Source organism: Streptomyces sp. NPDC098101, from assembly GCF_044760185.1.
Lineage (GTDB): Bacteria > Actinomycetota > Actinomycetes > Streptomycetales > Streptomycetaceae > Streptomyces.
This window is the reverse complement of the sequence record NZ_JBIWAS010000001.1, coordinates 610,191-667,668: the sequence shown is the minus strand read 5'-3', so window position 1 is coordinate 667,668 and position 57,478 is coordinate 610,191. Positions and strand designations below refer to the sequence as shown.

The following is a 57,478-nucleotide window of genomic DNA, read 5'->3' as shown; positions in this document are numbered from 1 at the left end:
GGGGCGGTTCGGAGCGGTCCGCGCGGGTGTCCTGGCAGTGCTCGGACATCGGCGCGGCCGGCGCCGCCCTGGGCTGGGCCCCGGTCCACTCCCTCGACGCGTCGCTCGCGGCGCTGTGGGAGGCCCGGTCCCGCTCCTTCGTGCCCGACGGGGTGGCGGCGCCGTGAGCCTGCTGATCCCGCTGTACGTCCACCCCGCCGAGGATCCGGACGCCTGGCACCGGCTGATCACCGGGGCCGCGCACACGTACGCCGTCGTGCTCAATCCGGCGAGCGGCCCCGGGGACGCGCCGGACCCGGCGTTCGCCGCCGCGGCCCGCGCGCTGCGCTCCGCGGGGGCCCGGCTGCTGGGCTACGTGGACACGGACTACGGGATGCGCGACACGGAGGTCATCACCGCGGAGGCGCTGCGGCACCGGGAGTGGTACGGGGTGGACGGCTGTTTCCTGGACCAGACGACGGCGGGGCGCGACGGCCTGCCGGCCTGCCGGCGCACGGTGCGTTCGCTGCGCCGGGAGGGCATCTCGCCCGTGGTCATCAATCCGGGGGTCCACCCCGCCCCCGGCTACGTGCGGCTCGCGGACCTGACGGTCACCTTCGAGGGCCACTGGTCGACGTACGTCTCGACGTTCAGCCGCCCGTCGTGGACGGCCCGGCTGCCGTCCGAGCGCCTCTGCCACCTGGTGTACGGGGTGCCCGCCCCGCTCGTCCCGCTGGCCGTGCGCACCGCGCGGGAGCGGGGCGCGGGGGTCTGCGGCCCGGTGACGGGCGAACCGCCGAACCCCTGGTCGGGGCTGACCCCGGCCCTGGCGGAGGCGGACCGATGAGGTGGCGGCCGGGCACGGCCCCGGCGGCCGTGCTCCTGGTCCTGGCGACCGCCCTGGCGGGCTGCTCGGTCGGTGCGGAGGGACCGGCCGAGGGCGCGGGAGGGGATACCCGTACGACCCCGGGCCCTTCCGCGACCGCCCGGCCGACGACCCCCGCCCCCTCCCCCACGACCGGCCCCCCGCCCCCGTCCCGCCCACCCGGATCCGCGACGGGCCCCGCGCCGGGCCCCACCACCGACCGCCCCGCACCGGACCGCACGCCCACCCGCCGCCCCGCGTCCGGCGCGCGCTGGCAGCCGCGCCCCGGCCTGGCCTGGCAGTGGCAGCTCGACGGCAAGGTGGACCCGTCCGTGAACGTGCCGGTGTACGACATCGACGGCTTCGAGAACAGCGCGGCCGACGTGGCCCGGCTGCACCGGGACGGGCGCAAGGTGATCTGCTACGTCAACGTGGGCGCGTGGGAGGACTACCGCCCCGACAAGGACGCGTTCCCCGAATCCGTCCTGGGCGGCCCCAACGGCTGGCACGGCGAACGCTGGCTGGACATCCGCCGCCTCGACGTCCTGCGGCCCCTGATGGAGCGCCGGTTCGACATGTGCCGCGACAAGGGCTTCGACGCGGTGGAACCGGATCTGGTGGAGGGCTACGGCAACGACACCGGGTTCCCCCTGACGGCGGACGACCAGCTCCGCTACAACCGCATGATCGCGGACATCGCCCACGCGCGCGGTCTGGCGGTGGGCCTCAAGAACGACCTCCACCAGATCCCGCTGCTCGTGGACCACTTCGACTTCGCGGTCAACGAGGAGTGCGCCCAGTTCGACGAGTGCGGTCTGCTCGAACCCTTCATCGCGGCGGGCAAGGCGGTCTTCCACGTGGAGTACGAGGAGGCCCCGGCCCACTTCTGCCCCCGGTCCCGCTCCCTCCGCCTGTCGTCGATGCTGAAGAACCCGGAACTGGACGTGTGGCGGAAGCCCTGCTGACCGGGGCGGTTAAGGTGTGTCCGCGACGACACCACGCCCGCCGCTCGCCCAGGAGGTCATGAGTGGGGCCAGCCGAACCCCCGCCGCTACGCGTGCCGGTCGGGGAGGGATCCCCCCGCTGGACGAGCCGCACCGTCCGGCGACGGGTCCTGCTGGTGGTCCACAACGCCACCTCGGCGGGCCGCCTGCTCGACCTCCTGCCCCTCTTCCACGACGACTTCCGCGTCCAGCTCCTGGTCACGTCCACGGGCTCCTCCGCGTTCCAGAGCGGCATCCGGGAGATCTTCGCCGAGCTGGAACTCCCGGTGCTGCCGTGGGAACAGGCGCTGGCGACGCGGGTGGATCTGGCGATCTCGGCGAGTTTCGGGGGTGAACTCGCGGACATCCAGGGCAATTTGTCGGTTATCTCACACGGTGTCGGATATACTAAGAGACTGGGCACACCGGGAGCCGGGAGCCGGGAGCCGGGAGCCGGGAGCCGGGAGCCGGGAGCCGGGAGCCGGGAGCCGGGAGCCGGGAGCCGGGAGCCGGGAGCCGGGAGCCGACGTTCGGGTTGTCGCCGGAGTGGCTTCTGGCCGACGGGCGGCCGTTCGTCGACGGGTTCGTCCTGTCCCACCCGGAGCAGTTGGAGCGACTGGCCCGCGCGTGCGCCGAGGCGGTGCCCTCCGCCGTACTGGCCGGTGACCCCTGCTTCGACCGGATGCTCGCGGCCCGCCCGTACCGGGACAGGTTCCGACGGGCCCTGGGGGTGCGCCGCGGGCAGCGGCTCGTCGTCCTGAACTCCACCTGGAACCCGGAGGGATTCTTCGGGAGCGGCGGCCGGGACGTCCTGCCCGGCCTGCTGCCCCGGCTCGCCGCCGAACTGCCCGCCGACGACTACCGGCTGGCCGCCGTCCTCCACCCGAACATCTGGCACGGGCACGGCCCCGGCCAGATCCGGGCGTGGCTGGACCGGGCCCGGCGCGGCGGGCTGACCCTGATCGACCCCGTCCACGGATGGCGGCAGGCGCTCCTCGCCGCGGACCTGGTCCTCGGGGACTTCGGGGCGGTGACCTACTACTCCGCGGCCCTCGGCACCGCCGTGCTCCTGGCGGCGGACGGACGGGAGAAGCTCGATCCCGAGGCGCCGCTCGCGGAGTTCGTACGGCGCGCGCCCCGGCTCGACCCGTACGCTCCCCTGCGCCCGCAGGTGGAAGGGGCGCTGGACGGACACCGCCCGGACCCCGCCCCCGCAGGGTTCGTCACCTCGGACCCGGGCCGGTCGGCCGCGCTGCTGCGCCGGCACTTCTACGCGCTGATGGACCTCCCCGAGCCCGCCGCCCCCGCGTCCCTGGAGCCCCTGCCGCTCCCTCCGTACGATCCCCCGAGGCCGACCGCTCTCCTGTACGTGCGGACGCGCGTCCACGGGACCGACATCACGATCGAGCGCTCCACGGAGCAGCCGTACGACGCGGCCGGTGCCTCCCACCTCGCCGTGCACGAGGACACCCGCCACCCCGGGGACCTGGAGACGGCGGACCTGATCACCCGCGACGGGCGGCCGGACGATCCGCGCCTGGGCGGCGCGGACCTGTGGACCGCCGAAGTGCTGCGGGAGCATCCGCACTGCGCGGCGGCGGTGTACGTGACCGGGCCGGACGCCTGCACCGTGCGCACCCGGAACCACGGCGTATTCCGGCTGACCGCCGGTGCCGGGGCGGACGCGGACCCGGCGGCGTACGCGTCCTCGCTGTACGCCTGGCTGGCGCACGGCGGGACGGTCCCCCGGGACGGGGTCACGCTCCGGACGCGCACGACGGGCGGCACGCACCCCTTCCTCGTGGAGGCCGTGGAGGCCGTGGAGGCCTTGGAAGCCGGGGAGACCGGCGCGGCCGGGGATCCGCAGCCGGCTGCCGGCGGCTAGCCGGCCGCGCCCCCGCAGCGTCTCCGCAGACCGGCCAGGTACCGGAGGTGCGGAGCGGCGGCCGGGGTGAGCAGGGCCTCCGCGTCGGCGATCCGCTTCAGGGCCTCCCCGTCGTCGCCCGCCTCGTGCAGCGTCTCCGCGAGGTCCGTGAGGGCGCGGGCCCGGTTGTACGGCTCCGCCGGCCTCTCCTCCGTCCCCGCGAAGAACTCCACGGCGCGCTCCAGCAGACGGCGGGAGTCGTCGAGGCGGCCCATGCCGCGCAGGGCCCGGCCCTGGTGACGCTCCACCAGGGCGAGGGCCCGGGGCAGGTCCTCCGCGCCTTCGTGGCGTTCCTGGCCGGAAGTGATCCTTCGGTAGACGCTCTCGGCCTCGACGAACCTCTCGTACGCCTCCTCGTACAGCCACCGGTTCAGGCACAGCAGTCCGAGGAGTTCCACGGACGACGCCTCGCCCCGCAGGTGCCGGGCCGCCCGCTCGTACGTGACGGCGGCGCGCGCCGCGCGGTTCGCCTGTTCCCAGCGGCCCAGCTCGCCCAGGCAGTGCGCGAGCTGGAAGTGCAGCGCTCCCGCCATCCGCCCGTCCGCCTCGTTCTCCTCGGCGCACCGGGACGCGGCGCGGAGCGCCGGGAGCACCTCGTCCCAGTGCCCGGCCTTCAGCTGCAGCGGCCACAGGGTGCGGGCGAGCCGCAGGGCGGTGGTGATCCGCCGGTGCTCTTCGGCCACGGACACGGCGTGGACCACGTTGGCCGCCTCGGCCGCGAGCACCGCGATGCCGTCCGTCTCCCCGCCGGGCGCCGGCCGGCCCTCCGGCGGGGGCTCGGTCCGCCAGCTCGTCGGCAGGGCGGCGTGCGCCGCGCGCAGGGCCCGGTCCAGGAGCGCGTCGAGCACCCGGGCCACGGCGTCCGAGCACTCCTGGGCGCCGTACTCGGAGGCGGCGTCGGCCAGTTGGCGCCTGACCTCGGGCCGGAAGCGGTAGCGCAGGTCGGGCAGGCGTTCCAGGAGGTCGGCGTCCGCCGCCTCGGCGAGCATCCGGGCCGCCCGCTCCTCGTCGAGGCCCGCGGCGGCGGCCGCGATCCCGGCACTGACGGACGGCCAGCCGCCCAGTGCCGTGAGCCGGCAGAGCCGTACCGTCCCCGGGTCGAGCAGGAGGGAGGCGTGCTCGGCGGTGGCCCGCACCGGATGGTGCCGCCAGGCCTCGGCGCCCCGGTCCGGGGCGGCCCCGCCCGCGGCGAGCAGCCGCGCCTCGGCGTGGAGGGCGAACGGATTGCCCCGGCAGCGGTCGAGCAGTCCGGGCAGCTCCGCCTTGACCCGCGCGGCGTTCTCGGGGCCCGCCACCTTCCGCACCATCTGCTTCGCGTACCGGTCGCTCAGCGGCGGCACCGGAATCCGCTCCGCCTCCAGAAGGAGGGGAGGGCCGGACACGACGACGAGCAGGAGGACGTCGGGGGTGGCCGGTACGAGGCCGCGGACCTGGGCCAGGGAGGTGGCGTGGTCGATCACCACCAGTATTCTGCGGTCCACGGTGAGCTGCCGGTAGAGCCGCTCCCGCTCCGCTTCGGAGGTCGGCGTCCGGTCGGGATCGACGCCCATCTCCCGCAGCAGCCGCAGCAGCACGGCGGCCGGTTCCGGTCCGCTCTCCCCGGCCGATCCGCGCAGGTCGACGTAGAACTGCCCGTCGGGGAAGCGGTCGCGGCTCTCGGCGCCGAGGCGCAGGGCCACGGACGTCGTGCCGCTGCCGGGCGGCCCGGAGAGCAGCGCGACCCGGGGCCGCCCCTTCCAGGGGCGGGTCGCCTCCCCGAGGAGCCGCTTCAGCACCTTCCGGTGGTTGGTGAAGGCCCGGGGAGCGGGGGGCATACCGGCGCCGGACGGGGCGTCGATCCGCTCCTGGCCGCTCTCCACGAGCAGCGCCCACTCGTCGGCCCGCCCGGGATCGTGGGCCAGCCTCGCGTACAGCCGCCCGGCCAGTTCCCGGCGGTCCTCGGCACCGGCCGGGAGCGGGGTCTCCCGGCCGAGCGTCCTCCTCACCAGGGCGCCCGCCGACAGGGCAAGGTTCTTGCCGACCTCCCCCGCGGCCCCGTTCCCCACTCCCAACAAGAACGTGGTGAGCGCACTGAGCGCCACGACCTCCAACACGCCGGCCCCTCCCCCTGGTCGCCCGTCCGCCTCTGGCCGGACTGTATCGCCGTGACTCGGGCGCACGGAAACATTCAGGCCTCCGTGGTTTCCCCCGTCGCCGCGAGAACTTCCCTCTCCGACGCGAGACATGCGGCGCGGCGGCGGTCCCGGGGCAAAGTCGGGGGAAAGCCGGGGAAGAGGGTCCGGTGGAAATCAGGGTGGCGGTCCGTGTCGGCCGCGCCCCGGATGTGTCACCTCCGTGGGCCGGGGCCGCCCGCCGGATCCGGAGGCCGTCGCGGGGACCCGCCGCATGGGCCACGCCAGGCGGGGCAGACGCCCCTCGCATACCGTCGACGAAGGCGAAGACGAGGAGGAGACCCCGTGGAACCCGTGGACCGGACCACACCGCCGGGCGAGGCCCAGGACGTCGATCCCGAGGCCGCCTCCCGCCTCACCCTGCGGGTCAACGGCACGGCCCGCGCCCTCACCGTCGACCACCGCACCACCCTTCTGGACGCGCTGCGCGACCACCTCGACCTCACCGGGTCGAAGAAGGGGTGCGACCACGGGCAGTGCGGGGCCTGCACCGTCCTCCTCGACGGGCGGCGCGTGAACAGTTGTCTGCTGTTCGCCGTCGCCTGCGCGGGCGCGTCCGTCACCACGGTCGAGGGCCTCGCCGACGGCGACCGGCTCCATCCGGTCCAGGAGGCGTTCGTCGCCCGGGACGCCCTGCAGTGCGGCTACTGCACCCCCGGTCAGATCTGCTCGGCCGTCGCCCTCCTCGACGAGGCCGCCGCCGGGCAGCCGTCGTACGTGACGCCGCCGGAGCGGCCGGCGGACGGCCCGGTGTCCCTCACCCCGGACGAGATCCGCGAGCGCATGAGCGGGAACATCTGCCGCTGCGGCGCCTATCCGAACATCGTCGACGCGATCGGGGAGGCCGCGCGGTGAAGCCCTTCGCGTACGTCAGGCCGGAGCGCACCGAGGAGGCGATCGACCGGTTCGCCGCCCAGCCCGGCGCCCGGTTCCTCGCGGGCGGGACCAACCTCGTGGACCTGATGAAACTGGGGGTCGCGGGCCCGCCGCTGCTCATCGACATCAACGGGCTGCCGCTCGACACCGTCGAGGAGACCGCCGCGGGCGGCCTGCACGTCGGCGCGACCGCGCGCAACAGCGACGTCGCGGCCCATCCGCTCGTGCGCGCCCGCTACCCCGTCCTCTCGCAGGCCCTCCTGGCCGGCGCCTCCCCCCAGCTGCGCAACGCGGCCACCACCGGGGGCAACCTGCTCCAGCGCACGCGCTGCCCGTACTTCCAGGACGCGTCGAAGCCCTGCAACAAGCGCATGCCCGGCTCGGGCTGCCCCGCCAGGGAGGGCGTCCACCGCGATCTGGCGGTGCTCGGCCATTCGGCCCACTGCGTCGCCACGCACCCGTCGGACATGGCGGTCGCCCTCGCCGCCCTGGACGCGGAGGTCCTGCTGCGCGGGCCGGCGGGCAGCAGGACGGTGCCGGTCGCGGAGTTCCACCGGCTGCCCGGCGACCGCCCGGACCGGGACACCGTCATCGAGGACGGCGAGCTGATCACCGGCGTGACGCTGCCCCCGCCCCCGCCCGGCGCGCGCGGCGCCTACCGCAAGGCCCGCGACCGCGCCTCGTACGCCTTCGCGCTCGCCTCCGTCGCCGCCGTCCTGACCGTCGAGGACGGGCGGATCGGTCACGCCGCCCTCGCCTTCGGCGGCCTCGCCCACAAGCCCTGGCGGGCCCGCGCGGCGGAGGAGGTGCTGCGCGGCGCCCCGGCGACCGCCGAGACGTACCGGCGGGCCGCCGACGCCGAGCTGGCCGCCGCCGAGCCGCTGCGCGACAACGGCTTCAAGGTGCCCCTCGCCCGCAACCTCGCCGTGAGCGTGCTGCACGACCTCGCGTCCCGCGCCGACACGGCCTGACCGCCCGACCGCCCACCACAGGAGGCACCGCGCCATGACCAGCCAGCTCGTGCGGCCGACGACGGGAGCCGTCCGTCGCGACGCCCGGCAGAAGGTGACGGGCGAGGCCCGCTACGCCGCCGACCGGACGCCGCCCGGCTGCCTCCACGCCTGCCCCGTGCCCGCCACCGCGGCCCGCGGCCGGGTCACCGCCGTGCACGCCGACGCGGTCCTGAAGCTCCCCGGCGTGCGCGCCGTGCTCACCCACGAGAACGCGCCCCGGCTGGGCGGGGCGGACGACCCGACGCTGCTGCTGCTCCAGGACGACCGGGTCCCGCACCGCGGCTGGTACGTGGCCGTCGTCGTCGCCGACACGCCGGAGATCGCGCGCGAGGCCGCCGAGGCCCTCGGCGTCGACTACGCGGTCGAGGACCACGACGTCCTGCTGCGCCCCGACCACCCGGACCTCTACACGCCCGAGGAGGCCAACGGCGGCCATCCTGCCGTGCGCGAGCGCGGCGACTTCGCCGAGGCCTTCGCCGCCTCTCCGGTACGGCTCGACGCCACGTACTCCATGAGCGCCCTGCACAACCATCCGATGGAGCCCCACGCGTCCACGGCCCACTGGGAGGACGACGGGCTGACCGTGTACGACTCCAGCCAGGGGGCGTCGACGGTCCGGGACGTCCTCGCGGGCCTCTTCGGGCTGCCCCCGGAGCGGGTCACGGTCGTCTCCGCCTTCGTCGGCGGCGGCTTCGGTTCGAAGGGCACGCCCCGGCCCCCGTGCGTCCTCGCCGCGATGGCCTCCCTGCACACCGGCCGCCCGGTGCGCCTGGTCCTGCCCCGCCGCGAGCTGGCGGCGGTGGTGGGTCACCGCGCGCCCACCGTCCAGCGCGTGCGGATCGGCGCGTCCGGCGAGGGCGTGATCAGCGCCCTCTCCCACGAGGTCGTCACCCAGACGTCGGCGGTGAAGGAGTTCGTGGAGCAGGCCGCCGTCCCGGCCCGCACCATGTACACCTCGCCCCACAGCTTCACCGGTCACCGGGTGGTGGCCCTGGACGTGCCGTCGCCGTCGTGGATGCGCGCCCCGGGCGAGGCCTCCGGCATGTACGCCCTGGAGTCGGCGATGGACGAGCTGGCCGGGGCGGCGGGCGTCGACCCGGTGGAGCTGCGGCTGCGCAACGAGCCCGACGCGGAGCCCGACAGCGGCAGGCCGTTCAGCAGCCGGGGTCTCGCCGACTGTCTGCGGGAGGGCGCGCGGCGCTTCGGCTGGGAGGGCCGCGACCCCCGGCCGGGCGTCCGCCGCGACGGGGACCTGCTGTGGGGCACGGGCGTCGCCTCGGCCACCTATCCCGTCCTCCTGAGCCCGTCGAAGGCCTCGGCCCAGGCCGATCCGGACGGGCGGTACACCGTACGGGTCGACGCCACCGACATCGGCACGGGCGCGCGTACCGTCCTCGCCCAGATCGCCGCCGAGGCCCTCGGCGTCCCGCTCGAGTCCGTGGGGGTCGAGCTGGGCAGCAGCGGTCTGCCCGACGCCCCGGTCGCGGGCGGCTCCTCCGGCACGGGCTCCTGGGGCTGGGCCGTGCACAAGGCCTGCACCGCCCTGCGCGAGACGCTGGCCGGCCGCTCGGGCCCGCTGCCGCCCGGGGGCGTCACCGCCGAGGCGGACACCGAGGAGGAGACGGGGCGGGAATCCCCGTACGCCCGTCACGCGTTCGGCGCCCACTTCGCGGAGGTCCGCGTCGACGCCGTCACCGGCGAGGTCCGGGTGAGCCGGCTGCTCGGCGTGTACGCGGCGGGGCGGATCCTCAACTCCCGTACGGCCCGCTCCCAGTTCATCGGCGGGATGACGATGGGGCTCGGCATGGCGCTGACCGAGCACAGCACCATGGACCCCGCCTTCGGCGACTACACCGAGCGCGACCTGGCCTCCTACCACGTGCCGGCCTGCGCCGACGTGCCGGAGATCCAGGCGCACTGGCTGGAGGAGCACGACCCCCATCTCAATCCGATGGGCAGCAAGGGCATCGGGGAGATCGGCATCGTCGGCACGGCCGCGGCGATCGCCAACGCCGTCCACCACGCGACCGGCGTGCGCCTGCGCGAGCTGCCCCTGACCCCGGACCGGCTCCTGCCCCACCTGCCGACCTGAGGGACACCGCGCCGTCGGCCCGGGAACGCACGAAAGGCCGTCCTCCCATCGCATGAGAGAACGGCCTCCGACCCGCGTTTCCGCGTGGTCGGGACGACAGGATTTGAACCTGCGACCCCTTGACCCCCAGTCAAGTGCGCTACCAAGCTGCGCCACGTCCCGGTGCCCGTCTGACCTGGGGTTTTCCCCTGGCCGAACGCGCATGAGAACAATACCGCACTTTCCCGGGTGGTCACGAACCCCTTTCCCGGCGCCCCCGGGCGAGGCGGACGGGAGGGGGCGGGGTGGGGGCGGAGAGGGGGCGGAATGCCGCTCTTCCGTGGAGGAAGGCGCTCATGTGGCGAAGAAAACGGCCTCGCCACCCTATGTCCAGACCTTTCTTGCCCCTGGCATGTGGCAGAAACATGCCCACGGGCACGTGGCCCGGATAGGGCCGAGCAGGCCAAGTCCACCCGAAACATAGTCGAACTCAATCGTCAACCGCTCCTGTTTCAGACAAACTTCGTTCCGTTATTGATCCATCACAGAAAGATCAACACCATGAAGAGGTCGGCCTGTTCGGGACGGGACCACTGCCGATGCACCACCTGATCGGACAACCCGCCGATCAGGCGTTTCGCGGGAGGGACTCGTCATGGACAGCTACTTCAGCAGCAGGCTGCATCGCGACCTCAGGGAGACGGTCCGGGACTTCGCGGAGCGCGAGGTCCGGCCGCGCATAGCCGAGATGGAGGCGTCCCGGACGGTCCACCACGAGCTGTCCCGGATGATCGCCGAGCAGGGCTGGCTGGGCGCGACGATCAGCCCCGAGTACGGCGGCATGGGCGCCGGCCACCTGGCCAAGACCATCATCATCGAGGAGCTCTCCCGGGTCAGCGGCGCCATGGGCGCCATGGTCCAGGCCTCCCAGCTGGGCACCGCCAAGATCGTCCACTTCGGCAGCGACGAGCAGCGCAAGACCTGGCTCCCGGCGATCGCCGCCGGCGAGTGCCTGCCGACCATCGCGGTCACCGAGCCCGACGCCGGCGGTCACGTCCTCGGCATGACCGCCAGCGCGGTCCGGGACGGCGACGACTACGTCCTCAACGGCAGCAAGGTCTACGTCGGCAACAGCCATGTGGGCGATCTGCACGGCGTCGTGGTCAGGACCGGTCCCGGCTCGAAGGGCCTCAGTGCGTTTCTGGTCGAATCCGATCGCCCCGGTTTCAGGACCGGTCCGCAGCAGACGGCCATGGGGCTCCACGGCTTCAGCTTCGGCGAGCTGATCTTCGAGAACTGCCGGGTGCCGGCCTCCAACCGGCTCGGCGACGAGGGCGACGGCCTCTCCGTCGCGTACTCCTCCAGCGTGCTGTACGGGCGGGCCAACCTCACCGCCGTCTCCCTCGGCATCCACCAGGCGATCCTGGAGGAGACCACCCGCTTCGCCTCCGAGCGCATCCGGTACGGGAAGCCGCTCCACGACCTCCCCACGGTCAAGCTGAAGCTGGGCCAGATGCAGTCCCGGCTCATGACCGCCCGGCTGGCCGCGTACCACGCCGTGCACCTGCTCGACCAGGGCCTCTCCTGCGACGCCGAGCTGATGAACGCCAAGCTCGTCAACGTCGAGTCGGCGCTCGACTCCGGCCGCAACGCCATGGAGATCCACGCCGCCGCCGGTCTCTTCACGGACCGGGCCATCGAGCGGTACCTCCGGGACGCGCACCACATCTTCGCCCCCGCCGGCACCTCCGACATCCAGCTCCTGCGCCTGGCCGAGGTCGCCCTCGGCCAGGACAAGGGCAGCTGGTCGGAGCGGCTGTCCGAGCTGGTCCGCACGCCGGAGCCGGAGCCGCTGCCGGTCTGATCCGCGTACGGCTCCGATCCCCCGTACGGCTCCGATCCGCGTGCCGCACCGACCGCGTACGGTTCCAACCGCGTACGGCACTGACCGCGTACGGCTCCGACGGGCCGGGGCCCGGTACGGTCACCGCCGTACCGGGCCCCGGCCCGTCGTCGTGCGCCCGCGGTCAGAGACCGCCGTCCTCACGGCGGTTGATCTGCTCCATCAGCTCCGCGGCCATCGCCTTGATCGTCTCCAGGCCGGCGCGCCCCCACGGGCGCACGTCGGTGTCGACCACGCAGATGGTGCCGAGCGCGACCCCGGTGCGGTCGATCAGCGGCGCCCCCATGTAGGAGCGGATGCCGATCTCGTCCACGACCGGGTTGCCCGCGAAGCGCGGGTAGTCGCAGACGTCCTCCAGGACGAGCGCCTTGCGCCGCACCACCACGTGCGGGCAGTAGCCGTGGTCACGGGCCATGAAGCGGCCGACGCCGCCCGCGCCCGCAGCGGCGGCGCCCAGGTCGCTGCCGGAGTGGGTGCCCTCGGGGGTGTGGAGGCCCGCGAAGAACTGCCGGTTCTCGTCGATGAAGTTGACCATCGAGAACGGGGCGCCGGTCATCTCGGCGAGCCGGTGCGCGAAGTCGTCGAACGCCGGCTCCGGCCGCTCCCCCAGGCCGAGTTCGCGCAGCCGTCGCACCCGGGCCGGCGCGTCCTTGTCGTTCGGGGTCAGCAGGAGGTGACCGGTCGGGTCGTAGGTCATGGCGTGGCTCCGTAGCTCGGCACGGTGTCCGGGAGGGTGGTGAGCAGGTACTGGACGAGGGTGAGGAGGGTGCTGATGCCGGAGCTGGAGATCCGGGCGTCGCAGAGGACGACCGGCACCTCCGGGTCGAGGTCGAGCGCGGACCGCACCTCGTCCGGCTCGTAGCGGTGGGAGCCGTCGAACTCGTTGATCGCGACGACGAAGCGGATCCCCCGCCGCTCGAAGAAGTCGACGGCGGCGAAGCACTCCTGGAGCCTGCGGGTGTCGGCGAGGACGACCGCCCCGAGCGCGCCCTCGGAGAGCTCGTCCCACATGAACCAGAAGCGCTCCTGGCCGGGGGTGCCGAAGAGGTACAGCACGTGGTTGTTGTCGAGCGTGATGCGGCCGAAGTCCATGGCGACGGTGGTCGTGGTCTTGGACTCCACGCCCTCCAGGCTGTCGGTGGCCGCGCTGACCGAGGTCAGCAGCTCCTCGGTGCTCAGCGGTTCGATCTCGCTGACGGCGCCCACGAGGGTCGTCTTGCCCACGCCGAATCCGCCCGCCACCAGGATCTTGACCGCGGTGGGGAAGGAGTCGGTCGCGAGGCTCTCGTGACGCTCAGAGCCGTTGTCGTAGGCCATCGAGCACTGCCTCCAGCAAGGAACGGTCGGTTGGGTTGGCGTGGAAGCGGGGCGCCCGGGCGGTGAGCGCCCCGCAGTCCACGAGGTCGGAGAGCAGGACCTTGGTGACGACGGCCGGCAGCCTCAAGTGCGCCGCGATCTCGGCCACCGAGGTGGGTCCGTCGCACAGCCCGAGGGCCAGGCTGTGCTCGGGACCCATGTGCGCCTGGGGGGACGAGCCGGTCGCCATCACCATCGACAGCAGGTCGAGGGCGGTGGTGGGCTTGGTCCGGCCGCCGCTGACGGTGTACGGACGGATCAGCCGGCCGGCCGCGTCGTCGAGCCAGGGTCCTTCCTGAGGGGACGTCACGATTACTGCCCGAAGCCGCCGAGGGCACCGGCTGCCTGCCGGGCGGGAGTGACCAGATAGGGCCGGACGCTCTTGACGAGCATCGCCATCTCGTAGCCGAGGACGGCGGCGTCCGCCTCGCGCCCGGCGAGGACGGCCAGGCAGGTGCCGGAGCCGGCGGTGGAGACGAACAGGAGGGTGGAGTCCAGCTCCACGACCACCTGGCGGACCTCGCCGCCGTCGCCGAAGCGGGCGCCCGCGCTCCGGCCGAGCGAGTACAGGCCGGAGGCGAGCGCCGCCATGTGGTCGGCGGCGTCGGGGTCGAGTCCGTGGACGGATTTGACGAGGCCGTCGGAGGAGAGCAGAACGGCGTTGCGGGTGTACGGGACCCGCTGGACCAGTCCGCTCAGCAGCCAGTCGAGGTCCGAGGAATGGCCGGTCGGCGCATTGCTCGCCATGGTGCATCTACTCCTTGTGGGAGTCGCCGGGACGCGGCGACTCATGGGGGGCGGGCTGGGATTCCGCGAGCCCGATGCCGCGCTGGAACGCGGCCATCAGACCCGGATCGTGCAGGGCGTGCTCCTCGGTCCTGCGGATGACGGGTTCCTCGCGCAGCTGCGGGACGAGGTGCTCCTGGGCGCGCCGCTTGGGAAGCAGGGGACGGCCGTTGTCCTCTGCGGGGGGTGCCGGGGGCAGCGGCGAGACCAGGGAGGGCGGCGGGCCGGTGTGTCCGGTGTCGGCCGGACGGTCCGGGACCGCGGGGGTGTGGCCGGTGTCGCCGTACCCGCCGTGCCGCTCGGTCGTACGGGGGTACGCGTGCGAGCCGGTGGCGGGGGTGTCCTCGTGGCGGACGGCGGTCCGCTCCGGGGAGGTCGGGGACGCCGGGGCGTGGGAGGGGGACGCTCCGTCGAACGGTGCGGGCACGGGGGCCTGCGGGTGGGAGGGGACGGGGGACGGGACGGTGGGCGACGGAGTCTGGTACGGCGGGACCTGGGCCGGTACGGGGGCCGGGTGCCGGCCTGGGTCCGGCGCGTGGGCCGGGGCCTGGGCGGGCGTGTGGGCCGGGTTCCGGTCCGGTGCCTGCTGCGGGGCCGTGACGGCGGGCTGGGCCGGGGGCTGGGGCTGCAGCTGCACCTGGCCGGGCGGGATCGCCGAGGATCCGGCGGTCGCCGCGGCCTGGCGCTCGTGCTGGGCGAGGCCCTCCGGGTCGGCGCCGAGGAGGCCCTGCGGGAGGACGAGCACGGCCTGGACGCCGCCGTAGATGTTGGACTGGAGGCGTACCGCGATGCCGTGCCGCCGGGCGAGGGCCGAGACGACGAAGAGTCCGATGCGGCCGTCCTGGAGCAGGTGCGAGACGTTGACCTGGTCGGGGTCGGCCAGCAGGGCGTTCATCTTGTTCTGCTCGGCGGCGGGCATACCGAGTCCGCGGTCCTCGACCTCGATCGCGAGGCCCGCCGTGACGTACTGGGCGCGCAGCAGCACCGTGGTGTGCGGCGCGGAGAACAGCGTCGCGTTCTCGACGAGTTCGGCGAGGAGGTGGATGACGTCGGCCACGGCATGGCCCCGGAGCGTACCGTCGATCGGGGGTACGAGCTTCACGCGCGGGTACTGCTCGACCTCGGCGATGGAGGAGCGGAGCACCTCGGTCATGGTGACCGGGTTCGACCACTGGCGGCGGGAGATGGCGCCGCCGAGCACGGCGAGGTTCTCGGCGTGGCGGCGGATGCGGGTGGCCAGGTGGTCGACGTGGAACAGGCCCTTGAGCAGCTCCGGGTCCTCGACCTCGTTCTCCAGTTCGTCGAGGAGCTGGATCTCGCGGTGGACCAGGGACTGGAGGCGCCGGGCGAGGTTGACGAAGACCTCGACCTTCTGTTCGTTGCCGACGCTGCTGGAGAGCCGGGACGCCTGGACGACCGAGGCGACGGCGGCTTCGTGAGAGCGCGTCAGTTCCTGCGAGAGGAGGTCGAATTCGTCACCTGTGGCGGATGCGGCCGTCGGTGCGGGGCGGGGCGGGATCCCCTCTCCCCTGCGCAACTGTTCGACGATCGCACGCAGTTCGCTCTGGCCCCGGGCACTGGTGCGGCGCAGGGCGTTGCAGCGATCGAGGACCGCCTTGGCGGCGCGGTCGGCGCCCAGCGCCGCGGCCGCGACGGAGGCGACGGTGAGGGCGGCGGCGCCGGTGAGCGCGGCCCAGAGGCCGGGGGTGGGGCTGGCTCCCGTGGAGCGGATGGTGAAGAGGACCGCTGCCGCGCCGCCGAGGGCCACCGCGACGGCGGGGAGCACGGAGGTGCGCAGGAGTTGGGGCCGTATGCGGGCTTCCGCGGGGAGGGGCGCGGGGGACTGCGCCGTGGGGTTGCTGCCGTTACCGGTGGCGGAGCGGGCGCCCGGCCGGCCGTGCCGCCCGCCCTCGCGTCGGTCGGAACGCGAGGCGGGTGCGCGAAGTTGAGACATGAGTGTCCTTGGTACGTGCCCAGGAGTCGGCGTACTGCGGGGAGCGTGCGGGGGGGCGTGCTGGGTGTTCTACCGGGGTGGACTACGGGGGTCGTCTACGGGGGTGTGGTGAGCCTACCGGTGATCATCAACCACACACTGTAGTCGTCAACCGTTCATGTGCGGTGCGCAGTTGGCAAACTTACCCGTAGAGCGACCCCCTCTGGTATCGCCCCTCGCACAACAGGCCGAGAACAGTCGGCCGAAAGCCGTCGCCATGGCGCGGAGTGATCGCCGGGGAGCGGGAACGGAAGGGGATGGAGACGCCCCCGCGCCTCCGCCTCCTGCGGAAATCGCCCCCGACCGGAATCTCCTGGCGGGGGAGGCGGATCCGGCCGGTCCGCCCGCCCCCGGGGGCGTGTGCGATCTCCGCCACCCCCGGCCTGCTTCCGCGAAGGCCGCCTTCCGCGACCTGGTCGGTACCCGGGACGGTGGCCGGATCCGTACGCCCGACGGCTCGGCGGTGGCGGGCACGTCACCTTGGGTGAAGACGCAACTTTCTCGATCGGCCGCCGGACGCGGCTTGCCCTGCACGCTCCGAGACCTTAGGGTGCCCTTAGTTAGGGGGGGTAACAATGAAGGGGAAACAGTCTCGGAGCGCGCGAACCGGTGGTCGGCCGCGTCAGATCGAGACGGCCGACATCGTCCGGGCCGGACGGGAGCTCGGGCTGCGGAACCTGAGCATGAACGCCGTGGCGGCGCGCCTCGGGGTGTCGTCCACGGCCCTGTACCGCCACGTGGACGGGCGGTGGGGACTGGAGCGGCTGGTGGGCGAGAGCCTCCTGGCGGAGCTCGACCTCCACGACGACCCGGCCGACGGGCCCGTACCCCATCTGCTCTCCACCGCGCTCCAGTTGCGGGCCTTCCTGCTGCGGCACCCCGGCCTGACCTCGTACGTGCAGACCCTGTTCCCCCGGGGCGAGGGCGGCCGGCGGCTGCTCGCCGCGGCGGCCGGGTCGCTGGCGCGGCGCGGGTACTCCACGGACGCGGGCATCGTGCTCTCGGCCGCCGTCGCGTCGGTGGCCATCGGGTACGCGGCGACCGAGGAGGTCCAGCGGGAGCGGGCCGGGGAGCTCGACGCGCAGCGGCGGGGCGCCGAGGAGGCCCTCCTGGCCGACGCCGACCTCGGGGAGGCGCACCGCGCCCTGCCGACCATCACCCCCGACGAATACGTCCGGCTGTGGCTGGGGGCCGCGGTCCGCGGTTTCGTCGAGGCCGCGCCCCCCGGACGACCCGTGGACGAGATCAGAGCGGCGCTGCGTGCCGCCGGAGAGGGACAGTGATGGCCAGACGCGGCATCAACGGGGTGATCATGCGTGCCTACGGCGCGCGCGACCACGAGGCGACGGTCACCGGGACGGAGCTGCTCGCCCCGCACTTCCTGCGCGTCCGGATGGTCTCCCCCACCCTGCTGGAGGACGTGGTGGTGGCCCCGGCGGCGTACGTGCGGTTCTGGATGCCGGACCCGGACGACCCCGAGGTCGAGCACCAGCGCGGGTACACGCTGTCGGAGGCGGATCCCGCCACCGGGACGTTCGCGGTGGACTTCGTCCTGCACGACCCCGCGGGCCCGGCGTCCACGTGGGCGCGGCGGGCGGAGCCGGGGACGGGCGTACGGGTCACCACGCTGGGCTCCACGCGCTTCGACCTGCCGCCCGACCTGCCCGCCGGGTACCTGCTGATCGGTGACGCCGCCTCCCTGCCGGCGATCAACGGCATCCTCGGAGTCCTGCCCGCGGAGGTCCCGGTGGAGCTCTACTTGGAGGAGCACCGGGAGACGGACCGCCTCATCCCCCTCGCCGACCATCCCCGGGCGAACGTCCACTGGGTGCCGCGCCGGGGCGAGGCGTCGCTGGCCGCCGCGATCCCTGACCGGGACTGGTCGGACTGGTACGCCTGGACCGCGCCGGAATCCGGTTCGCTCAAGCACCTGCGCGCACGGCTGCGCGACGAGTTCGGCTTCCCGCGCAGCGAGATGCACGCCCAGGCGTACTGGTACTACGGGCGGGCCTTCGGCTCCAACCGGCGCAAGGCCGCCGAGGAGCCGGTGCCCGCCGGGGAGGCGGCGGAGGCCGTCCCGGAAACCGGCCCGACCGCGACCGCGCCCATATCCGCGCCCGCGTCCGCACCCGTGGCCGCGTCCGCTTCCGCCTCCGACTCGACGCCCGCGTCCGAGGGCGCGGTCGAGCCGAAGCCGCGCCGGGGCACCTGGCGGGCGCAGGCCGGCGGGCGGCTCCTCGCCCCGCTGCGCCCCACGCTGATCGCCGCCGGTGTCGCCCAGGCGCTCGTCACCCTCGTCCAGCTCGCCCCGTTCGTCCTGATGGTGGAGCTGGCCCGGCGGCTGCTCTCGGGAACGGGAACGGACCGGCTGTGGGCCCTGGGGACCTGGGCCGTCGGCCTGATGGGGGCCGGAGTGCTCCTCGCGTCCGGGCTGCTGCTCTGGCTGCACTGGGTCGACGCCCGGTTCGCCAGGAACCTGCGGCAGCGGCTGCTGACCAAGCTCTCCCGGCTGCCGCTGGGCTGGTTCGACAACCGGGGCTCGGGGCAGGTCAAACAGATCGTGCAGGACGACACCCTCGCGCTGCACTACCTCGTCACCCACGCGGTGCCCGACGCGGTCGCGGCGGTGGTCGCCCCGGTCTCGGTCCTCGTCTACCTGTTCGTCGTCGACTGGCGGATCGCGCTGCCGCTGCTCCTGCCCGTGTTCGTGTACCTCGTGGCGATGACGATCATGGTGGTGCGGTCCGGTCCCCTCACGGCGGAGGCGATGCGCTGGGGCGAGCGCATGAACGTCGAGGCCGGCGCCTATCTGGAGGGCCAGCCGGTCGTCCGGGTGTTCGGCGGCGCGGCGGCCTCCACCTTCCGCACCCGCCTCGGTGAGTACATCGGGTTCCTCGACAACTGGCAGCGGCCGCTCTGCGGGCAGAAGACCTTCATCGACCTGGCCACCCGGCCCGCGACGTTCCTGCTGCTCATCTGTGCCCTCGGCACGCTGTTCGTCACCACCGGGCGGATGGACCCGGTCTCCCTGCTGCCCTTCCTGCTCCTTGGCACGACGTTCGGCGCGCGCCTGATGGGCATCGGTTACGGGCTCTCCGGCCTGCGCGAGGGGCTGCTCGCGGCCCGCCGCGTCCAAGTCACGCTCGACGAGACCGAGTTGGAGACGGACGGGAGCCGGGAGGCCGCGCCGGAGGCGCCGGCGGGCAGGGTCGAGTTCGACCGGGTCGGCTTCTCCTACCGTCCCGGGACCCCCGTCCTGGAGGACGTCTCGCTCACCCTCGAACCGGGCACCGTGACCGCGCTGGTCGGCCCCTCCGGTTCGGGCAAGTCCACGCTCGCCGCGCTCCTCGCCCGCTTCCACGACGTCACCGGCGGCGCGATCCGGGTGGGCGGCCGGGACGTGCGCGAACTGACCGCGGACGAGCTCTACTCCCGGGTCGGCTTCGTGTTCCAGCGGACGCAGCTCGTGCACGGGACGGTCCGGGAGAACATCGCCCTGGCCGTTCCCGACGCGAGCGAGGAGCGGATCCTGGCCGCCGCCCGCGCGGCCCGCATCCACGACCGGATTTTGCGGATGCCCGACGGGTACGACACGGTCCTCGGCCCGGACGCCGCCCTCTCCGGCGGGGAGCGGCAGCGGCTCACGATCGCCCGGGCGATCCTCGCGGACACCCCGGTGCTGGTGCTCGACGAGGCCACGGCCTTCGCCGACCCCGAGTCCGAATACCTGGTCCAGCAGGCGCTGAACCGGCTGACGGCCGGACGTACGGTCCTGGTCATCGCGCACCGCCTGCACACGGTCACCGGCGTGGACCGGATCGTGGTGCTCGACCACGGACGGATCGCGCAGACCGGCACCCACACCGGGCTGCTCGCCCACGACGGCCGTTACCGGCAACTCTGGGACGCCGCGACGGCGGACGCCGACACCACGGGAGCCCACCGATGATCCGTACCCTGCTGTCCCTGCTCCCCGCCGGCAGCCGGCGGGCGATCGGCGTCCATCTGGCGCTGACCGTCCTGGGCGTCGTCCTGCGCGCCGTCGGCGCGGTGCTCCTCATCCCCCTGGTCGCAGCGCTGTTCGGCGGCGAACCGGGCACGGCGTGGCCGTGGCTGGGGGTGCTCGCGCTCGTCACGGCGGCGGGCTGGGCCGTCGACGGCGCGGCGGCGCGGCGCGGCTTCGCCCTCGGCTTCGGCCTGCTCGACACCGGCCAGCGGACGGTCGCGGACCGGCTCGCCGACATCCGTCTGACCTGGTTCACCGCCGAGAACACCGCGACCGGCCGGCAGGCCGTCGCCGCCACCGGACCCGACCTGGTCGGCCTCGTCATCTATCTCGTCACCCCGCTGCTGAGCGGGGTGCTGCTGCCCGCCGTGATCGCCGTGGCGCTCCTGCCGGTCTCCTGGCAGCTCGGGCTCGCGGCGCTGGCGGGCGTCCCCGTGCTCCTCGCCGCGTTCTGGGCGTCCGGGCGCCTCGGGCGCGACGCCGACCGGGCGGCCTCCCGGGCCAACAGCGCGCTGACCGAACGCGTCATGGAGTTCGCCCGCACCCAGCAGGCGCTGCGGGCGGCCCGCCGCGTCGAGCCCGCCCGCAGTCACGCCGGGGCCGCCCTCGCCTCCCAGCACGGCGCCTCGACGCGGCTGCTCCTCCTCCAGGTGCCCGGGCAGCTCGTCTTCGGCCTGGCCAGTCAGCTCGCCCTGCTCCTCCTCGCGGGGACCACGGTCGTGCTCACCGTGGACGGCACGCTCACCGCGCCCGAGGCCATCGCCCTGATCGTGGTCGTCGTCCGCTACCTCGAACCGTTCACCACGGTCGCGGAGCTGTCGCCGGGGGTCGAGACCAGCCTCGGCACGCTCCGCCGCATCCGCGAGGTCCTCGACGCGCCGACCGTCGGCGCCGGCACCCACCGGGCCGACCCGGCCGCGGCCCCCCGGATCGAACTGCGCGGGGTCTCCTTCGACTACGACGGCGGAACGCCGGTGCTCGACGGCCTCGACCTGGTGCTCGAACCCGGCACGACCACCGCGATCGTCGGCCCCTCGGGCTCCGGCAAGAGCACCGTCCTGGCGCTCGTCGCGGGGCTCCACCGGCCCGCGTCCGGCAGCGTCCTCTTCGACGGCGTCGACAGCGCCGAGCTGGACGCCCGGTCGCGCCGCGAGCTCGTCAGCGTCGTCTTCCAGGAGCCGTACCTGTTCGACGGAACCGTCCGGGAGAACGTCCTGGCCGGCGCCCCCGGGGCGGACGACGGGGCGGTGGACCGGGCCGCGCGCCTCGCCCGCGTCGACACCCTCGTCGACCGTCTGCCCGACGGGTGGGGCGGCCGGGTCGGCGAGGCCGGTACGACGCTCTCCGGCGGCGAACGCCAGCGCGTCTCCATCGCCCGCGCGCTCCTCAAGCCGTCCCCGGTGCTCCTGATCGACGAGGCCACCAGCGCCCTGGACACCGAGAACGAGGCCGCCGTCACGGCCGCCCTCACCACCGACCCGGTCCCCCGCACCCGGGTGATCGTCGCCCACCGGCTCAGCAGCATCCGCACCGCCGACCGCGTGGTCTTCCTGGAGGACGGCCGCGTCGTCGAGGACGGCCCGGTCGACGAACTCCTCGCCACCGGCGGCCGGTTCGCCGACTTCTGGCGGCGACAGGACGAGGCGGGCGGCTGGCGGCTCGGCGGATAGGGCACGGCGCCGCCGGGAACCACCGGTCCTTCCGGAGCGTCTGGTTCCCGGGGCGCCGGGCGACACCGCCGCCCCGTCACCACCCGCCCGCCATCGGAGGTCGACGTGCGGCTGATCGGCTTCTACCGGGAGATGGACGCGCGCTACGACGCGGCCTGGGGCGGGCCCGTGCCCGCGCCCGAATCGGGCGCGGGGAGGTACCCGGTCGCGGAGGTGGCGGACTACCTCGCCTCCGGCCACCCCCTCCTGGACGTCACCGAGCTCACCACCGACGTCGTCGGCGGCGCGTTCCGCGTGCCGGGCGGTTCGTCCGTGCTCACCGACGGCACGTTCGTCTGGCGCGCGGACCTGGAGAAGTACGTCGAGCGGTACCGGATCGCCCTCCCCGAGGACTTCCTGCGCGCCGCCCGCGAGAACGGGTTCCGCGTTCCTCCGGCCGACTACGAGGCCCTCCTCCCCCTGTCGGTCGAGGTGAGCGGCCTGCTGGGCTTCCGGGCCGCGTCCTGAGGGACCGGCCCTCCGCGGGCCCGTCTCCGGCCCGCGTCAGCGGTCGCCCGCGAGGTCGAGGTCGCCGCCGCGGGGCTCGGGCGCGGCCCCGCTCCCGGTCTCGGTCCCGGTCCCGGTCCCGACGGGCAGGGTGCGGCGCCACGGGCGGGCGAGGGGCCGGGAGATCCCGCGCCACCACGGGTCCGAGGGCAGTTTCCCGGCCGGTTCGAACGGCTCGCCGGGCCGGGGGAGCGCCACCGCCTGGCCCGCCTCGTCGGCCGCGTCCTTCGTCCACTCCCCCGGCTCGGCCCACGGGTGCGGGGCCAGGTTGAAGGTGGCCCAGTGGATCGGCAGCAGCACACCGGCCGGGCCGCCGCCCTGGAGGTCCAGGTGGGCGCGCGTCCCCTCGGCGGGGGTCATGTGGATGTCGGTCTACATGACCGAGTATCAGACTGCGCGACTTCGCCGTGTTTGCGTCGCCAACCTCGGCTGTAGCAAAGCGAGGTTGGTATCGGCAGGGCAGACGAAGAGCAAAGTGAATGGCTCTCCCCCAACTCGGCTTCACTACAGGCCTCTGCCTTCTCTACCCTCGACTCGAATACGGAACCCTCAGCATCAGGAAGGCCTAGGTCACAACCGGCATCCGAGATGTTCGTCGAGCGGGACCACGGCGGCGGCGAGCGCCTCCGAGGAAGCAACCCCACCCGCGGCTTGGTCGCCGGCTCGGCCCCGCATACCGTCGGCGCTGGCAAACGGCCGCGGACCGGCGTTATCCGGGGCCCTCGTTGACGAGCTGGACCATTCCCCTGTGCGCACCTGCACAGAAGCGCAGCGACAAGCTGGGCGGGACGTGGGACGGGGGGCCTGTCCGTTCCTGTGGAAGATGCTTTTCCACCTGGGGAGTTGTCCGGTTCGGATGGGTGCCTGATGGAACTCGGCCGGTGCGGGTGCCACGGCGGTGGGGCGGCAGGGGCGGAGAGGGAGGGCGGGCGATCGTGGCGTGGATACGGGCGGGACCGGCACCCGTGGCGCTACTCTTGGGCCTGGATCTGATGGGGGCCTGGGTGAAGACGCCGCTCAACGCGTAGCGGCTGAAGCGGGTGTAGACCGTTTGCCACGGCCCGTAGCGGCCGGGCAGGTCACGCCACGGCAGGCCCGTGCGGATCTTGTATGCCATCCCGTTGATGACCCGCCGGTCGTCCACCCTGGGCCGGCCAGTCGAGGCCGAGGGTCTGGACGGCGCCAGTAAATCCCAGCCCTGATCGGTGAATTCAAACTCAGGTGGCGTGAGCCTCAGCCTTTACCCAGCCGCCTCATAGCGAGATCCGGACAGCGTGATCTCGCGAGCCTGCGTTAAAGGCCATGCGAGAGCGAGCGTGATGCCGGCACGGGCTACAGCGAGTATCGGTCACCTGTGCGAGTTCTGCGATCAGGGTCGAGCACCATGGCTGATGATCTCCCTGTTTCCTATGGAGGAGGGGTGAACCGTGTTCAGATCGGCACGTCGTGGCATCGTCTTTGCACTGACATCAGCGCTGCTGGCCACAGTTGGAATCACCGATATGGCGTGGGCAACGTCGGCGTCTCCACCGTCAAGCGTGCTTGCAGCACCGGCCCCGGCGCGCACGGCGGAGGATCTGCCGAAGCCTCCCAGGGCGATGAGCCTGACAGAACGTCGTGCGCAGATGGATCGGACACGCCAGGACTCCTCACCGATGCGGGAGTTCGCCCAGGGAAAGCCTGCTCGCCCTTCGGCGCCCGCGGCTGCGATTCCCGGCAAGCTACCGGGGAACGGGCCTGCGGCGGCAGGAGTACTGCCCAGTGACAGTGCCCGTGCAGCGGCGGCGATGCCGAATCCGGACTGGGTCACCTCGGAAGCAATTGCCTATCCGGGGTCGCTGTCGATCGGCGGGCATCTGCAGTTCTCCTCCGTGCCAGCCTCCTCCGTTTCCGGTCTGTGGCTCTACGTCATGGACGAGCAGGGCTACCCGGCCCTGCAGATGGAGATCAAGCGTTCCACCGACAACCCCGTAGGCCGGTACCTGGCAAACGGCGCCTGGTGCTACGGCTGGTGGGGGACGAACTCCTACCCGGCCGACCGGTGCTTTTGGTGGAGCTCCTCTCTCCTGGGCGGCCACCTGCAAGACGGCAAGAAGTACTACGCCTGGATCTTCCTCATGGCTTCTGACGGCAGCGGAAGTCCCGCAGGCACCACATCTCCTCTCGTGGAGGCCTTCTACACTCCCGACATTCCGGGAGCCCAGGCCGGGGCATGCACCTGCTACGGCCAGTCCTACCGGGCCGACCCGGTCAACACCGCCACGGGCATCTTCTATGACCGCAACACCGATGCCGCGCTCTCCGGCGTAGGTGTGCCCTTCAGGCTGGAACGGACCTACCGGTCCGACTCCAGCGCCGTAGGCCTGCTGGGCCGAGGGTGGTCCACTGCCTTCGACTCCAAGCTCACGACCGTCAGTGGCAGCACCGCAACCCTTCAAGAAGGCGACGGCGCCCGCGTCGTCTTCAAGGAACAAGCCGGCACGTACACCGCACCGGCCGCTTCCAATCTCAAACTCGCCAAGTCGGGCACGAACTACATCCTCACCAGCCGCGACCTGACACGCCGGACCTACAACGCCTCCGGCCAGCTCCTGTCGATACTCGACCGAAGCGGCCAGGGCCTCACCCTGACCTACGCTGGTGGACGCCTCGCCTCAGTGAGCGATGCCCTCGGGCGCACGGTCGAGTTCACTCTCGACACGGCCGGACTGCTCACCAGCGTCAAGCTTCCCGACTCCACCACCGTCACCTACGAGTACACGAACGGGCTGCTCACCTCCGCGAAGGACCCGTCCGGAGCCGCAACGCACTACACCTATAACGCGGACAAGCGCGTCGAGACAGTCACCGGCCGCGGCGGAGGCAAGGTCACCAACACCTACGACACCTCGGGGCGTGTCATCTCCCAGCAGGACGGCTCAGGCAAGACGACGACGTTCCGGTGGGAGAACCAGCGCGAATCCCACACGACCGATCGCAACGGCGGCATCTGGACCGACGTCTACTCCGGAAACGTCCTGATGGAGACCATCAACCCGTTCGGCAAAAGGGTCTCCTACAGCTACGACCGGTACCTGCGCCCCGACTCGATCACCGACGCGTCCGGCAACACCACCAAGATGATGTATGACGCGGCAGGCCGGATGACCACGCGCACATCCCCCTCCTCCGCAAGTCTGACCGAGAGCTGGACATATGACGCCGCCGGAAACATCGCCAGTCACACTGACGGCCGCGGCAAAACATCCACCTACACGTACGACACTGCCAATCGCGTTCTGACCAGCACCGATCCGGCAGGCGGCAAGGTCTCCTACACCTACACGACCAAGGGAGCCCCGGCCAGCGTCACCACGCCCCGCGGCAAGACAACCCTCTACACCTACGACACGGCCGGCAACCGCACAGCGGTCACCACCCCAATGGGGGAGACGACCACCTTCCGCTACGACGCTGCCGGCCGTATCACCGCCATGACCGACCCACGCGGCAACACCACAGGCGCCGATCCGAATGACTACACCACCCTCTACACCTACAGCGCGCAAGGCCTGCTGAGCACAGCAACCGATCCAGCCGGTCACACCACCACCTACACATATGACCCTGCGGGCCGCCTCAGCTCGGTGAAGGACCCGGCAGGCCGTACCGCCAGCTTCGCCTACGACACCGCAGGCCGGCTCATCAAGTCCACCAACCCGGCAGGCAAGAGCGAGAGCCGCACCTACGACGCCAACGGCAACCCCACCTCCACCACCGACGCGCTCGGGAACAAGACCACATACTCCTACGACAAAGCGAACCAGCTGATCAGCATGGTGTCGCCGCGCGGCAACGTGCCGGGAGCCAACGCGGCAGCCTTCACCACCAGCTACGGATACGACGCCAACGGCAACCGCACCACGGTTACCGAACCCACCGGCACCGTCACCACCACCGGCTACGACGACCTAGGTCGCGCGACCAGCATCACCAACGCACTCAACCAGACGACCAGGACCACTTACGACGGCAACGACAACGTCCTCACCACCACCGACCCTCTCGGCAAGATCACCCGTCACACATACACCGACTCCAACCTGCTGGCCACGACCACCGACCCCCTCGGCAAAACCACGACATATGGTTACGACCTCGACGGCAACCGCACCAGCCTCACCACGCCCCTCGGTCACCGCACCACCTGGACCTACGACGCCGACGGCCGCATGGCCACAGAAGTCGATCCTCGCGGCAATGCCGCGGGCGCAGACCCGGCCCATTTCACCACCACGTACGCCTACGACCTCGCAGGCAACCAGACCAAGGTGACCAACGCCCTCGGCAAGTCGACCACCGCCTCGTACAACGCGGCAAATCAACTTGTCACATCCACCGACGAACTCGGCCGAACCACCCGGACCGACTACGACGTACTCGGCCGGATCACCAAGGTCACAAACCCCGAGAACACCGTCACCAGCTACGCCTACAACACGGTCGGCGACCTCGCCACACGCAAAGACCCCAACGGCCATACGACCACCTACAGCTACGATGACGCCGGACGCCCCACCACAGTCACCGACCCTCTCGGCCGCACCGGAACCGTCGGTTACGACCCCGACGGAAACCTCGTCACCGCCACCAACGCACGCGGCGTCACCGCCACCAGCACCGTCGACGCCCGAGGCAGCGCCACCGCAGTCTCCTTCAGCGATAACACCCCCCAGATCACGACCACCTACGACGCACTGGGCCGCCGCAAAGCCATCAGCGACGCCACAGGCACCCGGGCCCTGTCCTACGACACCGCCGGAAGACTGACCGCAGTCACCCCCTCCACCGGCAAGGGCACCTACACCTACACCTACGACGCCGCCGGACAGCTCACCTCACGGGGGATCGACTACACCGCGCCGCAGGCACTCAACTGGAACGGCGCAGTCCAGACCGCATCCGGCGACCTCAACAACGACGGCTACACCGACGTCATCCGCGCCGACGGCAGCAGCGGCATCCATACCTACCTCGGACGCGCCGACGGAACCTTCACCACCGGCACCAGCATCACCGGCTCGGGAACCGGCTTCCACCAGGTATTCACCTCCGAGTACACCGGCGACGGCAAACTCGACCTGCTGGCAGTCGACAAAACCAGCGGGCACCTTCTGCGCTACAACGGCAACGGCACCGGCGGCTTTGCAGCCCCCTTCGACCTCGGCGCCGGCTGGGCGCCGATGACCCTGACGCCCGGCGACTTCAACAAGGACGGCAAACAGGACTTCCTCGCCATCAGCTCCACCGCCAACCGCCTCTACTTCTATCCCGGAAACGGAACCGGCGGCTTCTCCGCCCGCACCGACCTCGGCGGCGGCTGGGGCACCTACCGCATCAACCTTCTCGAGTACACCGGCGACGGAAAACTCGACATCCTCGCCATCAACCCCGCCGACAGCCACCTCTACCTCTATCCCGGAAACGGAACCGGCGGCTTCTCCGCCCGCACCGACCTCGGCGGCGGCTGGGGCGCCATGCGCCTGATACCCGGCGAGCTCAACAACGACGGCAAAGCCGACTTCCTCGCCGTCGACGCCACCAACCACAAATTGCGCTTCTATCCAGGCAACGGCACCGGCGGTTTCGGCGCCTACATCCTTCAGTCCGACGACTGGACCCCCTATGGACTCCCCGCCGTCGGCCGCTACAGCTCCTCCACCAACCAAGGCATCGTCACCGCGGACAACGCAGGCCGACTGCGTAAATGGAACGGTGACGGCAAGGGAACACTGACCGGGGCCCTCACCGCCACCGGTCCTGCCAGCGGCGTCAGGACCACCTACGGATATGACGCCGACGGCCGCCGCACCAGCCAGACCGGAGCAGCCGACACCCTCACCTACACCTACGACCCCGCAGGCCACCTCACCAGCACCGTCCTGCCTGCGAGCAACGGCCACACCGAAAACCGGTCCTATGACCGCGCCGGCCGACTAACTTCGGTCGGCAATATCAAGGGCAGCAACACCCTCGCGAGCTGGCAGCTCACCCTCGACGACGCTGGCCGCACCAGCCGCATCGCCGCCACTCGCGCCGGCCAGCCAGTCGCTTACCAGTACTACACGTACGACGAGGCCGACCGGCTCCTCACCGACTGCACCTCGACCACCCAGGCCACCGCCTGCCCCAGCACCGCAGCTGCCACCACCTACACCTACGACCCGGTCGGCAACCGCACCACCCAGACAAAAGCCGGCGCCGTCACCACCTACACCTACGACGACGCCGACCAGCTGACCAGCCAGACAGCAAACGGCGCCAGTCGCACCTACACCTACGATGCTGACGGCAACCAGACCTCGAACGGCGCCGCCACCTTCGCCTACGACGCGAGGAACCAGCTCTCCTCGGTCACCGTAGGTGCAGACACCTACAACTACACCTACGACGCCGACGGCTACCGCACCAAGGCCGCAAAGGGAACCACCACCCTGCGCACGACATCGTGGGACACCAGTACCTCACTTGGCCTCATCGGCGCCGAGTACACACCCGCAGGCACGATGACAGCCGAGTACCAGCACAACCCCCTCGGACAGGCCCAGACCGTCACGACTGGAGCAACGAGCTACTACCTCCACCACGACCAACTCGGCTCCATCACCGACGTCACCGACACGGCCGGCACTGCCCGCATCCGCTACGCCTACACCGCATTTGGCGAGGCCACCAAGACAGACGTAGCCACCAACCCGCCCGCCAACCCCTTCACCTACACCGGTGCCTACACCGAACCCACCACCGATGCCGCCGGCTACTACCTCCGCGCCCGCAACTACGATCCCGCCCAAGGCCGCCTCACAGGCACCGATCCCGCAGGCTTTACCACCGGAGCCCCCGCCGTCTCGCCCTACGTCTACGCCGACAACACCCCCACCCGTTACACCGACCCCACCGGATGGAGCCCCGACGACCCCACCGACGACAAGGTTCACTCCATCGGTGAAGCAGCCGAAGTCATCGGCGACGGTCTGGTAAAGGGCTTCAAACTGCCCTTCGAGTTCGTCGGTGACGTCTACAACGGCATCACCGGAAACAACGGCGGCGCCGGTGCCTTCTTCGACAAGTACCTCCCCGTCCGACCCGCTTACCGTCTCTACCGTGCGGCCCAAATGTTCCGCGACCAGGGATGCGAAGCCCTCTACGACCTCTACAACACCGCCGCCGGAGAACTCGCCGCAGAGGTCGCACTCACAGGGGTGACCGGACTCAAGGGATGGAAGCGGGACGCTGTCTCCCCACCCACAGGAGGCAGGTACTACGGAGAACCGAGCGAGACCCGCTTCGGTCTGCCCTACTACACCCCCGACCACCCCTCGACAAAGCAACGCATCAACCCCGAAGGCGGCACGAGGAACTGCGGGCTCTGCGCCACTGCAGGAGACGACCTACTGGGAGGTCGGAACCCGAATGGCGTCCCAGGGGCTGACCACCCCATGACACTCGCAGAGCTGTCAGCTCTCACCGGACGCTCGTTCGTGAAGAAGGGCGGTCTGAACCCCATCGTCGCCGACCTTCTAAGCTGGGGTCCCGGAGCACGTGGAATCGTGGCAGCTTTCCCCCGCAGCGGCGTCGGCCACTACTTCAACGTCGCTAATATCAACGGCAAGGTGGTCTTCCTCGACTTCCAGACCGGAAAGGCCAACCCCGCGGCTCCGAGATACAGGGACTACTACCTCATGAGGACGAACTGAGATGCTCGAGCGGAAGCAAGCCGAGGAGCGAGCAGCGGCCTTCCTGGCCGACCGAAGCCGTGCCTGGCTCACGAGCGACGTCAGGATCGTCCAGGAGTACTGCTTCTCCGACGGAGGCCGGTTCATCGCGCCTTACAACACCACCGATTACCTCGACCGGGGGATCGACGATGCCCGGCTAGGCGGAAACCTCCCAGTCTCCGTCGACCTGGAAACGGGTGAGTGTTCCTTCATTACCTGGCAAGAGGCGGAGGACTTCATGGACCGAGACTTGCTCTGAAGAGTCCCCCGTGTGGAGCATGGGGTAGCCCGATAGGCCCGATACGCTGCCCCTTCTCGCAACCCTCTGCCCATTCCGGCAGGCCGACCCACACACTGTGATCCGCTCAGCCCACGTGTGGCAGAAGAGATGCGGTCCGCAGATCGACAGGAGGCTCCTCACTTCATGAGGAGCCTCCTGTCAGTTGGTGAAGCCCACGCGAGTCTCACGAGCTCCTTCCTCGTCGACGGAGCGCAGCGTGACACGACGCGCCACCGGTTGATCGAGTTCGCTTCGCCGACCTCGACATACGTGACGATCAGCAGGCTCCCGAGAGATCGGGTAGAAGATGACGCAGCTCCCGTCGTGCTGATCGTCCCGTCACGCGCAGTGCCCGCAAAGTGCCCTCTGCTTGCGCGGAGAGGGCTGGTTCTGGACCGTCGCAATGCGCTGCTGGATCCACTCACCTCTGCCCAGGCGGAGGCGGGTCGTCGGCCTGCCCGTGGACGACACCGGGGAGGCCGTGCTCTCCGCCGAAGCGGAGGCGCACGACGGCGGGTCCGGCTGCAGCTGCCAGGATGAGCCACTCGGACCCCCGGCACCCACCCCGCAGGTCCGCTTCACATGTCATCACGACCAGCCAGAAAGGCCCGCCTCGCAGTCCACGATGCGCGTCCGGACTACCACTCGCGACGATCCCCTCGCAGTCGGCAACGGCCTGTACTTCTGAGCGCTGACCGAGCACTCCTCGCGAGGCGCCCCGTCCAAAGCCCGGCACACCCGGTCACGGCCTTCAGCCGGGAGACGCTCCAGCATCCGCACCACCTCGGCAAGGTCGCCCCCGACCGACGTCACCGGTCGCCCGCCAGGTCGAGATCGTCGCTGCGCTGTTCGGGCGCAACCTCGGCCCGCCGAGGACGGCGCCACGGGCGCGCGATCGGATGGGACACCGCCCGCCACCACGGCTCCCCGGGCAGCTTCCCCGCAGGCTCGAACGGCTCGCCGGGCCGGGGGAGCGCCACCGCCTGGCCCGCCTCGTCGGCCGCGTCCTTCGTCCACTCCCCCGGCTCGGCCCACGGGTGCGGGGCCAGGTTGAAGGTGGCCCAGTGGATCGGCAGCAGCACACCGGCCGGACCGCCGCCCTGGAGGTCCAGGTGGGCGCGCGTCCCCTCGGCGGGGGTCATGTGGATGTCGGTCCAGAACTCCGAGTACGCGCCTATCTGGATCATGGTGGCGTCGAAGGGGCCGTGCTCGGCCCCGATGTCCCGGAAGCCGGAGAAGTACCCGGTGTCGCCGCTGTGGAAGATCCGGTGCTCCGGTCCCCGCACGACCCAGGAGGCCCAGAGCGTGTGCTGCTTGTTGCGCAGCCCTCGGCCGCAGAAGTGACGGGCCGGGGTGGCCGTCAGGCGCAGGGCGCCGACCTCGGTGGACTCGTTCCAGTCCAGCTCCCGCAGCCGGGAGGCGGACACGCCCCAGCGCTCCAGGTGCGCGCCCACGCCGAGCGGCACCGCGAAGAGCGTGTCGGTGGTGGCGAGCGCCTTGATCGTCGGCAGGTCGAGGTGGTCGTAGTGGTCGTGCGAGATCACCACCACGTCGACCGGGCCGAGCGCGGCGAGCGGCACGGGCACCGGATGGAGCCGCTTGGGCCCGGCGAACGGGAACGGGGAGCAGCGGTCGCCCCAGACCGGGTCGAACAGGACCCGGTGGCCGTCGATCTCCGCGAGGACGCCGGAGTGCCCCAGCCAGGTGAGGCGCAGACCGGTGGCCGGGGGCCGTGCCAGGTCGGCCACGGTGGTCGGGTGGACGGGGATCGCGCCGGTGGGGGCCCGGCGTGCGCGCCCCTCCTTCTCGAAGTACGTCCTGGCGAGCTCGACGGTGGAACCGGAGGGGCCGCGCCGGGCCTGCTCGGGGTTCTGGAAGATCCCGTCCCTGAAGTTCGGCGAACGCCGGATCCGGGCGAGGCGCTCGCCCGTGGAATCCGCGCCGAAGGACTCGGGGCGCAGGGCGCGCAGCCGGGCCCGCGACGAACGGTCTGAGCCGGTACCGGTCACAGGAGCTCCTGATCTCTGGGGGTCATTCCATTATGGGCGGCCCCCGGCCGAACGCCCGGGGCGGGCCGCCCGGCGCGGGCGGCGGCGGAGGAAGGGCTTCCGGTGAGCCCGAGAAGTCACGGAAGGTGTCGCCCCGGTCACCCGATGGAGCCATAAATGATCATGCCCTTGTCACGTGCTGTGTAGGCTGCCGGACGTGACGAGAGTGCGGTTGAGCGTGGCCGAGCGGCGGGAGGAGCTGCTGCGGGCGGCCGTGGAGCAGATCGAGGCGCGCGGGGTCGCGGCCGTGCGGATCGCCGACGTGGCCTCCGCGCTCGGCGTGAGCAACGCGCTCGTGCTCTACCACTTCGCTTCCAAGGAACAGCTGGTCGCGGCCGCCTTCGCGCACGCCGCCGAGGCCGACCTCGCCCATCTGCGGCGGCTGCTCGGCCGCCGCTCCACGGCGGTGCGCAGGCTGCGGGCGGCGGTCCGCTGGTACGCCCCGACCGGGCAGGCCAAGGGCTGGCGCCTGTGGATCGAGGGCTGGGCCGCCTCGCTGCGCGATCCGGAGCTGCGCCGGGTCGCCGCCTCCCTCGACCAGGAGTGGAAGGCGGCGCTGACCCGGGTGATCGCGGAGGGGGCCGCCGCCGGGGAGTTCTCCTGCCCGGACCCGGCCGAGGCGGCCTGGCGGCTCACCGCCTTCCTCGACGGCCTCGCCGTCCAGACCACCGCCTACGCCGGCCCCCTCTCCCGCGCCGCGATGCTCCGCTGGGCCGACGCCGCCCTCGCCCGGGAGCTGAACCTTCCGGACGGGGCGGGCCGGGAGTGAGGGGAGCGGGCGGCCCGGAGGGGTCCCGAGGCGCCGGAGCCGGTCGGCGTGGCCCGGCGCCCCGGAGGAACAGCCGCCGAAGCGGCCGTCGGAGCAGCCGTCAGAGCAGCTCGAAGACCGCCGAGACCGTGATCTGCTCCTCGATCTCGCCGGGGGCCAGGGGAACGCCCGAGTCCTCGGCGAGGGTGGGGGCGGCCCCGCCCGGGCCGGGGCGCACGGACTCGCCCTCGCTCAGCGAGACGAGCCGGCCGAGCCGGTGGCCGCTGAGCCGGGCGTGCTGCGTCGCCTTGTCGTACGCGTCCCGGAAGGCGGCCTCCCGGGCCTTGGACCGCAGCGCCGACGGGTCGGCCACGTCGAACACGACGCCGTTGATCCGGCCCGCGTCCCGGGTGGCGTCGTTGACGGCGCCGACGACCTGCCCGGTCCTGTCGATGTCACGGACCTTCACGGAGAAGGCCTGACCGGCCTGGTAGCCGGTCACCCGGCTCTCCCCCTCGGCGCTCTGGGTGTAGACCGGGGCCAGGGAGAGGCTGTCGGTGCGGATGTCGCGCTCGGCGATCCCCTGCTTGTGGAGCACCGCGAGGAGGGCTTCGGCCGCGGTCTTCTGCGCCGCCATCGCCTCCTTCGCCGTCGCCCGGCTGGCCTCGACCCCGATGGACAGAATCGCCAGGTCGGGCGCGGCGGACGCGCGCCCGTGCCCGGCGACGGTGACCGTGGCGGGCTCGGCCTTCAGGGCGGCGGGGAGGGCCGCCGCGCCCGGCGCGGCGGCCAGGGCGGGGGCGGCGGTGCCGGCGAGGAGGCCGCCGAGCAGGGCGGTGGCGGCGAGCAGACGGGTGGTGCGGGCGGCGCGTGGCCGGCGGGTCGTCACAGGCGGTCCCTTCGGGGGTGGATGCCGGGGCTCCGGCGGGCACATCCCAGCACCCGGGGCCGCCGCGTCCGGGACGCCACTCCTGACCGGCGTCCCCCTTCCCCTGTCCGTACCAGCCGGGTACCGCTACCGGGGCACACCGCTCAGGTCTGGACGAGCGGCTCGTACGCCTCGGGGCGGAGGCCGAAGGTCCAGGCGACGCCCTCCCGCGCGGTCCGGGTGGTGGGCGGCACCCGCAGCCAGTACGTGCGGTGGGTGCCGTCCGGTTCGGGCGTGGAGTTGACGACCTCGACCGTCACCACGTCCTCGTCGTCGGCCAGCTCGATCCGCCACAGGGCGCCCGTCTCGTCGCGGTGCTCGTGCCGGGCCCCGGAGGCGGCGAGGTAGCGGTCGTAGCCGTAGTGCTCCAGCATCACACGCCGCAGTTCGGCGTTCTCCTCGGCGCGTATCCGCTCGGGGGTGAGGTCCGCCAGACCGGCCAGGAAGGCGGCGGAGACCGTCATGCCCCGCCAGGCGTGGAGGGCGAACCCGTCGGGGTAGGCGAGCGCCGGCCCGTCGCCCCGGTCGAGGCGCCCGGCCTCGTCGCGGTGGAGTTCGACGGGCCGCTCGCAGATCACGGCGACGTCCTCGTACGGCCACCACCAGCCCGCGTGCGCGGCGACGGCGGCGAGTCCCGCGAGGCGCTCGCCGTGCCCGTCGAAGGCGGCGAGCCAGGCGGCGTCGTGCTGGCCGAGGACGGCGTCGAGCAGGACCAGCCTGACGTCGCCCGGTCCGCCGCCCGCCACCGCCTCCCCGTGCGCCGCCCCGTGCGCCTCCGTCACCGCGGTCCGTATCCGGTCGGCGAGGGCCCGGGTGAGGTCCCAGAGCACCGCCCCCGTCGACTGCCAGTGCGCCGCCCAGCCCGCCGGGCCGAGCGCGTCGTGGAGGCGGCGGCGCTCCTCGGCCCACGGCCGGGTGCGCACCTCCTCCCGTACCGAGCGGCCCCGGTCCGGCAGGCCGTCCAGGAGCGCGACGGCGGCGAGCGGCGAGTCCGCCCAGAGGACGCGCTCCGGCGGGGCGAGGCCCGCCGTGCGGTAGGCGAGCCGGACGCCGGCCTCGGCGGCGGCGCGGTCGGCGGGCCCGGTGGCCGCGGCGACGGCCCGCCACGTGTCCTGTGCGGTGGTGCTGTTCATGTCGGTGTCCCCCAAAGTCCCTGATCCGTCGGCCCGTCGGCCCGTCGGCCCACCGGTCCGTCAGTCCGTCAGTCCGTCAGTCCGTCAGTCCGTCAGTCCGTCAGTCCGCGACGATCCGGTACGCGCCGGGCACGTACTCCCGCTGGCGCACCACCCGGTACCAGCCCTTCGGCAGCGGTATCGGGGCGTGCTCCTCGTGCACCACCCGGCCGCCCTCGGGCAGGTCGAGCAGGAAGGGGCCGTGGGGCCCCGGCTCCCGCACGAGCCGGCCGGGGCCGGGGATCGCGTGGGCGTGCCCGGTGACCTCGCCGAAGGCGAGGACGAGACGGCCCCGGGCGTCCCTCGGCTCCCCCGCCGCCGTCCTCGCGCGCTCCGGAACGGCCGTCTCCCTGCCGGTACATGGCTGTCCCCTCCCCGTCCGGCGCGGTCGGCCGAACACGAGAACGACGCTAGGGGCCGCCACTGACAATCGGCCCCGGCCGGGGCGCGCACGCCGCCCGACCCGGCCCCGTACGGCCCCCGGCGCTGGGCCCTGTCGGTGCCGCTTGGTAGAACTCAGGGGTTCAGCGACCCACGCCGTCCGTCCTCTGGAGCACCGTCATGACCATCGGCCACCACCTGCGTGAGTTCCACGGCCTGCCCGTCTTCGAGTTCCCGGACGCGGCCGCGCCGGTCGAGCTGCCCGACGCGGCCGGGGTCGCCTGGCGGATCTCCGCGCCGACGTACTCCGACCCCGGGGACGAGGAGTGGGGCCCGCGCTTCGAGCGGTTCCTGAAGACGGTCGACGCCTCCCGGGTGCGCGCGCTCGTCGTCGGCGGCTGGGACGAGCCGTACGAGACCTCGTCCGCCGACGTCGTCACCGCCCTGATGGGCGCCAACAACCGGCTCACCGGCCTGGAGGCGGTCTTCCTCGGCGACATGACCTTCGAGGACTGCGAGATCTCCTGGATCGTCCAGTCCGACGTGACGCCGCTGCTCGCCGCCTATCCGGCGCTGCGCGGGCTGGGGGTGCGCGGCGGCACCGACCTGGCCTTCCCGCCGGTCCGGCACGCCGCCCTGGAGACCCTGACGGTGGAGACGGGCGGCCTGGGCGCCGAGGTCGTGCGCGGGATCGTCGGCAGCGACCTGCCCGCCCTGGCGGACCTGGAACTCTGGCTCGGCACCGACGAGTACGGCGGGGACAGCACGCCCGAGGACCTGGCGCCGCTGCTCGCCGGCACGTCCTTCCCCGCCCTGCGCCGCCTGGCCCTGCGCAACAGCGTGATCGAGGACGCCGTCGCCGCCGCCGTGGCGGGCGCGCCCGTCGTGGCCCGGATCGAGCGGCTCGACCTGTCCATGGGCGTGCTCACGGACGAGGGCGCGCGGGCCCTGCTCGACGGGCAGCCGCTGACCCACCTCGCGCACCTCGACCTCTCGCACCACTACCTCTCGGAGCCGATGCGGGAGCGGCTGCGGGCCGCGCTCGTCCCGCACGGCGTGACCGTGGTCATGGACGACCCGCAGACGTCGGAGGACGAGGGCGACGGCGAGGCCCACCGGTACGTCGCGGTCGCCGAATGACCTCCGGCCCGCGCCCCGTGGTCGTCGGCGTCCCGGCGGGCCGCCGCGTCGCGTTCTTCCAGGACGCGCTGCGGTCCGCCGGGCTGCCCGGGGCGCGGGTCGTGTCCTGGCCGGACGTGCTGCGGGGCCGGGCCCGGTTCGCGGCGGGCGAGACCGTGCGCCTGGACTCGCCCGGCGAGGACCCGGAGGCCGACCTGCTGCTGCGCGGGGTCGGCGATCCGACCCGGGTCGAGGGCACCGGCCGCTGGTACGGGCGGTTCACCGCCGCCGTGGCGGGCCTCGCCGAGAGCGTCGGGGAGGCGGGGGCCGTCCTCGTCGACGACCCCGCCGAGCTGCCGGTCCTGTTCGACAAGCGGCTGACCCACGGCCGGCTGCGGGAGGCGGGCGTGCCGGTGCCCGCGTCGCCGACCTCCGGCTCCGCCGCGCCGGCCGTGCGCGGCTGGGCGGACGTCCGGGCGCTGACGGCCGGGGCGGGGATGCGCCGGGTGTTCGTGAAGCTCGCGCACGGCTCCTCCGCCTCGGGGGTGCTCGCGGTGGAGACGAACGGCGCGGGCCGGGTCCGGGCCACCACCTCGGTGGAGCGCGATCCGGCCGGGCGGCTCTTCAACTCCCTGCGGGTGCGGCGCTACACGAGCGAGCGCGAGGTCGCCGCGATCGTGGACGCCCTGGCCCCCGACGGCCTGCACGTCGAGCGGTGGCTGCCGAAGGCCGTCCAGGACGGGCGGGCCGCCGACCTGCGGGTGGTGGTGATCGACGGGCGGGCCACCCACGCGGTGCTCCGCACCAGCCGCTCCCCCCTGACCAATCTGCACCTGGGCGGGGCCCGGGGCGACCTGGACGCGGCCCGGGCCGCGATCGCCGCCGCGGGCGGGCGGTGGACGGACGCGCTGGAGGTGTGCGAGCGGGCCGCCGCCGCGTTCCCCGGCACCCGGTGCGTGGGCGTCGACCTGCTGCCCGCGTCCGGCTGGCGCCGCTTCGCCGTGGGCGAGGTCAACGCCTTCGGCGACCTGCTGCCCCGGCTCACGGGCCTGCCCGGCGGCGGGGCCGAGGGCCTCGACACCTACGCGGCCCAGGTGGCCGCGCAGTTCCCCCGTACCGCGCACGCCCCACGTACGACGAGAACCGCCCGCACCACAGGAACGAGCACCGCGTGAACCAGCCCGACATGAACGCGATCGTCGGCAGCCACGACCTGCTCCTGGTCACCCTCGACACGCTCCGGTACGACGTGGCCGCCGAGCTGGCGGCCGGGGGCCGCATCCCGCACCTGGCCCGGCACCTGCCCGGCGGCGCCTGGGAGCGGCGGCACGCGCCGGGAAGCTTCACCTACGCCTCCCACCAGGCGATCTTCGCCGGCTTCCTGCCGACCCCGGCCGCGCAGGGGCCCCATCCCCGGCTGTTCGCGGCCCGGTTCGCGGGCAGCGAGTCGACCGCCGACGGCACCTGGGTCCACGACACCCCGGACGTCGTCTCCGCCCTCGCGGGCGAGGGCTACCGGACGGTCTGCGTCGGCGGGGTGGGCTTCTTCAACAAGCGGCCGCCACTCGGCACCGTGTTCCCCGGCCTCTTCCGGGAGAGCCACTGGGAGCCCTCCTTCGGCGTCACGTCCCCGACCTCGTTCGAGTCCCAGGTCGAGCGGGCCGAGGAGGTCGTGGCCGGGCTCCCCCGCGAGGAGCGGCTCTTCCTCTTCGTCAACGTGTCCGCGCTGCACCAGCCCAACTGGTTCCACCTGCCGGGGGCGACCCGCGAGGCGGGCGACTCCCGGGAGACGCACGCGGCGGCCCTGGAGTACGTCGACCGGCACATCGGGCGGCTCTTCGCCGCGATGAGCTCCCGCCGCCCCTGTTTCGCGATCGTCTGCTCCGACCACGGCACCGCGTACGGGGAGGACGGCTTCACCGGCCACCGGCTCGGCCACGAGGTCGTGTGGACGGTGCCGTACGCGCAGTTCGTCCTGCCGGGACCCAACGGAACCGACGGAACCGACGGACCCGACGAGGAGGCCGCCGCATGAGCACCCGCGCCCTCACCCCCCGCCCGTACCGCAGCTACGTCTACGCCTATCCGCACAAGACGGCCTACCGGGAGCTGTCCGAGCCCCCGGAGCTCGCCGCGCTCTGGGCCGGGGAGCCGAAGGACGCGCTCTCGCTCTACGCGCACGTGCCGTTCTGCGAGGTCCGCTGCGGCTTCTGCAACCTCTTCACCCGGATCGGCGCCCCCGGCGAGCTGACCACCCGCTATCTGGACGCCCTCGACCGGCAGGCGACCGCCGTGCGCGAGGCCCTCGGGGACGGGGAGCCGGTGCGGTTCGCCACGGCTGCGTTCGGCGGCGGCACGCCCACCTTCCTCACCGCCGCCGAGCTGGAGCGGCTCTGCGACATCGCGGAGCGGCGCATGGGGGCGGACCTGCGGGCGGTGCCGCTGTCCGTGGAGACCTCGCCCGCGACCGCGACCGCCGACCGGCTCGCGGTGCTCGCGGAGCGGGGCGCGACCCGGCTGAGCATCGGGGTGCAGAGCTTCGTGGAGGCCGAGGCGCGAGCGGCGGTCCGGCCGCAGCGCCGCGCGGACGTCGAGGCGGCGCTCGGCCGGATCCGGGACACCGGCGTCCCCGTGCTCAACATCGACCTGATCTACGGGATCGACGGGCAGACCGAGGAGTCCTGGCGCCGCTCGCTCGACGCGGCCCTGGCCTGGCGGCCCGAGGAGCTGTACCTGTACCCGCTGTACGTCCGGCCGCTGACCGGTCTGGGCCGGACGGCCCCGGAGGACGACCGGGAGTGGGACGAGCGGCGGCTGCGGCTCTACCGGCACGGCCGGGACCACCTCCTGGAGCGCGGCTACGCGCAGGTGTCGATGCGGATGTTCCGGCGGAGGGACGCGGCGCCCCTGGGCCCGGACGACCACGCCTGCCAGACGGACGGGATGATCGGCCTGGGCTGCGGGGCCCGTTCGTACACCTCGGCCCTGCACTACTCCTTCGACTACGCCGTCGACATGCGGGAGATCCGCTCGATCATCGACGCCTACACGGAGACCCGCGACTTCTCGCGCGCCCGGGTCGGCCGGTGGGTGGACGCCGGGGAGGCGCGGCGGCGCCATCTGCTCCAGTCGCTGCTCCAGGCGGAGGGGATGCCGGTCGCCGGGTACGAGGAGCGGTTCGGGTCCTCGCCGTTCGCGGACTTCCCCGGCGAACTGGGGCTGTTCGAGGCGCTCGGCTGGCTGGACGGGGAGGCGCCGGAGGGGCTGCTGCGGCTCTCGCCGGAGGGCCTCGCGCACTCGGACGGGCTCGGTCCCGAGCTGTTCTCCCCCGGGGTGCGGGCCGCGATGGCCGCGTACGAGCCGAAGTAGGGGGCGGCCGTGGACCTCACTCTGCTCTACCGGGGGCCGCTGTCCTCCTGCGACTACGACTGCCCGTACTGCCCCTTCGCCAAGCGCCGGGACAGCCGCGAGCAGCTGCGCGCGGACCGGGCCGCTCTTGAGCGGTTCACCGGGTGGGCCGCCGCGCAGACCGGGGACCGGCTGCGGGTCCTGTTCACGCCGTGGGGCGAGGGCCTGGTGCGCTCCTGGTACCGGCGGGCGCTGGTCGAGCTGTCCCGGCTGCCGCACGTCGAGCGGGTGGCGATCCAGACCAATCTGAGCTGCCGGACCGACTGGCTGGCGGAGGCGGACCCGGAGGCCGTGGCGCTGTGGTGCACGTACCACCCGGGGCAGACGCCGTACGAGCGCTTCCTCGCCAAGTGCCACGACCTGGCGGGGCGGGGGATCCGGTTCAGCGTCGGCGTGGTGGGGCTCCCCGAGCACCGGGAGCACGCGCGGCGGCTGCGGGACGCGCTGCCGCCGCACGTGTACCTGTGGGTGAACGCGGCGGAGGGGCACGCGTACACCGACGCGGAGGCCGACGGGTGGACGGAGCTCGACCCGCTCTTCCCGTACAGCCGGCATCCGCACCGCTCGGCGGGGCTGCCCTGCCGCACCGGCGAGTCGGTGATCTCGGTGGACGGCGGGGGGACGGTGCGGCGCTGCCACTTCGTCAAGGCGGAGCTGGGGAACCTGTACGACGGCTCGTACCGCGCCGCCCTGCGTCCCCGCGCCTGCCCCCTCGCCGTCTGCGACTGCCACATCGGCTACGTCCACCTGGAGACGCTGCCGCTGTACGACGTGTTCGCGGGCGGGGTCCTGGAGCGGATCCCCGCCGCGCCGCCCGCTACAGGGGCATGAGGTCCCCGAGGGGCATCAGGTCGGGGCGCTTGGCCTCGACGTGGTCCCCGGAGCTCTCGCCGCGCAGCCGCCGTCCGATCCAGGGGACGAGGTACTCCCGCGCCCACTGGATGTTGTCCCGGCGCACTTCGAGGGAGCCGCGCGGCGGAACCGGCGGCCACACCTGGTCGGGGTCGGCGGGCACCGGCAGGCCGAGGACCTGGGCGGCGCGCAGGGCGACCCGGGTGTGCCCCTCGGGCGAGAGGTGCAGCCGGTCGTCGTCCCAGGCCCGCCGGTCCTGGACGGACTTCAGGGACCACAGGTCGAGGACCGGGCAGCCGTGGCGGTCCGCGATGGCCCGGACGTGCGCGGTGTAGGTGGCGATCTTGCCGCGCAGGTGCCGGAGCACGGGGACGTCGCGGGTGTCGAAGCCGGTGGTCACCATGACGGTCCCGACGGCGGAGGTGAGTTCGGCGACGGCGCGCTCGAAGCGCTCGGCCACGTCGTCCGGGTCGGTGCCGGGACGGATGATGTCGTTGCCGCCCGCGCAGAAGGTCACCAGGTCGGGGGCGAGTTCCTTCGCCCGGGGGACCTGTTCCGCCACGATCTGGTCGAGGAGGCGCCCGCGTACGGCCAGGTTGGCGTAGCGGAAGGCGTCGTGCTCCGGCAGCTGGTCGGCGAGCAGGACCGCGAAGCGGTCCGCCCAGCCGACGTACGTCCCGTCGGGGCCGGGGTCTCCGACGCCCTCGGTGAAGCTGTCACCGATCGCCGCGTACGACCCGAATGCGTTCTTGTCTCTTGATCTCGAATCGTCTGCCACGGGGGCACATCCTTCCCTTTCGCATGTGACCTACGCGACCGTAAGGAGGGGTTGACGACGGGTGACATATGCCACCGATAAAGATTCGCCCAAGTCGGAATAGGCCGACGGCCCGGCATGGAATGTGCCGGGCCGTCGGAAAGGGTGTCTCCCGCGTGCGCGTCAGACGGAGACGCCGTGCTGGCGCAGGTAGGCCAGCGGGTCGACGTCCGAGCCGTAGTTCGGCGTGGTGCGGATCTCGAAGTGCAGGTGCGGGCCGGTGGAGTTGCCGGTGGAGCCGGAGAGGCCGATCTGCTGCCCGCCGCTGACGCTCTGCCCGGCCGAGACCGAGAGGGAGGAGAGGTGGGCGTACTGCGAGTAGTTGCCGTCCGCGTGCTGGATGACGACCTCGTTGCCGTACGAGCCGCTCCAGCCGGCGGAGACGACCGTGCCGGCGCCGACGGCGCGGACGGTGGTGCCGGAGGAGGCGATGAAGTCGACGCCGGTGTGGTAGCCGGAGGACCACATGGAGCCGGAGGCGCGGTACGGGGTGGAGAAGCCGCCGGTGACGGGGGCGACCCAGCCGGACGAGGAGGCGGTGGAGCCGGTGGAGCTCTCGGCGGCCTTCGGGGCGGCGGCGGTGGCCGGGGCGGCGGCGCGGCGGCTCTCGCCGCGGGAGGCGCGGGGGGCGTCGTCGCCGTTCTTGCCGGACTCCTGGGCGCTGGGGGTGCTCTTCGGGCCGGCCGGGGCGGAGCCCTTGGCGCCGATGGTGAGCTTCATGCCGGGCAGGATGAGGGAGGGGTCCGCGCCGATGGTCCGGCGGTTGTCCTCGTACACCTTCTGCCAGCCGCCCTCCAGGTGGTGGTCGGCGGCGATCTTCGACAGGTAGTCGCCGGGGACGACGGAGTACGTCCGGGGGCCGGTCGTCGCGGCGGGCTTCGCGGGGGCGGCCTTCGCCGCGACGGCGTGCGCGGTGACGGCGGACCGGACGGAGGCGGCGGCCGGGGCGGCCTGCTCGGCGGCGTGGGCCCCGGTGGCGCCGAGGAGCGGGAGGGCGACGACGGCGCCTCCCGTACCGGCGGCGGCGAATCCGCGGGTGAGGGGGTTGCTCTTGGGACGGCGGTGCTTACCCTTCGCGGGCATGGCGAATCCTCTCCGGCGCCTGCGAGGTGAGCTGTCGGGTTCGGACTGGAGATGCCCGGCCGCGCTCGCGCGCGGCTTCACCCCGAGCCGTCCTGCATCGCGGGACCGGCGTACTTCCTGGGTCCCCCGCTCCTGCCACGCATGGGATGGGTGGAATTCCGGGCGGTGGCAGGATTAGGCGGTCCGTCCGGATTGACCGTGACGCTAGACGAGCGGGGTCGGCGCGAACAAGCCGCTGTTTTGTCCCGGCATTCCGCCCTAGATCGTTCCCCCGGGATTCCGGTCACCCTCCGTGGATGACGGTCCTTCGACTCCCTTTTCCCGTAAGGGGATTGCGGCGGGCCTCCGGCCACGATCCGTCACTTCTATGACCCTGCTCACGCACCGAAACCCATCTCGTCCGTAAACAGGGCGCGTTATATCCAACGTGCCAATTCGGACAGATTGCCCATTCCCGTCCGAGGGGATGCGCCGCGCCCTTCCCGCCCGGATGATTGCCCCCGGAACCGATTTCTCGTCGGGCACCCGAACGCCGACTCTCCAGGAGCATCCGTGACGCAGCAGCTGCCGCAGGTCCCGCCCATCGAAGCCGCCGAGCCCGAGCTGGCGGAGGTCCGCAACTTCCGGGACGTGGGCGGCCTGCCGACGACGGACGGGCGGGCGGTCCGCCCCGGCCGGCTCTTCCGCAGCGGCCACCTCGCCCACGCGACCGAGAGCGACGCCGCCTTCCTCGCCGGCCTCGGGCTGCACACGGTCTTCGACTTCCGCAACGAGGCCGACCGGCGGATCGAGGGCCCGGACGTCGAGCTGCCCGGCGTACGGAACGTGAACATACCCCTCAACGACCCGGCCGACGGCAAGGAGTTCTGGAAGCTGGTGCGCGACGGCGACACCGCGCAGCTGCGGGAGATCCTCGGCGAGGGCAAGGCGGCGGCCCGAATGTCCGATTCGTACCGGCGGATGGTGGTCGAGCGGACCGCGGAGCACAGCCGGATCCTGCACTCCATGGCGGAGGAGAGCGTCCCGGCCCTGATGCACTGCGCGGCGGGCAAGGACCGGGCCGGGCTCGCCGTCGCGATCACCCTGCTCGCCGTCGGAGTCGAGCGGACGGCGATCGAGGCCGACTACGTGAAGTCGAACGAGCCGCACCGCCGCTACAAGGTGCGCCGCAGCTCCACCGCCCCGGACGCCATGGGGCCCGAGGTGATGGAGCTGCTGGCCCCGCTCTTCGACGCGCGGGCGGAGTACCTGCTGGCGGCCTTCGAGACCATCGAGACGACCTGGGGCTCGGTGGACGCCTACTTCTCCGGGGGCCTGAAGCTGTCCCCGGAGACCCGTGAGCGGCTGCGGGAGCGCCTGGTCACCGGGGCGTAGGAGGGGCGGCGCCTCCCGGGGGCCCTACTTCGCGCCCATCGCGAAGAGCAGGTAGAGGAAGCCGGCGAAGAGGTGACCGGCGATCAGGTAGGCGAAGAGACGGAGCACCAGGCCCTTGGGGAACTTGCCTTCCCCGCGCTCCTCGCCGGTGACGGGTGCGGACTTCTCGGACATGTCGGTCCTTTCCTGAAGAATCGTCACAGGGGAATCGTTACGGCGGATCGCCGAAGCGGATCGGCACGACGGATCGCCACGGCGGATCGTTACGGCGGTCAGCGCCGGTGCGGGGTCCCGTCGCCGAGGCACAGCTCGGCGACGGGGCTCTGCAGCAGGGTGTGGACGAAGAGCAGCTCGGCCCCGCCGGGGGTGGCGGCGCCGATCCGGTGCGGGGTGAGCGAGTCGAAGTGCGCGCCGTCCCCGGGATCGAGGACGTGGACCGCCTCGCCGAGCACGAGCCGCACCCGGCCCTCCAGGACGTGGATCCACTCCTCCCCCGGGTGCACGCGCACGATGTCGTCCCGGGTGGCGTACGGCACGTGGACCCGCAGGCACTGGAGGGCGCGCCCGGCGCCGCCCGCCTGGCGGTAGATCCAGCCGTCGGCCTCGACGGGTTCGGAGCGGCCGGCCCGGACGACGGGATCGCGCTCGGGGGGCGCCTCTCCCAGGAGCTCGGAGACCGTCGTACCGTAGGTGCGGGAGAGGGCGAGCAGCATCGGCAGCGAGGGCTGCCGGTTCCCCGTCTCCAGGCGCGAGAGGTGGGCCGGCGAGAGGCCGGCCCGCCGGGCGGCGGCCTCCAGGGTGAGCCCCCGGCGGCGGCGCAGGGCCCGCAGCTGCGGTGCGACGTCGGGCAGGACGCCGGAGGTGGCGGGGTCCGGGGAGGTGTCCCCGGGGACGTGGTCCATGCCCCCATTCCGCCAGGATCGTGCCTCCGGGGCAAGTTTCTTGCCCCAGAGGCAAAACCCGGAGGGTCGTTTCAGGTCAGCGCTGCGCGACCGCCTGCTTGACCAGGGTCTTCCCGAAGTCCCACATCAGGCCGCCCCCGCCGTGGGCCTCGTCCATGACCGCCGTGAAGGCGGTGACGAACCGGTCCACGTCCGCCTCGTCGACGACGAGCGGCGGGATCAGCTTGATCACCTCCAGGTGGTCCCCGGAGACCTGGGTGAGGATCCTGTGCCGCTGGAGCAGCGGGACGACGACCATCTGGGCGAAGAGGCCCTTGCGGGCCGCCTGGAGCACCGTCCAGCGGCCGCGCAGGCCGAGCGAGGACGGCCTGCCGAACTCGACGCCGATCATCAGACCGCGCCCGCGGACCTCGTGGAGCAGCTCGTACCGGGGCACCAGCTCCTTCAGGCGGCCGGAGAGCAGGTCGCCGATCCGGCGCGCGCGGGCGACCGTGCCCTCGTCCTCCATCACGGAGAGGACGGCGAGCCCGGCGGCCATGGCCTGCGCGTTCGATCCGAAGCTCGCGGAGTGGACCAGGACCCGGTCCATCGACGAGTAGACCTTCTTGAAGATCCAGTCCTTGCCGAGGGTGGCGCCGACCGGCACGTAGCCGCCGGAGAGCGCCTTCGCGACGCAGACCAGGTCCGGCTCGACGCCCTCCTCGTGCTGGTACGCGTAGAAGTCGCCGGTCCTGCCGAGACCGGTCTGCACCTCGTCCGCGATCAGCAGGGCGCCGTGCCGGCGCAGCAGCTCCCCGGCGGCGCGCAGGAAGCCGGGCGGCGCCGCGTGGACGCCCTTGCCCTGGATCGGCTCCACGACGAAGCCGGCCACGTCCCCCTTGCGCAGCTCCCGCTCCAGGGCGTCGAGGTCGCCGAGGGCGATCGCGGTGTCCGGCAGGAGCGGGGCGAAGCCGTCCCGGAAGCCCCGCTCGCCGTTGACGGAGAGGGAGCCGGTGGTGAGCCCGTGGAAGGCGTGGTCGCAGTAGACGATCCTGGGCCGTCCGGTGGCGTACCGGGCGAACTTCAGGGCGGTCTCCACGGCCTCGGTGCCGCTGTTGCCGAAGAAGACCCGGTCCAGGTGGGGGCTGTGGGCGAGCAGCCGCTCGGCGAGGAGGCCGGGCAGCGGCTGGCAGTCGAAGCGGGTGAGGTCGGCCAGATCGGCGTCCAGGACGTCGTGGAGGGCCTTGCGGACGACGGGGTGGTGCCGTCCGAGGCCCATCACGCCGAAGCCGGCGAGCATGTCCAGGTAGTCGTTCCCGTCGGCGTCCCAGAAGTGCGCGCCCTCGGCCCGCTCGTAGACCTTGTCGAAGCCGAGGGTGCGGAGCATCCGCGGGAGCTGGGGGTTGAGGTACCGGGCGTGCAGCTCGTACCGCTCGCCGCCGCGCTCGGCGAGCAGCCCCCGCAGGTCGAAGCCGCCGCCGGTCACGCGCCGCTCACCTGCTGTTCCCGGAGGCGGTCTCCCGGACCGCGCGCAGGGACTCCTTGAGGGAGCCCATGGTGGCGAGGACGGCGGTGGGCTCGTAGCCGCAGTGCGCCATGCAGTTGGCGCAGCGCGGGTCCTTGCCCCGGCCGTACTTCTCCCAGTCGGTCTCCTCGACGAGCTCGCGGTACGTGGGGACGTAACCGTCGCTCATCAGGTAGCAGGGCCGCTGCCAGCCGAAGAGGGAGTAGTTCGGGATGGCCCAGGCGGTGCAGGGGAAGTCCGCCTTCCCCTCCAGGAAGTCCAGGAAGAGCGGCGAGTGGTTCAGGCGCCAGCGGCGCCGGTTCCCGCCGGCGAAGGCCTTCTTGAAGAGCTCCCTGGTCTGCTCGACGCCCAGGAAGTGCTCCTGGTCGGGAGCCTTCTCGTAGGCGTAGGCGGGCGAGATCATCATCTCGTCGACCTCGAGGTCGTCGTTGAGGAAGTTGAGCACCTCGATGATGGTCTGCGGGGTGTCGGTGTTGAAGAAGGTCGAATTGGTGGTGACCCGGAAGCCGCGCCGCTTGGCCTCCTTGATCGCCGCCACCGCCTCGTCGAACACGCCCTCCTTGGCCACGGACTCGTCGTGCCGCTCGCGCAGCCCGTCGATGTGCACGGCGAAGGCGAAGTACGGGGAGGGGGTGAAGTTCTCCAGCTTCTTGCGGAGCAGCATCGCGTTGGTGCAGAGGAAGACGTACTTCCTCCGCGCCACCAACTGGCGGACGATCTCGTGGATCTGAGGGTGCATCAGGGGCTCGCCGCCCGCGATGGACACCATGGGGGCGCCGGACTCCAGGACCGCGCCGACCGCCTGGGCGACCGGCATCCGCTGCTTGAGGACACCCGCCGGGTGCTGGATCTTCCCGCAGCCCTCGCACTTGAGGTTGCAGGCGAAGAGCGGTTCGAGCTCGACGATCAGCGGGAACTTGTCCCGCTTGCGGAGCTTCTGTTCGAAGAGGTAGGTCCCGACCCGGATGGACTGACGGAGCGGCATGGCCATAACTCGCTCACCTCCTGGGGAGCAGCAAAGAACGGTGCCATTCGAAGAAAGCGGGAAGGACGGCACGAAGGACGCGAAAGGCTGATATTCCCCCGCGCACCGTGCCAATACGGACCAGCTCATGTTCTGGAGCGTCCACGACCACCCGGACGGCCGCAACCGGACGCGCGCCCGGCCCCTCCCCGAAGGCTCCGGCGGCCCGTGCGGTGCGCAGGGTCGCGGCGGACTCCATGTCGACGGCGATCGCGCCGGTGCCGCGCAGCGCGGCCCGCTCGGGGCCCCGCACCACATGGTCGGAGCCGCTCAGCGGGCCGACGTGCACGGACCGGCCCGGCACCGCCTTGACCAGGGCCTTCACCAGCAGGTCCGTGCCGGTGCACGAGGTCGTGCCGTCGGGCCCCCGGGTCTCGTCGGCGACGACCAGGTCCCCGGGGTGCATCCCCGGGGCGAGGCCCGCGCAGAACCCGGAGGCGATCACGGCCGCGTCCCACCTATGCCGCTCCCCCAGCGCCCGGGAGACCGCCTCCCGGGCCCGCTCGGGGCCCATGCCCGTCCGCAGCACGGTGACCGGGCCGGGGGCGCCGCCCCGGTCGCCGCTGCGCAGCGCGAGCTGCTCGATGCCCAGCGCGCAGGCGATGAGCAGCGGCGGGGCGGCGGCGCCGGGGCCCGGCGCGCGGCCCATCAGCCCTCCTTGCGGGGCGACGGCTCCCCGTACGCGTAGCGGCCGAGCGCCGTCAGGGGGAAGACCTGGCGGTAGAGGTGGTAGTTGATCGAGAAGTCCCAGGGGAAGCCGGTGCCGGTGAAGTACGGCTCGTCCCAGGAGCCGTCCGGGAGCTGGGTCGCGGCGAGCCAGGCGACGCCCCGCCGGACCGGCTCGGTCTCCCGCTCGCCCGCGGCGAGCAGGGCGATCAGCGCCCAGGCGGTCTGGGAGGCGGTGGAGGCGCCGCGCCCGACCCACTGCGCGTCGTCGTACGAGCGGAGGTCCTCGCCCCAGCCGCCGTCCTCGTTCTGCACGGAGCCGAGCCAGGCGACGGCCCGGCGGACCGCCGGGTGGGAGGCGGGGATCCCGGCGGCGGCGAGGGCGGGGAGCACCGAGCCCGTCCCGTACACGTGGTTGACGCCCCAGCGGCCGAACCAGGCGCCGTGCGGCTCCTGTTCGGCGAGCAGCCACTCGATCCCCCGCTGGGTGCGCGGGTCCTGGGCCAGGCCCTCGTGGGCCAGCATCTCCACCACGTGGGCGGTGACGTCGGCGGAGGGCGGGTCGACGACCTCGCCGAAGTCGCAGAAGGGCAGCTTGTTGGGGAAGGGGCTGGTGTTGTCGGCGTCGAAGGCTCCCCAGGCGCCGTTGCGGGACTGCATCCCGAGGGTCCAGCGCGCGCCCCGGGCGACGGCGCCCTCGACCCGGGCGGGGTCGGGGTGCCGGACCCGGCGCAGGGCGAGCAGGACCTCGGCGGTGTCGTCGATGTCGGGGTAGTTGTCGTTGTGGAACTCGAACGCCCAGCCGCCCGGCGGGAGTCCGGGCCGGCGCACCGCCCAGTCGCCGGTCCGGGTGATCTCCTCGTCCAGCATCCAGTCGACGGCCTTCACCAGGGCCGGGTGGTCGGGCGGGAGCCCGGCGTCGGCGAGGGCGATGGTGGCGAGGCAGGTGTCCCAGACCGGGGACTGGCAGGCCTCGACCATCCGGGAGCCGTCCTCGCGCCGGACGGCGAACCGGTCGAGGGACTCCAGGCCGGCCCGCATGACGGGGTGGCCGAGGTCGTAGCCGAGGAGGTGGAGGGCGATGATCGAGTAGACGGCGGGGGGCTGGATGCCGCCCCAGCAGCCGTCGTTCTCCTGGCGCTCGACGATCCAGCGCGCGGCGAGGTCCATGGCCACCTTGCGCACCGGGCGGGGGGCCACCCGGTGGTAGAGGTGCAGCGCCTTGTCGAGCCGCTGGAAGAGCCCGTCCCAGCCGGTGAGCGGGGCGAGCGGGCGGGGCGGGTTCGGGCGGGCCGGGTCGGTGTGCAGCTCGTCGAGGGGGAAGGGCGCGGGGCGGACCGGGCGCTTCGCGGAGACCACGGTGAGCGGCACGATCGTCTGGCGGGCCCAGCAGCCGAAGTCGTAGATGTTGAGCGGGAACCACTTGGGCAGGAAGAGCAGTTCCGGGGGCAGCTCGGGCAGGTCCTCCCAGCGCCACCAGCCGAAGAGGGCGAGCCAGATCCGGGTGAAGACCCGGGCGGCCGCGATGCCGCCGCGGGCGCGGACCCAGGCGGAGGCGCGGGCCATGTGCGGGGCCTCGGGCGGGTCCCCCGCGAGGCGCAGGGCCACGTAGGCCTCGACGGTGGCGGAGACCTCGCCGGGTCCGCCGTAGAAGGTGGCCCAGGCGCCGTCCTCGCGCTGTTCGCGGCGGATGTGGAGGGCCGCGGCCCGGGTGGTGTCGGGGTCGAGGATGCCCAGGAACTGGCGGAGGAGCAGGTCCTCGGCGTCCATGGTGACGTTGGTCTCCAGGTCGCCCTTCCACCAGCCCGCCGGATCCTGGCGGGCGAGCAGGTGCTCGGCGGCGCGTGCCGCGGCCCGCGCGGCGGTCTCGTCGAGTCTTCCCGGGGCGGGGTCGGGCCCCTCCGGGAGAGCGGTGTCGGTCGTCTTGCCGGCCACGGCCGTCCGGGGGCTCACGGCCCCGGCGTTTCCGTCGGTCGTCGCTGTCATGGCTTCCCCTTCGCGCAGTCTGTTTCCTTCTGCTCCTGCGGGTCTGCCGTCGGCCGGCGCCGGGTGGCACCGGCCGGCGACCGCGAACTCATATCAGGGTGATGGTGATCATCTCTTCCGTACGACCACGAAGTCGGCCAGGGCGGTGAGCTGGGCCCGGACGCGGGCGGGCATGTCGACCTCGTCCAGGGCACCGATCGCGACGGCGTGCTGGCGGCGGGCCTCCTGGGCGGTCCACTCCCGGCCGCCGGCCTCCTCGATGAGGGCGGCCCGCGCGGCGAACTCCTCCTCGGAGAAGGAGTCGAAGTCGCTGGACTTGGCGTCCGCGGCGAGCAGCTCGCCGAGCCGCTCGGAGGCGGGTCCGCCGGCGGCGAGGGCGGCGACGACGGGCAGCGACTTCTTGCGCTGGCGCAGGTCGCTCCAGGTCTGCTTGCCGGTGGACTCCGGGTCGCCCCAGATGCCGAGCAGGTCGTCCACGGCCTGGAAGGCGAGGCCGAGGTGGTAGCCGTACTCCTCCAGCTTGTCGGCGGTCCGGTCGTCGGCCCCGCCGAGGACGGCGCCGATGGAGACGGCGCAGGCCAGGAGGGCGCCGGTCTTGTTGCCCTCCATCTCCAGGCACTCCTCGACGGTAACCCGCTCGCGGTGCTCGTAGGAGATGTCCTGGGCCTGCCCGTCGATCAGCTTGCGGGTGGCCGTGGTGAGCCGGCGGGTGGCCCGCCCGGCCTCGACGGTGCCGAGTTCGAGGAGCAGCTCGTTGGCGAGGGCGAAGAGCGCGTCGCCGACGAGGATGGCCTGCGCGGGGCCGTGCACCTTCCACACGGTGTCGCGGTGGCGGCGCTGCTCGTCGCCGTCCATCAGGTCGTCGTGGAGCAGCGAGAAGTTGTGGACGAGTTCCACGGCGACGGCGCCGGGGATCCCGACCTCGGGCGCGGCGCCCGCGGCCTCGGCCGACAGCAGGGCGAGCGCGGGGCGGACGGCCTTGCCGCCGTCGCCGTCGGCCGGGTTGCCCTGGGCGTCGATCCAGCCGAAGTGGTAGGCGGCCACGGTGTCCATGGGCGGCGCGAGGCGGTCGACGGCCGCCCGCAGTACGGGGGTGGACAGGGCCCGTCCCCGCTCCAGCAGTGCGGACACGTCCGCGGTGTCGACGGCCGGGTGTCCCGGCGGCGCTGTCGGCACGGTCTCTCCTCTTGTTCCGGTACTCACACTCATACCGCCTCCTGCAGCGGATGGTCATGGCGGCGGCCGAGGGCGGAGAGCGCCGCGCCCGCGGCGCTGAAACCACTGCGGACGGCCCCCTCCATGGTCGCGGGCCAGCCGGTGGCGGTCCAGGCTCCGGCCAGGTAGAGGCCCGGTGCCCGGGTGCGGGCGCCGGGGCGGAGCCGGCCGGTGCCCGGGGCGGGGTCGAACGTCGCCGTCCGCTCCCTGGTGACGAAGAAGTCGCGCACCCCGGCGCCGCGGGCGGCGGGCAGCAGCCGCTCCAGCTCCGGGAGGTAGCGCTCGCGCAGGACGGCGACGGGTTCGTCGATGTCGTCCTGGGCGGCGGACTGGGAGACGGCGAGGTACTGGCCGCCGCCCGTGAGGCCCGAGGCGTCGGTGCGGTCGAAGACCCACTGCACCGGGGAGCCGAGGGCGGTGAAGAAGGGCCGCTTCAGGACCTTGCGGTCGTAGACGACGTGCAGGTTGAGGATGGGGGCGGTGCCGAGGTCGAGGAGCCGGTCGGGGTCGTCGAGGGCGCCCTCGGGCAGCAGGGCGTGGGTCTCGTGCTGCGGTACGGCGAGGACGACGGCGTCGGCCTCGATCGTCTCGCCGGGCACCTCGACGGTCCAGCGGCCGTCGTCCGCGCGGGAGATCCGCTCGGCCTTGGTGCGCAGTTCGGTGCGCACCCCGAGGGCGGCGAGGGCCTTGCCGGCCAGGGTGTCGTGGAGTTCGCCGAGCGGGACGCGGGCCCAGCCGATGTCGGCGGCGCCGGGCTCGGAGAGGAGCCCGGTCTTGAAGACCATGGCGGCCAGGCCCATGGAGGCGTGCGGGGCGGTGGCGTTGAGGGTGGCGACGCCGACGAGGTCCCACAGGGCCTCGACCGCGCGCGGGGACTGGCCGTGGCGGCCGAGCCAGGTGGCGAAGTCGATGCCGTCGAGGGCCGGGTCGGCGGGGTCGAGCCGGCTCAGGGCGAGCGCGGCCCGGCCGACGCTCACGCGCTCGACGGCGCTGAGGTGCGGGTAGGTCGCCAGGCTGCGGGCCAGGTGGAGCGGGACGGGCAGGTCGTCGCGGCGGATCCGGCCGAGCCGGGGGCCCCGGCGGTGGCCGACGTCGAGGACGGGCACGTCGAGGCGGTCCTGGACGGGGGCGAGGCGGGTGCCGTCGATCCGGTCGAGGAACCAGCGGTAGGCGGTGCAGCAGCGCAGGTAGACGTGCTGGCCGTTGTCGACGGTCAGCTCGCCCCGGCGGAAGGAGAAGGCGAGGCCGCCGAGCCGGGGCCGGCCTTCGAGGAGGGTGACGCGGAGGCCCGCGTCGGCGAGCCGGAGCGCGGCGGTGGTCCCGGCGAGCCCGCCGCCGACGACGACGGCGTGGGCCTGCCGGGCGTCCTGCCCGGTTGCGTCCTGGGTCACGCGGCCTCCGATCGATCGGTCGTGTCCGGTCCCGTCGCGGACGGTCCCGGCGGATTCGGTCCCGGACCGTACGCGCCGACCGTGCTCAGGGACGCCGGAACGACACCGGGGGTTGCGGCGGGGGCGGTGCCCGTACGGGGCCGGGCGCCGGGCCCGTGGATCGCCGCGCGGGCGGTGTCCGTACGAGAGGCTGCACCGGTCCCGTGGATCGTCGCGCGGGCGGAAGCGGTGGCCGTACGGGGGCGAGTGCCGGCCTCCCGGGCCGCCGCGCGGGCGGGGGCGGCCGGACGGGAGACAGGCCCGGGCCCGTGGGCCGCCGTGCGGGCGGTGGCCGTCCGGAGGACGGTGTCGGGTCCGGCGGTCGTCGCGCGGGCCGGGGCGGCCGGGAGGGTCGGCGCGGGCGGGGTCATCGGGGGCGCCTCCTGACGTCGCGCCGGGCGATGTGGCGGGTGTCGAGGCCGGAGAGGCCGCGCACCGCGACGTACGCCTTCTCGCGGCCCGGCAGGGAGACGCGGCCGCGCAGGACCGCCTCCGGGTCGCGCTCGATCCGGTCGAGCAGGCGCCGGTAGATGCCCGCCATGGCGGCGACGCAGGCGCCGCTGCGCCGGTCGAGCATCGGAAGCAGCCGGTAGCCCTCGGCGAACAGCGCGCGGGCGCGCCGCACTTCGAAGTGGACGAGCCCGGCGAAGTCGGAGCCCTCGGGCAGGGGGCCGGCGAAGCCGTCCCCGCAGCCGAACTTGGCGAGGTCGTCGGCGGGCAGGTAGGTGCGCCCGTTCTCCGCGTCCTCGCGCACGTCCCTGAGGATGTTGGTGAGTTGGAGCGCGAGCCCCAGGGTGTCGGCGTACTCGGGGGCGCGGTCGGCGCCGTGGGCGCCCGGCTGGGTGCCGAAGACGCCGAGGGAGAGGCGGCCGATGGCGCCGGCGACGCAGCGGCAGTAGACCTTGAGGTCGTCCCAGGTCTCGTAGGTGGCGCCGTGGACGTCCATGAGGACGCCGTCGATGAGTTCGTCGAGGCCGTCCAGCGGGATCGGGAAGCGCCGGGCGGAGTCGGCGAGGGCGACGGCGACCGGGTCGGTGTCGTCCTCGTCGATCTTGTCGGAGCGGATCCGGTCGAGCAGGTCCCGCGTGGCCTCCAGGCGCTCCCGCTTGGCCTCGGGCGCGAGCGTGCCGTCGCCGATGTCGTCGACGCGCCGCGAGAAGGCGTACAGGGCGGACATCGCCTGGCGCTTCTCGGCCGGCAGCAGCCGGATGCCGTAGGCGAAGTTGCGGGCCTGCTGCCCGGTGACCGCCTCGCAGTAGCTGTAGGCGGCCTGTACCGGTGCGGACGGCTGGTGCTGTCCCTCCACGGTCACGGTCACCCCTCTCTCCGCGCCGTGAGCAGGACCTGTCCCGCCCGGCGCAGCAGGCTCGGCTTGGTGGGCCCGGGCGGGCCGGTCAGTACGTCGAATCCCGCGTCGGTGATCGCGTCGAGGGCCGCGAGTCCCCCGGCGGTGAATCCGGCCAGGAGGAGGCGGAGGCGGCCGTGGACGCTGCCGACGAGGGGGGTGCCCGCGTGGAGCAGTTCCCGGGCCCGCTCGGCCTCGAAGGCGATCAGGGCGCGGACGGAGGCCCCGGCGGTGGGCCGGGCCAGGTCGCCCTCGGTGACGTGGAAGCGCTTGAGGTCCTCGGCGGGCAGGTAGATCCGGTCGCGGCCGAGGTCCTCGGCGACGTCCTGGAGGTGCTCGACGATCTGGAGGGCGGTGCAGATCTCGTCGGAGCGCCGGACCCGCTCGGGGGTCTCGGTGCCGGTGATCCCGAGGACCAGGCGCCCGACGGGGTTGGCGGAGAGCGCGCAGTACGCGAGGAGGTCGTCGTACGTCTCGTACCGGCCGACCAGCTGGTCCTGGCGGTTGGCGGCGATCAGGCCGAGGAAGGGCTCGGGGGTGAGTCCGCACCGCTCGACGGTCGGCCGGAGGGCGCGCAGCAGGGGGTGGCGCGGGGTGGAGTCGAAGACGCGGCGGAGGTCGGCCTCGAAGGCGTCGAGGAGGACGAGCCGGTCGTCGGCGTCCCCGGGGCCGACGCCGAGGTACCGGGCGTCGGCGCCGCCGGGGGCGAGGTCGCCGTCGCCGATGTCGTCGACGAGCCGGGCGTAGCCGTAGACGGCCATGAGGTCGTCGCGCCAGGCGCGGGGCAGGAAGAAGGGGGCGACGGGGAAGTTCTCGTCCGCCGCCTTGCCGAGTGTGGCACGCGAGGTGGCGCCGGGGCGCGCCTGCCGGGGGTCCGTCACCGGTCGCTGCCCGACGGAGGGACGGCGACACCCTCGTGGAGCTGGAGATTCTGCGTCATGGCCGTCACGTCTCCCGTTCTACACTGCTGACCCAATCCATCCTATTTCGGACACGCCGCCGACCCCTGCCCGTAGGGCCGCCGCCCGGCGGCCCGATGGCCGTGGGGTATCGCCCTACTTGCCGCGAAACAGACCGGTCCAGCTTACGTTGTACGACGACCGTCGCCATTCCGGGGTGGCGCGCACCAGGAACTTCGTCCGATCAAGCCGTCAATCAGCCTGTGAATCAAGGGAGTTCGGGACGGACGGGGATTCGGGGAGGGCGTGTCCCGGCGACGACCGCGGCGGGGGCGGACCCGGCGACGACACTCCCGCGCCGCACGGGAAGGCACCGAAGAGGCCCTTCGAGCAGCGGAAGTGACATTGAGTGCATAGATGAACACTCTGAGACATCGGCGCCGGACCGGTCTTTGGGGCCGGAACGGGAACCGCCCCCGGCGCGGGAGCTGCGGCGGGGGCGGAACCTGTGGCGGGGACGCTCAGCGGGCGGTCTCCCGCTCGTACGCCTTGAGGACCTCGTCCGTGGGGCCGTCCATGAGGAGCTGGCCCTTCTCCAGCCAGAGCACCCGGTCGCAGGTGTCCCGGATGGACTTGTTGCTGTGGCTGACCAGGAAGACCGTGCCGGCCTCCTTGCGCAGCTCGCGGATGCGCTCCTCGGAGCGGATCTGGAACTTGCGGTCACCGGTGGCGAGGGCCTCGTCGATGAGGAGGACGTCGTGGTTCTTGGCGGCCGCGATGGCGAAGCGGAGCCGGGCGCCCATGCCGGAGGAGTACGTGCGCATGGGCAGGCTGATGAAGTCGCCCTTCTCGTTGATCCCGGAGAAGTCGACGATGCCCTCGTAGCGGGAGCGGACCTCCTCGCGGCTCATGCCCATGGCGAGGCCGCCGAGGATCACGTTGCGCTCGCCGGTGAGGTCGTTCATCAGGGCCGCGTTGACGCCGAGGAGCGAGGGCTGGCCGTCGGTGTAGACCTTGCCGCTCTCGGTGGGGAGCAGCCCGGCGATGGCGCGCAGCAGCGTGGACTTGCCGGAGCCGTTGGAGCCGATGAGGCCGATGGCCTCGCCCCGGTAGGCGGTGAAGGTGACGCCGCGGACCGCGTGGACCTTGCGGACGCCCCGGGTGACCTCGGCCTTGCCGCGGCCGACGATCCGGCTGAGCGCCGCCGTGGCGCTGCCCTTGCCCCCGCCGCCGGCGTTGACCCGGTAGACGATGTGGACCTCGTCGCAGATGACGGTGGGAACGTTGGACCGGTTCGTGTCAGCCACGGCCGTACCTCTCCTCGGCCTTCCAGAAGTAGACGAAGCCGCCGATGCCGAAGACCAGGGCCCAGCCGAGGGCGGTCATCCAGACGTGGGACGGCAGGTTCTCCGCGCCGTAGCCCTCGATGAGGGAGAAGCGGATCAGGTCCATGTAGACGGCCGCCGGGTTGTACATGAGGACGTCGGCGATCCAGGCGGGCTTGTCGGAGAGCATCGCGGGGATCGAGAACATCACGCCGGAGGCGTACATCCAGGTGCGCATGACGAACGGCATGAGCTGGGCGAGGTCGGGCGTCTTGGCGCCCATTCTGGCCATGATCATCGCCAGGCCGACGTTGAAGACGAACTGCAGGAACAGCGCCGGGAGCAGCAGCAGCCAGCGGAGCGAGGGGTAGCTGCCGAAGGAGATCGCGACCGCGACGAGCACGATCATCGAGTACAGCAGTTGCTGGAGCTGCTGGAGGGAGAAGGAGATCGGCAGGGTGGCGCGCGGGAAGTGCAGGGCCCGGACGAGGCCCAGGTTGCCCGAGATCGCCCGGACGCCCGCCATCACCGAGCTCTGGGTGAAGGTGAACACGAAGATGCCGGTGACCAGGAACGGGATGTAGACGTCCTTGGACAGTCCCTTTCCTGCGCCCAGGATCAGCCCGAAGATCAGGTAGTAGACCAGGGCGTTCAGGAGGGGGGTCGCCACCTGCCACACCTGGCCCAGCTTCGCCTGGCTGTACTGGGCGGTCAGCTTGGCGGAGGAGAAGGCCAGGATGAAGTGGCGCCGGCTCCACAGGTCCCGGACGTACTCGAACAGCCCGGGCCGGGCGCCGCTGACCGAGAGGCCGTACTTCGCGGCGAGGTCGGCCGGGGTCAGGCCCTCGTCGACGGACGGGGGCGCGCTCGTCGCGACCGCCCCGCCCTGGTGTGTGTCACTCACAAGTCGAAACTTTCGTGTTCAAGATGCGCGGCACGTCGGGTACCACGATGTCAGACGACCGGGGGGCGACCCAGCCGGGTCAGCCGCCACACCGTACGCCACCTCATGGGGCGGCGCGGTCCGCAGGGGGTGGTCCAGCCCGCCCGGAATCCGCCGCACCACGCCTTCA

The 57,478-nt window shown here is 72.8% G+C and carries 47 protein-coding genes, 1 tRNA gene, 1 pseudogene and 1 riboswitch (2 of these 50 only partly in view); of the genes and pseudogenes, 21 read left to right on the top strand and 28 right to left on the bottom strand.

The window, feature by feature from the left end; translation table 11 throughout:
- From ACIQVI_RS02815 to ACIQVI_RS02800, 4 genes are all read left to right on the top strand, one after another.
- Positions 1 to 167, top strand: the 3' end of a protein-coding gene (locus ACIQVI_RS02815; protein WP_351971721.1) for an NAD-dependent epimerase/dehydratase family protein. 784 nt of this gene lie to the left of the window's left edge; the window shows 167 of its 951 coding nt (coding positions 785–951); the start codon falls outside the window, past its left edge; it ends in the stop codon at positions 165 to 167.
- Positions 164 to 826 carry a spherulation-specific family 4 protein gene (locus ACIQVI_RS02810; RefSeq protein WP_351971720.1) on the top strand — a complete coding sequence of 221 codons (663 nt, stop codon included), beginning with the start codon at positions 164 to 166 and terminating at the stop codon, positions 824 to 826. The genes ACIQVI_RS02815 and ACIQVI_RS02810 overlap by 4 nt, the downstream gene beginning before the upstream one ends.
- The gene (locus ACIQVI_RS02805; protein WP_403590186.1) at positions 823 to 1,809 is read left to right on the top strand and encodes an endo alpha-1,4 polygalactosaminidase; all 987 of its coding nucleotides are present in this window, start codon (positions 823 to 825) and stop codon (positions 1,807 to 1,809) included. The genes ACIQVI_RS02810 and ACIQVI_RS02805 overlap by 4 nt, the downstream gene beginning before the upstream one ends.
- Positions 1,810 to 2,362: 553 nt before the next feature.
- On the top strand, positions 2,363 to 3,712 hold the full coding sequence (locus ACIQVI_RS02800; protein ID WP_403590183.1) for a hypothetical protein: 1,350 nt from the start codon (positions 2,363 to 2,365) through the stop codon (positions 3,710 to 3,712).
- Here the strand turns inward: ACIQVI_RS02800 and ACIQVI_RS02795 are convergent.
- Positions 3,709 to 5,844, bottom strand: a complete 2,136-nt coding sequence (locus ACIQVI_RS02795; RefSeq protein ID WP_403590181.1) for an ATP-binding protein — start codon at positions 5,842 to 5,844, stop codon at positions 3,709 to 3,711. The two genes, ACIQVI_RS02800 and ACIQVI_RS02795, sit on opposite strands and share 4 nt — an antisense overlap.
- Before the next feature lie 372 nt (positions 5,845 to 6,216).
- On the opposite strand from ACIQVI_RS02795, the gene ACIQVI_RS02790 reads away from it, so the two are divergent.
- Genes ACIQVI_RS02790 through ACIQVI_RS02780 form a run of 3 tightly spaced genes read left to right on the top strand, consistent with a single transcriptional unit; the run spans position 6,217 to position 9,903 of the window.
- Positions 6,217 to 6,777, top strand: coding sequence for a (2Fe-2S)-binding protein (locus tag ACIQVI_RS02790; RefSeq protein WP_403592221.1), 561 nt, complete (start codon positions 6,217 to 6,219; stop codon positions 6,775 to 6,777).
- Complete coding sequence (locus ACIQVI_RS02785; protein ID WP_403590178.1) at positions 6,774 to 7,769, top strand: FAD binding domain-containing protein; 996 nt, start codon at positions 6,774 to 6,776, stop codon at positions 7,767 to 7,769. The genes ACIQVI_RS02790 and ACIQVI_RS02785 overlap by 4 nt, the downstream gene beginning before the upstream one ends.
- A 34-nt stretch (positions 7,770 to 7,803) precedes the next feature.
- Positions 7,804 to 9,903 carry a xanthine dehydrogenase family protein molybdopterin-binding subunit gene (locus ACIQVI_RS02780; RefSeq protein ID WP_403590175.1) on the top strand — a complete coding sequence of 700 codons (2,100 nt, stop codon included), beginning with the start codon at positions 7,804 to 7,806 and terminating at the stop codon, positions 9,901 to 9,903.
- 85 nt (positions 9,904 to 9,988) lie between these two features.
- Here the strand turns inward: ACIQVI_RS02780 and ACIQVI_RS02775 are convergent.
- Positions 9,989 to 10,065 (bottom strand) — tRNA-Pro (locus ACIQVI_RS02775).
- A 472-nt stretch (positions 10,066 to 10,537) separates the two neighbouring features.
- On the opposite strand from ACIQVI_RS02775, the gene ACIQVI_RS02770 reads away from it, so the two are divergent.
- Entirely contained in the window at positions 10,538 to 11,746 is a 1,209-nt protein-coding gene (locus ACIQVI_RS02770; RefSeq protein ID WP_403590172.1) for an acyl-CoA dehydrogenase family protein, read from the top strand.
- A gap of 163 nt (positions 11,747 to 11,909) precedes the next feature.
- On the opposite strand, the gene ACIQVI_RS02765 is transcribed toward ACIQVI_RS02770, so the two are convergent.
- From ACIQVI_RS02765 to ACIQVI_RS02745, 5 genes are read right to left on the bottom strand one after another with little or no spacing between them, the layout of a single operon-like run.
- Positions 11,910 to 12,482, bottom strand: a complete 573-nt coding sequence (locus ACIQVI_RS02765) for a GAF domain-containing protein (protein WP_121829548.1) — start codon at positions 12,480 to 12,482, stop codon at positions 11,910 to 11,912.
- A complete protein-coding gene (locus ACIQVI_RS02760; protein WP_351973953.1) occupies positions 12,479 to 13,102 on the bottom strand; it encodes an ATP/GTP-binding protein in 624 nt (207 codons plus the stop codon). The genes ACIQVI_RS02765 and ACIQVI_RS02760 overlap by 4 nt, the downstream gene beginning before the upstream one ends.
- Complete coding sequence (locus ACIQVI_RS02755; RefSeq protein WP_073812833.1) at positions 13,080 to 13,451, bottom strand: DUF742 domain-containing protein; 372 nt, start codon at positions 13,449 to 13,451, stop codon at positions 13,080 to 13,082. The genes ACIQVI_RS02760 and ACIQVI_RS02755 overlap by 23 nt, the downstream gene beginning before the upstream one ends.
- A 2-nt stretch (positions 13,452 to 13,453) precedes the next feature.
- Positions 13,454 to 13,888 carry a roadblock/LC7 domain-containing protein gene (locus ACIQVI_RS02750; RefSeq protein WP_030215496.1) on the bottom strand — a complete coding sequence of 145 codons (435 nt, stop codon included), beginning with the start codon at positions 13,886 to 13,888 and terminating at the stop codon, positions 13,454 to 13,456.
- Positions 13,889 to 13,895: 7 nt separating this feature from the next.
- Positions 13,896 to 15,881: a sensor histidine kinase gene (locus ACIQVI_RS02745; RefSeq protein WP_403590167.1), complete on the bottom strand. Its 1,986-nt coding sequence runs from the start codon at positions 15,879 to 15,881 to the stop codon at positions 13,896 to 13,898.
- 722 nt (positions 15,882 to 16,603) lie between these two features.
- On the opposite strand from ACIQVI_RS02745, the gene ACIQVI_RS02740 reads away from it, so the two are divergent.
- The 4 genes from ACIQVI_RS02740 to ACIQVI_RS02725 all read left to right on the top strand — a co-directional run bounded on the left by ACIQVI_RS02740 (position 16,604) and on the right by ACIQVI_RS02725 (position 22,103).
- Positions 16,604 to 17,203, top strand: coding sequence for a hypothetical protein (locus ACIQVI_RS02740; protein ID WP_351973951.1), 600 nt, complete (start codon positions 16,604 to 16,606; stop codon positions 17,201 to 17,203).
- Positions 17,203 to 19,869, top strand: coding sequence for an ABC transporter ATP-binding protein/permease (locus tag ACIQVI_RS02735; protein WP_403590163.1), 2,667 nt, complete (start codon positions 17,203 to 17,205; stop codon positions 19,867 to 19,869). Before ACIQVI_RS02740 ends, ACIQVI_RS02735 begins: the two co-directional genes overlap by 1 nt.
- Entirely contained in the window at positions 19,866 to 21,596 is a 1,731-nt protein-coding gene (locus ACIQVI_RS02730; protein WP_403590160.1) for an ABC transporter ATP-binding protein, read from the top strand. The genes ACIQVI_RS02735 and ACIQVI_RS02730 overlap by 4 nt, the downstream gene beginning before the upstream one ends.
- Positions 21,597 to 21,701: 105 nt before the next feature.
- Positions 21,702 to 22,103, top strand: coding sequence for a hypothetical protein (locus tag ACIQVI_RS02725; RefSeq protein ID WP_403590157.1), 402 nt, complete (start codon positions 21,702 to 21,704; stop codon positions 22,101 to 22,103).
- A 36-nt stretch (positions 22,104 to 22,139) separates the two neighbouring features.
- On the opposite strand, the pseudogene ACIQVI_RS02720 reads toward ACIQVI_RS02725, so the two are convergent.
- Positions 22,140 to 22,511 (bottom strand): annotated as a pseudogene (locus ACIQVI_RS02720) (MBL fold metallo-hydrolase); the annotation flags it as partial.
- A 340-nt stretch (positions 22,512 to 22,851) separates the two neighbouring features.
- Positions 22,852 to 23,379 carry a transposase gene (locus tag ACIQVI_RS02715; protein ID WP_403592218.1) on the bottom strand — a complete coding sequence of 176 codons (528 nt, stop codon included), beginning with the start codon at positions 23,377 to 23,379 and terminating at the stop codon, positions 22,852 to 22,854.
- A gap of 190 nt (positions 23,380 to 23,569) precedes the next feature.
- On the opposite strand from ACIQVI_RS02715, the gene ACIQVI_RS02710 reads away from it, so the two are divergent.
- Positions 23,570 to 29,878 (top strand): FG-GAP-like repeat-containing protein, encoded by a 6,309-nt coding sequence (locus ACIQVI_RS02710; protein WP_403590154.1) that lies wholly within the window; start codon positions 23,570 to 23,572, stop codon positions 29,876 to 29,878.
- 1 nt (position 29,879) lies between these two features.
- Positions 29,880 to 30,158 (top strand): hypothetical protein, encoded by a 279-nt coding sequence (locus ACIQVI_RS02705; protein ID WP_403590152.1) that lies wholly within the window; start codon positions 29,880 to 29,882, stop codon positions 30,156 to 30,158.
- 830 nt (positions 30,159 to 30,988) lie between these two features.
- Here the strand turns inward: ACIQVI_RS02705 and ACIQVI_RS02700 are convergent.
- The gene (locus tag ACIQVI_RS02700; RefSeq protein WP_403590149.1) at positions 30,989 to 32,188 is read right to left on the bottom strand and encodes an MBL fold metallo-hydrolase; all 1,200 of its coding nucleotides are present in this window, start codon (positions 32,186 to 32,188) and stop codon (positions 30,989 to 30,991) included.
- Between the two features lie 196 nt (positions 32,189 to 32,384).
- Between ACIQVI_RS02700 and ACIQVI_RS02695 the strand changes: the two genes are divergently transcribed.
- Positions 32,385 to 32,996: a TetR/AcrR family transcriptional regulator gene (locus tag ACIQVI_RS02695; protein WP_351971909.1), complete on the top strand. Its 612-nt coding sequence runs from the start codon at positions 32,385 to 32,387 to the stop codon at positions 32,994 to 32,996.
- Positions 32,997 to 33,096: 100 nt separating this feature from the next.
- On the opposite strand, the gene ACIQVI_RS02690 is transcribed toward ACIQVI_RS02695, so the two are convergent.
- The 3 genes from ACIQVI_RS02690 to ACIQVI_RS02680 all read right to left on the bottom strand — a co-directional run bounded on the left by ACIQVI_RS02690 (position 33,097) and on the right by ACIQVI_RS02680 (position 35,475).
- A complete protein-coding gene (locus ACIQVI_RS02690) occupies positions 33,097 to 33,864 on the bottom strand; it encodes an SIMPL domain-containing protein (RefSeq protein WP_403590145.1) in 768 nt (255 codons plus the stop codon).
- A gap of 143 nt (positions 33,865 to 34,007) precedes the next feature.
- Complete coding sequence (locus ACIQVI_RS02685) at positions 34,008 to 35,036, bottom strand: DUF6745 domain-containing protein (RefSeq protein WP_403590142.1); 1,029 nt, start codon at positions 35,034 to 35,036, stop codon at positions 34,008 to 34,010.
- A gap of 100 nt (positions 35,037 to 35,136) precedes the next feature.
- Positions 35,137 to 35,475, bottom strand: a complete 339-nt coding sequence (locus ACIQVI_RS02680; protein ID WP_403590139.1) for a hypothetical protein — start codon at positions 35,473 to 35,475, stop codon at positions 35,137 to 35,139.
- Positions 35,476 to 35,636: 161 nt separating this feature from the next.
- Between ACIQVI_RS02680 and ACIQVI_RS02675 the strand changes: the two genes are divergently transcribed.
- Genes ACIQVI_RS02675 through ACIQVI_RS02655 form a run of 5 tightly spaced genes read left to right on the top strand, consistent with a single transcriptional unit; the run spans position 35,637 to position 40,814 of the window.
- Positions 35,637 to 36,596, top strand: a complete 960-nt coding sequence (locus tag ACIQVI_RS02675) for an STM4015 family protein (RefSeq protein ID WP_403590136.1) — start codon at positions 35,637 to 35,639, stop codon at positions 36,594 to 36,596.
- Positions 36,593 to 37,750, top strand: coding sequence for an STM4014 family protein (locus tag ACIQVI_RS02670; protein WP_403590133.1), 1,158 nt, complete (start codon positions 36,593 to 36,595; stop codon positions 37,748 to 37,750). Before ACIQVI_RS02675 ends, ACIQVI_RS02670 begins: the two co-directional genes overlap by 4 nt.
- Positions 37,751 to 37,761: 11 nt before the next feature.
- Positions 37,762 to 38,610, top strand: a complete 849-nt coding sequence (locus tag ACIQVI_RS02665) for an STM4013/SEN3800 family hydrolase (RefSeq protein ID WP_403592215.1) — start codon at positions 37,762 to 37,764, stop codon at positions 38,608 to 38,610.
- Positions 38,607 to 39,944, top strand: a complete 1,338-nt coding sequence (locus ACIQVI_RS02660) for an STM4012 family radical SAM protein (protein WP_403590130.1) — start codon at positions 38,607 to 38,609, stop codon at positions 39,942 to 39,944. The genes ACIQVI_RS02665 and ACIQVI_RS02660 overlap by 4 nt, the downstream gene beginning before the upstream one ends.
- 9 nt (positions 39,945 to 39,953) lie before the next feature.
- Positions 39,954 to 40,814 carry an STM4011 family radical SAM protein gene (locus ACIQVI_RS02655; RefSeq protein WP_403590128.1) on the top strand — a complete coding sequence of 287 codons (861 nt, stop codon included), beginning with the start codon at positions 39,954 to 39,956 and terminating at the stop codon, positions 40,812 to 40,814.
- Here the strand turns inward: ACIQVI_RS02655 and ACIQVI_RS02650 are convergent.
- Both ACIQVI_RS02650 and ACIQVI_RS02645 read right to left on the bottom strand, forming a co-directional pair.
- Complete coding sequence (locus tag ACIQVI_RS02650) at positions 40,801 to 41,613, bottom strand: SGNH/GDSL hydrolase family protein (protein WP_351971917.1); 813 nt, start codon at positions 41,611 to 41,613, stop codon at positions 40,801 to 40,803. The two genes, ACIQVI_RS02655 and ACIQVI_RS02650, sit on opposite strands and share 14 nt — an antisense overlap.
- 162 nt (positions 41,614 to 41,775) lie before the next feature.
- Positions 41,776 to 42,735, bottom strand: coding sequence for a peptidoglycan DD-metalloendopeptidase family protein (locus ACIQVI_RS02645; protein ID WP_403590125.1), 960 nt, complete (start codon positions 42,733 to 42,735; stop codon positions 41,776 to 41,778).
- 3 nt (positions 42,736 to 42,738) lie between these two features.
- Positions 42,739 to 42,898, bottom strand: a riboswitch (cyclic di-AMP (ydaO/yuaA leader).
- 389 nt (positions 42,899 to 43,287) lie between these two features.
- Here ACIQVI_RS02645 and ACIQVI_RS02640 point away from each other — a divergent pair.
- Complete coding sequence (locus ACIQVI_RS02640; RefSeq protein ID WP_403590122.1) at positions 43,288 to 44,109, top strand: tyrosine-protein phosphatase; 822 nt, start codon at positions 43,288 to 43,290, stop codon at positions 44,107 to 44,109.
- Between the two features lie 24 nt (positions 44,110 to 44,133).
- Here the strand turns inward: ACIQVI_RS02640 and ACIQVI_RS02635 are convergent, their stop codons facing one another.
- The 13 genes from ACIQVI_RS02635 to ACIQVI_RS02575 form a co-directional block, all read right to left on the bottom strand.
- The gene (locus tag ACIQVI_RS02635) at positions 44,134 to 44,283 is read right to left on the bottom strand and encodes a DUF6126 family protein (RefSeq protein ID WP_163013793.1); all 150 of its coding nucleotides are present in this window, start codon (positions 44,281 to 44,283) and stop codon (positions 44,134 to 44,136) included.
- A 98-nt stretch (positions 44,284 to 44,381) separates the two neighbouring features.
- On the bottom strand, positions 44,382 to 45,011 hold the full coding sequence (locus ACIQVI_RS02630; RefSeq protein WP_403590118.1) for a helix-turn-helix domain-containing protein: 630 nt from the start codon (positions 45,009 to 45,011) through the stop codon (positions 44,382 to 44,384).
- 76 nt (positions 45,012 to 45,087) lie between these two features.
- Positions 45,088 to 46,476, bottom strand: a complete 1,389-nt coding sequence (locus ACIQVI_RS02625) for an aspartate aminotransferase family protein (RefSeq protein ID WP_403590115.1) — start codon at positions 46,474 to 46,476, stop codon at positions 45,088 to 45,090.
- Positions 46,477 to 46,483: 7 nt separating this feature from the next.
- On the bottom strand, positions 46,484 to 47,506 hold the full coding sequence (gene hpnH / locus ACIQVI_RS02620) for an adenosyl-hopene transferase HpnH (protein ID WP_121829568.1): 1,023 nt from the start codon (positions 47,504 to 47,506) through the stop codon (positions 46,484 to 46,486).
- 7 nt (positions 47,507 to 47,513) lie between these two features.
- The gene (locus tag ACIQVI_RS02615; RefSeq protein ID WP_351970589.1) at positions 47,514 to 48,188 is read right to left on the bottom strand and encodes a 1-hydroxy-2-methyl-2-butenyl 4-diphosphate reductase; all 675 of its coding nucleotides are present in this window, start codon (positions 48,186 to 48,188) and stop codon (positions 47,514 to 47,516) included.
- The gene (gene shc, locus ACIQVI_RS02610; RefSeq protein ID WP_351970588.1) at positions 48,188 to 50,191 is read right to left on the bottom strand and encodes a squalene--hopene cyclase; all 2,004 of its coding nucleotides are present in this window, start codon (positions 50,189 to 50,191) and stop codon (positions 48,188 to 48,190) included. Before shc ends, ACIQVI_RS02615 begins: the two co-directional genes overlap by 1 nt.
- Positions 50,192 to 50,299: 108 nt before the next feature.
- Complete coding sequence (locus tag ACIQVI_RS02605) at positions 50,300 to 51,400, bottom strand: polyprenyl synthetase family protein (RefSeq protein WP_403590111.1); 1,101 nt, start codon at positions 51,398 to 51,400, stop codon at positions 50,300 to 50,302.
- Positions 51,397 to 52,797 (bottom strand): hydroxysqualene dehydroxylase HpnE, encoded by a 1,401-nt coding sequence (hpnE, locus tag ACIQVI_RS02600; protein ID WP_351970586.1) that lies wholly within the window; start codon positions 52,795 to 52,797, stop codon positions 51,397 to 51,399. Before hpnE ends, ACIQVI_RS02605 begins: the two co-directional genes overlap by 4 nt.
- Positions 52,798 to 53,203: 406 nt before the next feature.
- Complete coding sequence (gene hpnD, locus ACIQVI_RS02595) at positions 53,204 to 54,154, bottom strand: presqualene diphosphate synthase HpnD (protein ID WP_205613811.1); 951 nt, start codon at positions 54,152 to 54,154, stop codon at positions 53,204 to 53,206.
- Positions 54,151 to 55,062, bottom strand: a complete 912-nt coding sequence (hpnC, locus tag ACIQVI_RS02590) for a squalene synthase HpnC (RefSeq protein WP_403590107.1) — start codon at positions 55,060 to 55,062, stop codon at positions 54,151 to 54,153. Before hpnC ends, hpnD begins: the two co-directional genes overlap by 4 nt.
- Before the next feature lie 539 nt (positions 55,063 to 55,601).
- Entirely contained in the window at positions 55,602 to 56,387 is a 786-nt protein-coding gene (locus ACIQVI_RS02585) for an ABC transporter ATP-binding protein (protein ID WP_053642448.1), read from the bottom strand.
- Entirely contained in the window at positions 56,380 to 57,309 is a 930-nt protein-coding gene (locus ACIQVI_RS02580; RefSeq protein WP_351970583.1) for an ABC transporter permease, read from the bottom strand. Before ACIQVI_RS02580 ends, ACIQVI_RS02585 begins: the two co-directional genes overlap by 8 nt.
- Before the next feature lie 50 nt (positions 57,310 to 57,359).
- Positions 57,360 to 57,478, bottom strand: the end of a protein-coding gene (locus tag ACIQVI_RS02575) for a glycosyltransferase family 2 protein (protein ID WP_403590104.1). Its footprint extends 766 nt past the window's final position; 119 of the gene's 885 nt are visible here — the last part of the coding sequence; its start codon lies off the right edge, out of view; the stop codon is at positions 57,360 to 57,362.

Bases quoted from the DNA above. Each gene is read 5' to 3' on its own strand.
- ACIQVI_RS02660 (WP_403590130.1), top strand. From the start codon at position 38,607: ATGAGCACCCGCGCCCTCACCCCCCGCCCGTACCGCAGCTACGTCTAC.
- ACIQVI_RS02635 (WP_163013793.1), bottom strand. From the start codon at position 44,283: ATGTCCGAGAAGTCCGCACCCGTCACCGGCGAGGAGCGCGGGGAAGGC.
- ACIQVI_RS02730 (WP_403590160.1), top strand. From the start codon at position 19,866: ATGATCCGTACCCTGCTGTCCCTGCTCCCCGCCGGCAGCCGGCGGGCG.
- ACIQVI_RS02770 (WP_403590172.1), top strand. From the start codon at position 10,538: ATGGACAGCTACTTCAGCAGCAGGCTGCATCGCGACCTCAGGGAGACG.
- ACIQVI_RS02665 (WP_403592215.1), top strand. From the start codon at position 37,762: ATGAACGCGATCGTCGGCAGCCACGACCTGCTCCTGGTCACCCTCGAC.
- ACIQVI_RS02630 (WP_403590118.1), bottom strand. From the start codon at position 45,011: ATGGACCACGTCCCCGGGGACACCTCCCCGGACCCCGCCACCTCCGGC.
- ACIQVI_RS02605 (WP_403590111.1), bottom strand. From the start codon at position 51,400: ATGAGTGTGAGTACCGGAACAAGAGGAGAGACCGTGCCGACAGCGCCG.
- ACIQVI_RS02705 (WP_403590152.1), top strand. From the start codon at position 29,880: ATGCTCGAGCGGAAGCAAGCCGAGGAGCGAGCAGCGGCCTTCCTGGCC.
- ACIQVI_RS02765 (WP_121829548.1), bottom strand. From the start codon at position 12,482: ATGACCTACGACCCGACCGGTCACCTCCTGCTGACCCCGAACGACAAG.
- ACIQVI_RS02750 (WP_030215496.1), bottom strand. From the start codon at position 13,888: ATGGCGAGCAATGCGCCGACCGGCCATTCCTCGGACCTCGACTGGCTG.
- ACIQVI_RS02780 (WP_403590175.1), top strand. From the start codon at position 7,804: ATGACCAGCCAGCTCGTGCGGCCGACGACGGGAGCCGTCCGTCGCGAC.
- ACIQVI_RS02760 (WP_351973953.1), bottom strand. From the start codon at position 13,102: ATGGCCTACGACAACGGCTCTGAGCGTCACGAGAGCCTCGCGACCGAC.
- ACIQVI_RS02740 (WP_351973951.1), top strand. From the start codon at position 16,604: ATGAACGCCGTGGCGGCGCGCCTCGGGGTGTCGTCCACGGCCCTGTAC.
- ACIQVI_RS02745 (WP_403590167.1), bottom strand. From the start codon at position 15,881: ATGTCTCAACTTCGCGCACCCGCCTCGCGTTCCGACCGACGCGAGGGC.
- hpnH (WP_121829568.1), bottom strand. From the start codon at position 47,506: ATGGCCATGCCGCTCCGTCAGTCCATCCGGGTCGGGACCTACCTCTTC.
- ACIQVI_RS02685 (WP_403590142.1), bottom strand. From the start codon at position 35,036: ATGAACAGCACCACCGCACAGGACACGTGGCGGGCCGTCGCCGCGGCC.
- ACIQVI_RS02615 (WP_351970589.1), bottom strand. From the start codon at position 48,188: ATGGGCCGCGCGCCGGGCCCCGGCGCCGCCGCCCCGCCGCTGCTCATC.
- ACIQVI_RS02675 (WP_403590136.1), top strand. From the start codon at position 35,637: ATGACCATCGGCCACCACCTGCGTGAGTTCCACGGCCTGCCCGTCTTC.
- ACIQVI_RS02645 (WP_403590125.1), bottom strand. From the start codon at position 42,735: ATGCCCGCGAAGGGTAAGCACCGCCGTCCCAAGAGCAACCCCCTCACC.
- ACIQVI_RS02805 (WP_403590186.1), top strand. From the start codon at position 823: ATGAGGTGGCGGCCGGGCACGGCCCCGGCGGCCGTGCTCCTGGTCCTG.
- ACIQVI_RS02735 (WP_403590163.1), top strand. From the start codon at position 17,203: ATGGCCAGACGCGGCATCAACGGGGTGATCATGCGTGCCTACGGCGCG.
- shc (WP_351970588.1), bottom strand. From the start codon at position 50,191: ATGACAGCGACGACCGACGGAAACGCCGGGGCCGTGAGCCCCCGGACG.
- ACIQVI_RS02670 (WP_403590133.1), top strand. From the start codon at position 36,593: ATGACCTCCGGCCCGCGCCCCGTGGTCGTCGGCGTCCCGGCGGGCCGC.